The sequence below is a fragment of the Verrucomicrobiia bacterium genome, from assembly GCA_026414565.1.
In the GTDB taxonomy this organism is placed as follows: domain Bacteria; phylum Verrucomicrobiota; class Verrucomicrobiia; order Limisphaerales; family Fontisphaeraceae; genus Fontisphaera.
Window position 1 is genome coordinate 172,433 of sequence record JAOAIT010000009.1, and the last position, 57,671, is coordinate 230,103.

At 61.8% G+C, this 57,671-nt stretch carries 37 protein-coding genes (1 of these 37 cut by a window edge); 24 read left to right on the forward strand and 13 right to left on the reverse strand.

Going from position 1 to position 57,671, the window contains the following annotated elements:
- Nucleotides 1-62: 62 nt before the first annotated feature.
- Entirely contained in the window at nt 63-2,186 is a 2,124-nt protein-coding gene (locus N3J91_01990; GenBank protein MCX8155217.1) for a DUF5060 domain-containing protein, read from the reverse strand.
- Nucleotides 2,187-2,442: 256 nt separating this feature from the next.
- Between N3J91_01990 and N3J91_01995 the strand changes: the two genes are divergently transcribed.
- From N3J91_01995 to N3J91_02005, 3 genes are read left to right on the forward strand one after another with little or no spacing between them, the layout of a single operon-like run.
- Entirely contained in the window at nt 2,443-2,934 is a 492-nt protein-coding gene (locus tag N3J91_01995; GenBank protein MCX8155218.1) for a hypothetical protein, read from the forward strand.
- Between the two features lie 29 nt (nt 2,935-2,963).
- The gene (locus tag N3J91_02000; GenBank protein ID MCX8155219.1) at nt 2,964-3,695 is read left to right on the forward strand and encodes a hypothetical protein; all 732 of its coding nucleotides are present in this window, start codon (nt 2,964-2,966) and stop codon (nt 3,693-3,695) included.
- A complete protein-coding gene (locus N3J91_02005) occupies nt 3,692-4,375 on the forward strand; it encodes a class I SAM-dependent methyltransferase (protein ID MCX8155220.1) in 684 nt (227 codons plus the stop codon). Before N3J91_02000 ends, N3J91_02005 begins: the two co-directional genes overlap by 4 nt.
- Before the next feature lie 51 nt (nt 4,376-4,426).
- On the opposite strand, the gene N3J91_02010 is transcribed toward N3J91_02005, so the two are convergent.
- The 3 genes from N3J91_02010 to N3J91_02020 form a co-directional block, all read right to left on the reverse strand.
- Entirely contained in the window at nt 4,427-6,406 is a 1,980-nt protein-coding gene (locus N3J91_02010) for a glycoside hydrolase family 97 protein (protein MCX8155221.1), read from the reverse strand.
- Nucleotides 6,407-6,471: 65 nt separating this feature from the next.
- Nucleotides 6,472-9,576, reverse strand: coding sequence for an ATP-binding protein (locus tag N3J91_02015; GenBank protein MCX8155222.1), 3,105 nt, complete (start codon nt 9,574-9,576; stop codon nt 6,472-6,474).
- 183 nt (nt 9,577-9,759) lie between these two features.
- Complete coding sequence (locus N3J91_02020) at nt 9,760-10,599, reverse strand: sugar phosphate nucleotidyltransferase (GenBank protein ID MCX8155223.1); 840 nt, start codon at nt 10,597-10,599, stop codon at nt 9,760-9,762.
- Nucleotides 10,600-10,936: 337 nt separating this feature from the next.
- Between N3J91_02020 and N3J91_02025 the strand changes: the two genes are divergently transcribed.
- The 10 genes from N3J91_02025 (at nt 10,937) to N3J91_02070 (ending at nt 30,937) form a co-directional block, all read left to right on the forward strand.
- Nucleotides 10,937-18,997 carry an Ig-like domain-containing protein gene (locus N3J91_02025; GenBank protein ID MCX8155224.1) on the forward strand — a complete coding sequence of 2,687 codons (8,061 nt, stop codon included), beginning with the start codon at nt 10,937-10,939 and terminating at the stop codon, nt 18,995-18,997.
- A gap of 218 nt (nt 18,998-19,215) precedes the next feature.
- On the forward strand, nt 19,216-19,455 hold the full coding sequence (gene purS, locus N3J91_02030; GenBank protein MCX8155225.1) for a phosphoribosylformylglycinamidine synthase subunit PurS: 240 nt from the start codon (nt 19,216-19,218) through the stop codon (nt 19,453-19,455).
- Nucleotides 19,456-19,524: 69 nt separating this feature from the next.
- The gene (gene purQ, locus N3J91_02035; protein ID MCX8155226.1) at nt 19,525-20,238 is read left to right on the forward strand and encodes a phosphoribosylformylglycinamidine synthase subunit PurQ; all 714 of its coding nucleotides are present in this window, start codon (nt 19,525-19,527) and stop codon (nt 20,236-20,238) included.
- A 36-nt stretch (nt 20,239-20,274) separates the two neighbouring features.
- Nucleotides 20,275-22,593 (forward strand): phosphoribosylformylglycinamidine synthase subunit PurL, encoded by a 2,319-nt coding sequence (gene purL, locus N3J91_02040; protein ID MCX8155227.1) that lies wholly within the window; start codon nt 20,275-20,277, stop codon nt 22,591-22,593.
- 166 nt (nt 22,594-22,759) lie between these two features.
- Nucleotides 22,760-23,668 (forward strand): ATP phosphoribosyltransferase, encoded by a 909-nt coding sequence (gene hisG / locus N3J91_02045; protein ID MCX8155228.1) that lies wholly within the window; start codon nt 22,760-22,762, stop codon nt 23,666-23,668.
- Between the two features lie 91 nt (nt 23,669-23,759).
- Nucleotides 23,760-23,861 (forward strand): AURKAIP1/COX24 domain-containing protein, encoded by a 102-nt coding sequence (locus N3J91_02050; GenBank protein ID MCX8155229.1) that lies wholly within the window; start codon nt 23,760-23,762, stop codon nt 23,859-23,861.
- A gap of 96 nt (nt 23,862-23,957) precedes the next feature.
- Nucleotides 23,958-25,730, forward strand: a complete 1,773-nt coding sequence (locus N3J91_02055) for a tetratricopeptide repeat protein (protein ID MCX8155230.1) — start codon at nt 23,958-23,960, stop codon at nt 25,728-25,730.
- Between the two features lie 23 nt (nt 25,731-25,753).
- Entirely contained in the window at nt 25,754-26,143 is a 390-nt protein-coding gene (locus tag N3J91_02060) for a DUF2203 domain-containing protein (GenBank protein ID MCX8155231.1), read from the forward strand.
- A gap of 88 nt (nt 26,144-26,231) precedes the next feature.
- Nucleotides 26,232-27,386 carry an ATP-binding protein gene (locus N3J91_02065; protein ID MCX8155232.1) on the forward strand — a complete coding sequence of 385 codons (1,155 nt, stop codon included), beginning with the start codon at nt 26,232-26,234 and terminating at the stop codon, nt 27,384-27,386.
- Nucleotides 27,387-27,706: 320 nt separating this feature from the next.
- Nucleotides 27,707-30,937 (forward strand): PDZ domain-containing protein, encoded by a 3,231-nt coding sequence (locus N3J91_02070; protein ID MCX8155233.1) that lies wholly within the window; start codon nt 27,707-27,709, stop codon nt 30,935-30,937.
- Nucleotides 30,938-30,948: 11 nt separating this feature from the next.
- On the opposite strand, the gene gltX is transcribed toward N3J91_02070, so the two are convergent.
- Together gltX and rpsT are read right to left on the reverse strand one after the other, a co-directional pair.
- Entirely contained in the window at nt 30,949-32,295 is a 1,347-nt protein-coding gene (gene gltX, locus N3J91_02075; GenBank protein MCX8155234.1) for a glutamate--tRNA ligase, read from the reverse strand.
- Between the two features lie 138 nt (nt 32,296-32,433).
- Nucleotides 32,434-32,697 carry a 30S ribosomal protein S20 gene (rpsT, locus tag N3J91_02080; GenBank protein MCX8155235.1) on the reverse strand — a complete coding sequence of 88 codons (264 nt, stop codon included), beginning with the start codon at nt 32,695-32,697 and terminating at the stop codon, nt 32,434-32,436.
- A 167-nt stretch (nt 32,698-32,864) separates the two neighbouring features.
- Between rpsT and N3J91_02085 the strand changes: the two genes are divergently transcribed.
- Nucleotides 32,865-34,286: a Gfo/Idh/MocA family oxidoreductase gene (locus tag N3J91_02085; GenBank protein ID MCX8155236.1), complete on the forward strand. Its 1,422-nt coding sequence runs from the start codon at nt 32,865-32,867 to the stop codon at nt 34,284-34,286.
- 102 nt (nt 34,287-34,388) lie between these two features.
- On the opposite strand, the gene N3J91_02090 is transcribed toward N3J91_02085, so the two are convergent.
- Complete coding sequence (locus tag N3J91_02090; protein ID MCX8155237.1) at nt 34,389-35,546, reverse strand: glycoside hydrolase family 5 protein; 1,158 nt, start codon at nt 35,544-35,546, stop codon at nt 34,389-34,391.
- Between the two features lie 308 nt (nt 35,547-35,854).
- On the opposite strand from N3J91_02090, the gene N3J91_02095 reads away from it, so the two are divergent.
- The 4 genes from N3J91_02095 to N3J91_02110 all read left to right on the forward strand — a co-directional run bounded on the left by N3J91_02095 (nt 35,855) and on the right by N3J91_02110 (nt 39,654).
- Nucleotides 35,855-36,154 (forward strand): ferrous iron transport protein A, encoded by a 300-nt coding sequence (locus tag N3J91_02095; protein ID MCX8155238.1) that lies wholly within the window; start codon nt 35,855-35,857, stop codon nt 36,152-36,154.
- A gap of 35 nt (nt 36,155-36,189) precedes the next feature.
- The gene (locus tag N3J91_02100; GenBank protein MCX8155239.1) at nt 36,190-36,435 is read left to right on the forward strand and encodes a ferrous iron transport protein A; all 246 of its coding nucleotides are present in this window, start codon (nt 36,190-36,192) and stop codon (nt 36,433-36,435) included.
- An 8-nt stretch (nt 36,436-36,443) separates the two neighbouring features.
- Nucleotides 36,444-38,747, forward strand: a complete 2,304-nt coding sequence (gene feoB / locus N3J91_02105; protein MCX8155240.1) for a ferrous iron transport protein B — start codon at nt 36,444-36,446, stop codon at nt 38,745-38,747.
- A gap of 190 nt (nt 38,748-38,937) precedes the next feature.
- The gene (locus N3J91_02110) at nt 38,938-39,654 is read left to right on the forward strand and encodes an HAD family hydrolase (protein MCX8155241.1); all 717 of its coding nucleotides are present in this window, start codon (nt 38,938-38,940) and stop codon (nt 39,652-39,654) included.
- A 38-nt stretch (nt 39,655-39,692) separates the two neighbouring features.
- On the opposite strand, the gene N3J91_02115 is transcribed toward N3J91_02110, so the two are convergent.
- The 3 genes from N3J91_02115 to N3J91_02125 all read right to left on the reverse strand — a co-directional run bounded on the left by N3J91_02115 (nt 39,693) and on the right by N3J91_02125 (nt 46,244).
- On the reverse strand, nt 39,693-43,403 hold the full coding sequence (locus tag N3J91_02115) for a UvrD-helicase domain-containing protein (GenBank protein ID MCX8155242.1): 3,711 nt from the start codon (nt 43,401-43,403) through the stop codon (nt 39,693-39,695).
- Between the two features lie 11 nt (nt 43,404-43,414).
- Nucleotides 43,415-44,908, reverse strand: coding sequence for a DNA recombination protein RmuC (gene rmuC / locus N3J91_02120; protein ID MCX8155243.1), 1,494 nt, complete (start codon nt 44,906-44,908; stop codon nt 43,415-43,417).
- 115 nt (nt 44,909-45,023) lie between these two features.
- On the reverse strand, nt 45,024-46,244 hold the full coding sequence (locus N3J91_02125; protein ID MCX8155244.1) for a hypothetical protein: 1,221 nt from the start codon (nt 46,242-46,244) through the stop codon (nt 45,024-45,026).
- A gap of 143 nt (nt 46,245-46,387) precedes the next feature.
- Here N3J91_02125 and N3J91_02130 point away from each other — a divergent pair, with 143 nt between their 5' ends.
- Together N3J91_02130 and N3J91_02135 are read left to right on the forward strand one after the other, a co-directional pair.
- Nucleotides 46,388-46,948: a methyltransferase domain-containing protein gene (locus N3J91_02130; GenBank protein MCX8155245.1), complete on the forward strand. Its 561-nt coding sequence runs from the start codon at nt 46,388-46,390 to the stop codon at nt 46,946-46,948.
- Nucleotides 46,949-46,991: 43 nt separating this feature from the next.
- Nucleotides 46,992-48,770, forward strand: a complete 1,779-nt coding sequence (locus tag N3J91_02135) for a rhamnogalacturonan lyase (protein MCX8155246.1) — start codon at nt 46,992-46,994, stop codon at nt 48,768-48,770.
- A 35-nt stretch (nt 48,771-48,805) separates the two neighbouring features.
- On the opposite strand, the gene N3J91_02140 is transcribed toward N3J91_02135, so the two are convergent.
- Nucleotides 48,806-49,279: an acyl-CoA thioesterase gene (locus tag N3J91_02140; GenBank protein MCX8155247.1), complete on the reverse strand. Its 474-nt coding sequence runs from the start codon at nt 49,277-49,279 to the stop codon at nt 48,806-48,808.
- Between the two features lie 161 nt (nt 49,280-49,440).
- On the opposite strand from N3J91_02140, the gene N3J91_02145 reads away from it, so the two are divergent.
- Nucleotides 49,441-50,766 (forward strand): Gfo/Idh/MocA family oxidoreductase, encoded by a 1,326-nt coding sequence (locus tag N3J91_02145; GenBank protein MCX8155248.1) that lies wholly within the window; start codon nt 49,441-49,443, stop codon nt 50,764-50,766.
- A 106-nt stretch (nt 50,767-50,872) separates the two neighbouring features.
- Here the strand turns inward: N3J91_02145 and N3J91_02150 are convergent, their stop codons facing one another.
- Nucleotides 50,873-53,431, reverse strand: a complete 2,559-nt coding sequence (locus N3J91_02150) for a beta-galactosidase (protein MCX8155249.1) — start codon at nt 53,429-53,431, stop codon at nt 50,873-50,875.
- Nucleotides 53,432-53,584: 153 nt separating this feature from the next.
- Here N3J91_02150 and N3J91_02155 point away from each other — a divergent pair, with 153 nt between their 5' ends.
- Complete coding sequence (locus N3J91_02155) at nt 53,585-54,394, forward strand: SDR family oxidoreductase (GenBank protein MCX8155250.1); 810 nt, start codon at nt 53,585-53,587, stop codon at nt 54,392-54,394.
- Between the two features lie 8 nt (nt 54,395-54,402).
- The gene (locus N3J91_02160; GenBank protein MCX8155251.1) at nt 54,403-55,464 is read left to right on the forward strand and encodes a mannonate dehydratase; all 1,062 of its coding nucleotides are present in this window, start codon (nt 54,403-54,405) and stop codon (nt 55,462-55,464) included.
- 13 nt (nt 55,465-55,477) lie between these two features.
- On the opposite strand, the gene N3J91_02165 is transcribed toward N3J91_02160, so the two are convergent.
- Complete coding sequence (locus N3J91_02165; GenBank protein ID MCX8155252.1) at nt 55,478-56,812, reverse strand: Gfo/Idh/MocA family oxidoreductase; 1,335 nt, start codon at nt 56,810-56,812, stop codon at nt 55,478-55,480.
- Between the two features lie 269 nt (nt 56,813-57,081).
- Here N3J91_02165 and N3J91_02170 point away from each other — a divergent pair, with 269 nt between their 5' ends.
- Nucleotides 57,082-57,671 carry the 5' portion of a SurA N-terminal domain-containing protein gene (locus N3J91_02170; GenBank protein MCX8155253.1) on the forward strand. It continues 520 nt past the right edge of the window, so 590 of the gene's 1,110 nt are visible here — the first part of the coding sequence; its start codon is at nt 57,082-57,084; its stop codon lies beyond the right edge, outside the window.

Here is a 57,671-nt window from a genome sequence, read left to right on the forward strand (position 1 = left end):
TCCAATCGCCTGCCGCTGCCGGGGCGTCCTCGGCCTGTGCGCCGGTGATCTCGTTTGCCTGCCTATTTTTGCACCACGATGAGCCAGTCTTCCGCCGGCTCGGCTGGGGACGTGCCCAGCGCGACTTTGCTGCCACCACGGACCTGCCCCACCGAGCCTTGCTGCAACGGCCCACCCTCGCGCGGGTTGAACCATTGCACCTTAAAGGCGCCGGCAGCCCCCGTTAAATCCAGCTCTGCCGGGCCGCTTTGCGTGCCGTTGGGCAAGTAGACCAGGTAAATCTCCCCCGCCCTGGCCAGGCAATACTTGCTGTTATCATTTTTGGCGTTGCCGATCAGCGCATTGGCGTTCTGCATTTCCCAGAAGGGGATTTTATGGTCCGCAAAAAATTGCAGGGCGATGCGGCAGAAATCCCACGAGCGATCCCGGCTGCGCCAGTCCTCGCACACGAGGTCATTTTGCGGCAGTTTGTAACCGAAGTAGTATTCCACGCCCGCACCGCCGGCCATGAGGTTGCCCCAGAGGGTCAGTTTGCGGATGTCGTGCAGATCATAGATGCGGTTGCCTTGCCCGACCTTGCCCTCAAAGCCGGCGTAGCCCGGATCCGGCGGCACGCCCAAATCCGCGGGGCCTTGTTCATCATTGGCCACCACCCAGGGTTTGCCGGCTCTGGCCGATTCCTGAACCCATTTCAGGGTGCGCTGGTGAGTCTGCGCCCAATCATTTTGCAGGCTGGCGCCGCTCAGCGCCGATTGCCGGCCCAGCAGCGGGGGATAGACCCGGTCCTGCCAGTGGGGATAGGTGTGAACCACGATCAAATGTTTGTAGGGATCCGTGTCGTGGAGGTACTGCGCCATCGCCCGTTGTTCCTCGGGGGTTTGGGTGTTTTCCTCGCCAAGGTTCCAATTCAGGGCCAAGGCATGGCCAAATCGTGCGATTAGCTCGCGGCAGTAGAGCTTGCGCTCCGGCCCCAGCGCGCCGCCGTCCAGCGCAGAGGGGACATTGCCGGGTGCCGCCCGGTCGCCCAGCCGGTTATCATCCATTTCCGTCTCCTGCAGTTTGAAGTGCAGATACAACCCCAGGCGGGTGGCGTGGTCAAACACGATGCCCCACTGATCAAGTTTTGAGCAGTCATAGTGCATTTTGTCGGTGGGCGCCACAAACGGCCAGACATCATCACCGTCCCCGCCCACATTATAGGGGAGAAACGAGAAGACGTTGCAGCCCTTGCCGGCCAGGTAATTCAGCGCGCCAATCAAGCCCTTGCCCTTGCCGTCCTTCCAGGTGGGATCGCCCGGCCGCCAATCCCGCACGTGCGCCTGCCAGGTTTTAAGCCCCGCCGGTGTGGCCTCGCCGGGGCGCGCCTGCCGGTTGGTCTTGCGGGAGAAGGTGCCGTCAAAGTCCGCAAAGGCGAGCAGGTTTTCTGGCGCGTCGGCGCCAGCTTTGAGGAAATATTCCCCCGTGCCCGCAAATTGGAGATGGTGTTTGCCCACGTATTGCAGGCGGCCCCGGGCGCGGAAATCGCGGCCGGTTTTATCAGTGGGCGCCACGTCGAAACTCCCGGTGCGCCCGTGGCCGATAACCGGCGCGCCAGCGGGTTTGTCCTGAAGAGCGACATGCGGGCCTTTAAGGAAGGAGATGGTGTAATTCCACCGGCCGGGTTTGTCCGGCGACAAATGGGCGCGCCAGCGGGTGCCTGCCTCGGCGGAGGAATGGGCGGCGCTGCCATCCGCCGCGAAGTAACCGGGCACCCGATATCGCGGCGTGCCGGATTCGTGGACAAACTCCACGGTAAGGCAGTAATCGGTGAAGGGATTGGGATCATTATTGCGCTCATGGGCGTAGGGTCCGTCCACCGTCAACGTCACCTTGTGCCATTGTTTCAGCTCGCCGGACAGGGTGACCTCGCCCCTGCCATCGGGCTGACGCGGTGGCTGCAAGGGCGGTCCTGCGGGCGCGGGCGGCGGGAGGGCGGCCGCCAAAACGGGGGGCAGTTTGTCCACGGCGGCACGGGTGGCTTCATCGGCGGGGCTGAACACCAGCGCCGCCCAGCGGGATCGGCTGAACTCCTTGCCGTCGGCGGAGCCCACCTGGGAGGCGACAGTCAAGTTGTCGCCGCTAGCCAGAGTTGTCATGGACACGAGGGCGGCTGCCAGGCTGCCAAGGGAGATGATGTTTGTGCGCATGATTGACAGGTTGAAGCTTGAGGTTAAAGCGGCGATGGCGTGCGTCAAGGCATCTCACCGTGGCGGCCCCAAGATAATAACCCGAGGGTGAAGCGATGCGGTGACCGCGCAGCTAAGAGGGTTAAGCACGGCTTGGGCAATCAGTCTATCCGGGGGATTGCTGGCAGAGTATGCCCCCCCGGCTACTCTCCTGCCCCGCGAGCTGCGATGGCGTCCAAGCTTGGCAAAAAGGCCGGCAATTTGAATAATGCCGCCCATGGAACAAACGCCGCCGGGTTTTCCCGGTTTTTTACGTGATCTTTCGCCGGAAGCCATCAGCCGGCTGGGCGATCAGGGTTTGCGCGAGCATTTGCTGGCGCAGGCCCGGGCCGCTCACGCCCGCCATGCGCCGCTCACCTTTGAAAAACTGCCGCAACTTCTGGCAGATCCGGATTGTGTACGGTATCCGGTGCGGTTGATGTTTGAAGTGGGACCGATGGCGCCGCATCAATTTGCCGAGCCGGGCCCGGATCCGCAGGAGCCGGCCGGCCCGGCGCGGGTGTTGTATGTGCGGCCCACCCTGTGGGACAAACCGGACCTGCTGCCGCTGGCCGTAGCCTACATGATTCCGGTCATCAACTACGGGGAATTGATAAAGGATGATCATGCCTTGCTGTACGGCGCGGCCTTGTTGGGCCTGACGGAGGAGGATTATTATGAGCAATTGTGCGCCATGGCCGATGCCTGCGGCGTGGCCCCGAGTCCTTAAGCCCTGACGGCGAGCCGGGTGTTGCCATCATGATGAAGTCAGTCCCGAGCAATTTTTCATGGCGATGGGCATTCGTGCTGGGCCTGCTGGTGGGGACAAGCCTCGGAGCAGGTTGCCGCACCGCCCTCCAAACCGCCCCTGTTCACGCGTTGCCGGCGCGTGCCAGCCTGGAGCAGGAGGGAGTGGTATTGGCGGCGGTGACGGCCTTGGGCGGGGGTGAATATGTGGCGGCGGACGCCCTGGGGGAGGTGGTCCTCAAGCAGTTTCGGGAGGTGCGCCCCTGGCTGAAAGTCCTGTCCCTGGAGGACGCCCGGCGGGCCATGACGCAAAATCGCCACGCTGAGCTAATGAAAAAAGTGGCCAAGACGGGCCGTTGGACGGAGGAGCATTTGGCAGAGTTGAGTCCCTTGACCAATGTGGCCCGTTATGCGCTGGTCGTGGACGTCGCCCGCTCGCAGGAGAGCCAGATGGTTTATCGCAATTATCAGGAGGAATATCTCTATCATGGGGCGGTGGGCACTCCCATGACTTATGAGGTGATCAGCGGTGGGCGGCGCACAGTGACATTGGTGTTTTATTTGTGGGATTTGCGTCAAGGCAAAACCCTCTGGGTGACCTCCGGCACGGCTTCGCGCCGGGCCGCGGTGCGCCAGAGCGGTTATGAGTCACTTTACCGGCCTGCGCCTGCCGCGGGGATCCCCTCGGTGGTGGAAGTGAGCGAGAGTATTGCCCGCCAGGCGGCGCGCCGTCTGCCGCGATGAGTGCCGCTCCACAGCCAGAGCTGGAGAAACGCCCGCCGTCATGCCCCGTCCCGCGGCATCCGTGCAATACGCTGTGGTGGAATCGCTGGCGCTACACCCTTTGGGCGCCCACGTATGATGCGGTGGCGGGCAGTTTCAATTGGGCACGGCAACGGGCCATCGAGTGCCTGGCGCTGCAGCCGGGCGAACGATTGTTAATCGCCGGCGCCGGGACGGGGCTGGATTTGCCGTATGTCCCCCGGGGGGTGCAGATCACGGCGGTGGATTTGACACCGGCCATGCTCAAGCGGTTGGAAGCCAGGGCGGCCAGGCTGGGCATGACTGTGGAGGCGCGCGTCATGAATGTGCAGGCCCTGGAGTTTGCGGAGGCCTCCTTCGATGCGGTGCTGCTCCATCTCATTCTGGCTGTGGTGCCGGATCCGATTCAATGCTTGCGCGAAACGGAGCGCGTTTTGAAACCGGGAGGCCAGGTCTCTGTCATGGACAAATTCCTTCCCCCGGCCGGTTGGGCGCGTCTTCTTCTCAAACTGGCCAATCCGCTGCTGGGATTAATTGCCAGCGAGGCCAATCGCGAGTTGGCGCCCATCGTCGCCGCCACCCAACTTGAAATTGTGCGTGATGAAGCCGCTCTCGGGCGGGGATGGTTTCGGTTGGTGCTATTACGCAAACCCGCGGCCTGATGTCTCGGCGTTTGAGCACCGCCCCCGGCCGCCTTGTGATTCTGGCGGTGATTATTTCAGGGTTCCCATAAAACCGCCATACGGGAGCATTTTTATGGTGGGTGATTGGCCGGACTGCCATGTCAGGCGTTGCGCGTGGAAGCTGCGTGCCTCCTGGCCATCGCCAATGAGCAGTAATTCGCCCCGGTTTGCTTTCAGCCAGGGACCGAACTCAAGGCGCACTTCGCGGGCCTGGTTCTGGCCGTTCACCCCCGCAAGGTACCAGATGCCGCCCCGGCGTCGGGCCAACACGACGAATTGGCCTGGGTAGCCGGCGAGAAAACGGGTGTCATCCCATGCCACGGGCAGCTCTTTGAGCCATTGTTTTGGTTCTGCGGGCAGTGCCCGATACGCCTCCGGTTTGTCGGCAAAATGAACCCAGCCCGATTCAAACAGGGCGGCCAGGGCCAGTTCGTGGGCGTAGGTGGTGAGATGCTTGTGATTATGCTCGGTGAGCGCCACAGGGGTGTAATCCATGGGCCCCACCACGTTGCGGGTAAAGGGGGTGATGGTGTTCTGCACGGGCGCTCGCTGCGGGAAGTCGCTGGTGAAGATGTAGTTTTCCGCTCCGCGCACCGCCTCCATGCTCAGCAGGTGTGGATAGGTGCGGGACCAGCCGCGGGGGAGAGTGCAGCCGTGAAAGTTGACCAGAATCTGGTAATCGGCAGCGTCTTGCAAAATCTGGTGATAAAGCTGGATGACGTTTTGTTTGTCGCTTTGAAAGAAATCCACCTTGATGCCTCTGACCCCGGATTTCTTGAGCCAGTCCAGTTCAAAGCGCCGCACTTCGCGGTAGGTCAGGCAATCCCGGGGTTTTTCGGTTACGATGTTGTGGGGGCCGCCGGAATTGTACCAGAGCAGGATGCCCACGCCTTTGCTTTTGGCATGGCGGAAAACATCGCCCAGGCTGCCGTTGTCCATAAGCGTCCAGTTGGCATCCACCAGCACGTATTCCCAGCCCATCTCGGCGGCAAAATCCACAAACTGCTTTTGTTTGGCGGCATCCTGGGGGCTGGGCGGGTCAGACCACCAGCTCCAGGCCACGCGGCCCGGCTTGATCCAGTCGGTATCTTTTAGAATGCTGGGTGGCGAGAGGTCTTCCACCAGAGTGGACTCCACAATGCTGGCCGGCGATCCCCCAAGCATGATGACCCGCCAGGGCATTTCCCACGGCAGAGAGGAGACGGGAAAGACGCTGCCGGTGTTATTGCCCTCATTGGGGGCGGGCCAGCGCACGCGATACACGCCCATGGGGGCTTCACTTTGCAGGCGGGTGCCGCAATAGTTAGTGCCGAGGCCGGCTTCGGTAATCAGACCCCACACGCGCGCATCTCCCGTGCGAAACAGCAGCGGATAGGACCAGCCATTGGTGGTGGGGGAGGGGATGCCGACGGGGATTTCATTTTCATAATAAGTCTCATAAGCCGGCGCATAGACCGTTACCTGATCCGCCGGATGGGCCCAGATTCGCCCGTCCTTGGGCAGGGCGAAACCCGTCGCTTCGGCGGCCATCAGCGCCTGGGCCAGGGGTTGGCGTTCAGGGAGACGGTAACGGAAGGCCACCCCATCATTGGCGGCACGAAAATCCACCTCCAGCATCCTTCCCTTTTCACCGCGCAGGATCAGCGTCATCTGGCGGGCCTGGTGCAGGCGCTCCCGGCGTTTGCCGTGCAGGGCTATGTAGCGCTCTTCGATGCTTTTGGGGGGCAGGGCGGTGACCACCGACAGATGACGGCTCAAGTCTGTGTCAGCCAGCACCAGCCCCAGAGGCGAGCTGTCCACCGCAGTTTGCCCGTTCCATTCGATCCGGTAGTAAAGCCTGCGGCCGGCGGGGTAGTCACGCTGCCGTCCCAAGTCGGCCAGTTGCACAATGACCGATATTTGCCCATTCGGAGAGGTGACCTTCCAGCTTGAAGGGGAGGCCGCCGCGGCGCCTCCGGCCATTGCCCACAGCAGGCCCGGCAGCACCAGGCCAAGGACTCGATGTCTCATGGGCGAAAGTCTGGCGGTTGTCTCCGGCGGCGAAAAGCTTTTTGTGGCTGGACTGTTGTGGCTGGCTACGTGGCCACCGGCAGGAAGAGGGTGGCGGAACATCCCCCCTCGGGGCGGTTGGTCAGTTCTATCCAGCCGCCGATTTGTTTCAGCCCCCCATAAGCGGCGGCCAACCCCATGCCGGTACCTTGGCCCACCTCTTTGGTGGTGAAAAACGGCTCAAACAGGTGCGCCTGAGCTTGGGGCGACAGGCCGGGGCCTTCGTCGAGGATTTGAATGGCCACAAAGGGCCGCGGTTGGTGTGCGGAGGGTGCGGCGGAGTCTTTGGGCACCTGCTCCACTTTTTGCACGCGAATTTTGACCGGCCCGTGTGGGAGGCTGGCTTGGAGAGCATTGTCCAACACCACCAGCAATGCCTGCTCCAGAATACCGCCATCCACTTTGACGAGGGGCAGATTTTGCTCCCACTCGACGGCCACGCGGCCCGGCGGGTATTTGGCCAGAATTGGCGGCAGGAATTCCCGCAGGTCCACGGACTTCAGCCGCAGCCAGTGGCGCTGGCCGTAGGCCAGCAGTTGCTCCACAATCCGGGCCATCTTGCCTACCGCTTCTTCGATGTAGGAGAGGTGGGTGTGTGATTCGTCCGGGGTCTTGTGTGCATCCTCCAAAAGGGCGGCGCTGGATTGAATGGCCTGTAACTGGTTGTTGAGATGGTGGGCAATGCCGGCGGCCATCTGGCCGATGGTTTCCTGTTGTTTGCGGGCCAGCGCGGCTTGTTCGAGCCGGAAGCGCTCGGCCATGACCTGCTCCAATTCCCGGGTGCGCTCCGCCAGCCGGGCGCTCAACAACGCATTGCGTCTTTGCAGCAGGCGCACCCGCCATCGGTAGCCGCCATAAATGCCGGTGAGCGCCAGGCCCGCCAGCAGCAGGTAAAACCAGGCGGTCTGGTAAAAGAATGGCTGAATAATGAGCTCCACGCCGGCGCCGGCCACACTCCAGGCGCCATGACCATCGTCAGCGGTGACGCGAAATTCATACTGCCCGGGGGCCAGATTGGCGTAAGTGGCGGAGCGGCGCTGGTAGGCCTCCACCCAGTCCGGGTCCACCCCTTTGAGCTGGTAACGATGGCGCACTTTTTCCGGCTGCCGGAAACTCAATCCCGCATACTCAATTTCAATCACCCGCGAGCCGGCCGGCAGCTCCATGTGCGCCGAGACCGGATGCTCGCGACCGTTGACCCGGATCCGTTCAATGACCACGCGCGGCGGGTGAAAGGCGCTGGCGGAAACTTTGGGATCGGCCACCGCCAACCCGCGCCGGGTCAGGAAAACAAGACGCCCATCCGGCAACTGACAGCCGCCCGATTGCCTCCCGCCCAGACATTCCATGGCCAGGAGGCCATCGGATTGCGTGAACTTCATGGGAGTGGGCAACGGCCGCTCCCCGCGCCAATAGGCAAATATCTGCGCCGTTTCCACCCGGAAAATGGTCCAAGGGGTGGAGAACCAGGTAAAGCCCTGTTCATCATGCGCCAGCCAGTAAATGTGGCAGGTGGGAAAGCCGCTGTGGGGCTTGTAAAGCCGCCATTGTCCTTCCCAATGGCACACGGCTCCCTGCGCGGTGCCCAGCCACAAGCGGTCTTTTTTGTCCTCGGTGATGTAATAGACCAGACCGGCCGGGAAACCCTGAAGCTGCCCGTAATAGTTGGTGGCGTCACTCTTCAAGTGATAAAGCCCTTCCTGGGTGCCAACCCACAGGGAGTTGTCATGCGCCAGGTACAGCGAGCGAATCACCGGCTGGGGCTGACCCTCTGGAACGGGCAGGATTACGGTCATAAATTCCCGTCCTTCGCGCCGGCTCAGACCTTTTTCTGTGCCCACCCACAGGGTCCCCTGCTGATCCTCGGTGATGGCGAAAATGTTGCCACTTGGCAGCCCTTGGGCGACGTCGAAGGTTTGCGAACGACCGCGGTCATCGCAAAGCAGGCCGCCCCGACGCGATCCAATCCAAACCCGTCCCTGGCGGTCCGGGTGGATTGCCGTGATCATGGTCTGCCTTTGGTATCGGGGTTCCGGGCGGATCTGGCCATTTTCCCACACATAGACTTCTCCCCGCGTGGTGCCCAGCAGATAACGCTCCGGTCCGGCGCGGGCAATGGTCAAAACTTCCTCGTCCTCCAAACCATTTTGCGCGGAATAAGTGATGAATGTGCGCTCCTGTAAGCAGTGCAGGCCGTTGCCGGCGCCAATCCAAAGATTGGCCTCACGGTCTTCAAAGAAGGAAAAAACGGAAATATTACGCAGGGCGGGAATTTCCTCTTCCAGGATCAGCCGGCCCTGCCGCAGCCGCCGCAGCCCCGTGGTGGTGCCCACCCACACCATGCCGTGGCGGTCAGCATAAACCGCCCGCACCCGCGCCGGGCCCAGCGCCGAAATAAGATCTGCCGTGGCGCGACGGCGGTCCACGCTGATGTGATATAGCCCGGCATCGGTGCCGGCCCACAAGCTGCCCTCTGGGGACTGGGCCAGGGCATACACGGTGCGGGCCGACAGGTTGGGCACGGAGATGGCGCGGGGCAGGCTGGCGTCCATGGGCCCCCAAAGGCCCCGGTCTGTCCCCACCCACAGGTTGCCCTCTTGATCCTGCAGGATGCTGAAGCAAAGCGCATTGGTGGACAGGCCGCGAATATCCACCCGGGCAAGTTCTCCCGTCGCCCAGAAGTTGATGCCGCGATCACAAACAATCCACATGTTGCCCGGGGAGGCGGGGGCAAAGCCACGGACAGCCATGCCGGCCAGGCCATCATTGGTGCTCAGCCGCTGAAACGCGCCCTGATGATAAACAATCAGGCCGCCTCCTTCGCTTCCGATCCACAGCGCGCCGTCAGGAGCCTGGGTTAACGCATTGAGGAAGGGACGATTCAGCAGCGGGACGTTGAAGGCGTTGAAGGCGGAAAAACGCTCCCCGTTGAACCGCGCGGCGCCATACTCCGTGGCGGTCCAGAGGTAGCCATCGGTGGTTTGTTGCACGGCGCGCACCGTGGCATGGGGCAGGCCGTGGGCAATGCCCCAGTGGCGATGCTCGTAGTCTTTGAGTTGATGGCCCGGATTCAGAGCCAAGAGGGGCAGGGCAGACAAAAACCATCCCCAAACCAGGAGTTTCCCGCCCATGCAAGGCAGGAAAGTCCCAGCCACGGCCCCACCTTGGGGGTGTGCCACTGCCCGGCTGGACGTCATGTCTTTGTTAGTTTAACCCGGATATTTATCGGCATTTCTCCCAAAGACCTGAAATGCAGAGCATCGGCTGTGAAATTTAAGCCGTCACAAGATGGTGGGCGGTTGGGGGTGCAGTGATTATCGGGCTCGCTGGGCCAATAACTCCACCAGCAGGGCAAGCACTTCGTCACGGTCCTCGCCTTCCAGGGCCAGCGCCAGTTGGGCGGTCAGGAGGCCGTATTGCACGCCGATGTCATAGCGGCGGCCGGCCAGTTCGCAGGCCAGGTAGCGTTCGTGTCCTGCTAATTGGGCCAGAGCAGAGGAGAGCTGCACGGGCGGCTGGCCGTGGCTTACGAGGGCATCCAACAAGGCCATGACCTTGGGGGTCAGCACGTGCATGCCAAAAAAACAGAGGTAATGCCCCGCACGCAGACCGGGCACCAGGATTTTTTGCTCGGCCTCGGTGGGGGTGGGTTTTTCCAGGACTTCGGTTACTTCGTAAAGACCGCTGCGGCCTGCCAGGCGGCGGCCGCCGACAGCCCCGTAGTAGGGCAACTTGCTTTCGTGGGTGGGTTGGACGGCGGAGACAGCACAGTTTTCGGCACCGGCAATCTCCACGAGCTGCTGGGCGCAGGATTTGTCCTGGCCGCTGACGTAGAGATGGTCGCCCACCATGAGTAAAAACGGCTGGTCGCCGGTGAAGGAACGGGCGCACCACACCGCATGGCCATAACCCAACGGCTGCGTTTGCTCCACAAAATGCAGGCGGCGGCCCTCCGGCCCGGCGGCCCCGGCAAAAGCCGCTTGCGCGCCGGGAGGCACCACGATGGCCACCTCGGTGATACCGGCCTGGGTAATTTCCTCCAGGAGGATGGCCAGGGCGGTGCGGGTCTGCCCGCGACGATCCACCAGCGTTTGCAAGGGCAGCGTGCTTTGTTGGCGCCCGGCGGCGGTGATGACAGCGCGTTTGATTTCCATGTGTTGAAGGCCTGCGGCCAACCGCCCGAGCATGACAAATGCGCAGCGCCCCGTCAATTCCACAAGAGCTGAAGCCAACGGAATCATCCCGCAACGCCGGTTGTAACCTCGTTGTCACCTTTTGCGTCTTTTGAGCTGAGCAACCCATGTTGGGAAGCAGTGGCATAGTTGTCTCCATTGGGCAGCAGGGGCTTGGTGTGGTGCCCAAAAAGCCAGCGGGCTTTTACGGTTCCTGCATCAGCGCAGTGCCTCGTGTCCGTTCCCGACAGCACGGCATTAAACAACACGGCATCAGTTTATGAAAAGAATCAACCTCCCCTTAACCGGCCTTCTTGCTTTGAGTGCAAGTTTGGCCCTGTGCGGCTGGTTGTCGGCCGCCCAGGTGACCCCCGGCACCGGCTATTTCAACCGCTTTGAGACGCAGCCGCCGGCCACGGATTGGGCCACACTCAGCCGGGCGGGCGGGGCCAACGATTCTTATGATATGGACGCCGACGTGAATGCCAACATCACGGCGGCGGGCGTGACCACAGCGGTGGCCGCGGACAGTGGCAACCCGCCGGCAGCCAACGCCAGCGCCTTGTGGAGTTCTGTGGGCCAGTACCTGTGCGTGCGGCCGACAGGCAACCGTTATACGGTGTTGATGGGCAAATTTGTCAACGCCACTGGCACCAACGCCACCCAGGTCACCGTGTCTTATCAATTGACCATTACCGGGGGAGGCGTAGCCGAAGAAAATGGCCGCGGCACCCGGGTTTATTACAGCCTGACCGGTCTAACCAATAGTTGGGTTAACATCCCCGCGCTGAACACCACCGCCAATGATATGGCGGCCACTGTCATGACCGCTGCCCTGAACATCGAATGGACCAACGGCGCAACGCTCTACCTGGTCTGGGCCGACGACAATGCCACGGGCAATCCCACGGACTCGGCGCATCAAATAGACAATTTCTCCCTGCAGGTGACCGCTGGACTGCCGGAATCCACCAACCTGGTTTGCGCTCTAACGGCCCCCACCAACGGATTGGTGGTGGCCAGCGGCACGGCCATTGCGGCGGCGGCCACGGTGGCGCGGGGTACCCCCCCTTATACAGTCCAATGGTTTGTGGATGATGCTCCTTATGGGGCGCCGCAAACTTCCGCCCCCTTCGCCACCGAGTTGACAGGGTTGAGCCTGGGCACCCACCGGGTGTATGTGCGGGCGGGCGATGCTGGGCAGCAGACCGCTTTTTCCGCCACCAACACGATTACGGTCTTGCCTGCCCTCACCGTAAGTCTGACCGCGCCGCTGGACGGCGCGACGATTGACTACCAATTGAACGTAATCGCTTCTGCTTCCGTGTCGGGCGGCACCCAACCTTATTCCGTGCAATTTTTGGTGGATAACGAGCCGGCCGGCAACCCCCTGACCGAGCCGCCCTTTACCGCCAATCTGGGCAGGTTGTTTGTGGGGTCCCACACCGTGCAGGCGCGCGTACGGGATGCCCGGGGATGGGAGAGTCTCTCGCCGGTGCATCAGATCACCGTCAGCGGGCCGCTGGCTGTGCAACTCTTGCCTAATGATGGCACGCGGCTGAACTTCGGGGCCGCCCTGCTGCTGCAAACCGAAACGGGCGGCGGCACGGCGCCTTATACGCTTACTTTCTACACCAACGAGGCGGTGGCGGACGTGGTGCGTGCCGCCCCGTATGAGTTGAATCTGGGCGTGCTGCCGGTGGGCAGTTATACCTGTTATGTGCACGCGGTGGACAGCTCGCCCACCACGCAGACGGCGTATTCCACCACCAACGTCATCACCATCCGCGACAATCCGCTGAACATAACCCTGACCAGCCCGACCAACAACCAGCGGGTGGCTACCAACAACGTGTATTCGGTGTCGGCCAATGTATCGGTGCTGCCCCCGGTGACTGTTGCCCGGGTGGAATTCTTCTTTGATGGCGTTTCGCTGGGGGTGGATACCACCGCCCCCTACTCGATGGTGGTTTCCAACCGGCAGTTGGGCACCCATACGGTGTACGCGGTGGCCACCGACAGCCTGGGCCGGCAGAAAACCTCCGCCACCAACACGCTGGAATTCATCATTGATCCTTTGGCCAATGATAATTTTGTCAACCGCACCCGTCTGAGCATTCCGGCCACCGTTACTGGCTCCAACGTGGGCGCCACCACCGAGACCGGCGAACCGCGTGGCACGGGCTTTTTCCAGCGGGGTGCCTCGGTGTGGTTCAGTTTTGTGGCGCCCATTAGCGGCAGCGTGCGAGTGGACACTTTCGGCAGCAGTTTCAACACCACCCTGGGCATCTACCGCGGCACGGCGGTGAATACGTTAACCGAAGTGGCCTACAATGACAACGCCCCCGGATACGCGGATGTGAGCCTCATCACGTTTAATGCCACCGAAGGGGTGGAATACCACATTCAGTTGGCGGGTGCGCCCGGTTTCGGCACCCCGCCGGCCACCGGCACTTACGTGCTGAATCTGAGCATGCCGCCGGTAGTGAGAATTGTAAGTCCCACCAATAACACCCTGTTTCTAACCGGGGAAGCCATACCCATCTCGATCACCGCCACAGCGGCGGTGGGCACGCTGCAACAGGTGGAACTTTATCGCAACGGGGTTCTGGCCGCCACAGACACCACTGCGCCCTACGAATTCACCCTCACCAACGCCCCGCCCGGCAGCAACGCCTTGGTGGCGGTGGCGGTGGACAGTCTGGGGCAGCGGGCCTCCTCAGCAACGGTCAACGTGTTGGTGGCCAACCTGGGCATGACAATCACTTCGCCCGCGGATGGAGCCACTTATTTAAGCACCAATCCCATTACAGTGAATGCCCTCGCCATGCTGCGGGAGGGCAACATGACCAATGTGAATTTTTATGCCGACGGCCGGTGGTTTGCCTCGGACAGCACGGCCCCCTATTCCGGCGTTTGGAGCAATGTTTCGCCGGGGGTGCATGAGCTGACGGTGGTGGGGACGGATGAAGCCGGCCGGCAGTACCCCAGCCCGCCGGTGTTGATCGCCGTGGCTTACCGGCTGATTCCCAGCAATTCCGTATGGAAGTATCTGGATGACGGCTCAGACCAGGGCACCGCCTGGCGCGAGTTGAACTTTGATGACAGTGAATGGGAGAGCGGGCCGGGGCAACTGGGTTATGGAGACGGGGATGAGGCCACGGTCATTAACAGCGGCCCTTCCGGCAATTTTTTCATCACCACTTATTTCCGGCGCGACCTGATCATCGCCGACCCTGCCCAGTTTACCAACCTGGTTTTCCAGGTGTTGCGGGATGATGGCGCGGTGGTCTATGTCAATGGCGTCGAAGCCGCGCGTTACAACATGCCGGCAGGGCCCATCACTTACACCACCCTCGCGAATAATGCGATGGACGACGGCACGGTGTACTACGCGGCGGATGTTTCCCCGGCACTCCTTCGGCCGGGCCGCAATGTAATTGCCGTGGAGGTACATCAAAGTTCCAGCACGAGCACGGATGTGACGTTTGATTTGCAACTGCTGGGCGTGCCGTTCATCCCGCGCAATAAACTTCCCGATGTGACCGTGACCCAGCCGCCCGCCGGCGCCAAATACCTGCTGGGTGAACCGGTACGGGTGGAGGCCACAGCCCAGGATGCCGATGGTGAAGTGGTGCGGATGTCCATTTATGCCGGGGGGCAGTTGCTGGCCTCGGCCCAGGGGGCGCAGATCAGCTTTGTGTGGTCCAATGCTCCCGCCGGTCTGCATGAGTTGGTGGTGATGGCTGACGACAGCGCTGGTGGCCGGGGTAAATCACCGGTCATCCCGGTGGCGGTCTTCCCGCCGGGCAACACGGGCTGGCGGGCGGTGAATGATCAACAGCCGGGGCCGGCCTCGCATCCTTATGCGACGTTCTACACTCCCTTTGGCCGGGTGGGCGGCGCTTTGTCCTCCGGGCCGCTGTGGGATGTTTTCAGTGGCACTCCGCTGGCGGCCCGTTTGAGCGTGTCCGGCCAGCAGCTTGTGGCCACCACGCAATGCGGCGCGCCGCCGCCAGGCACCCCAGCCCACCAGATTTTTGGGCCATACGTGGATTTCGGCACGTACTACGGCGACAATGGCATACTCATGTACGGCCAGGGCCAGTTGGTGCACGAGTTCAGCGGCTTGAACCCGGCGCGCAAATACCGCCTGCGGGCCACCGTCGTGGGCGGCAATGCCGCTTACGCCAACTGGTGGACTTTGTTTGCATTGGAGGGGGCCACGGCTTTCGCCGGCGCGCACACGGCCAACGTGTTGACGCAGGGGCAGTATCCCCTGGTGTTGCAAGCGCATCAGGCCGCGATGGCGGTGGGCGACAATCGCACCGGCGATGTGATTGGGTGGGATGAAATTGTTCCTTCGGCCGCCGGCCGGTTGCGTCTGATTTCGAGCCTGTATTCCGGCCCGGTGCCGGGCGGACAAGTGCCCAGCCCGCTGACCTATGCGCCGGTGGCGGTGATGTTGGAGGAGGCTGGCGGACCGGCGCCGCTGGTGTGGCTGACCGCTCCCACTAACGGGTGGGTGGAAGAAGGCCCCTTGGCGGTAACGCTGCAGGCCGAGGCGCTGGCGTATGACGCCGTCAGCCGGGTGGACTTTGTGGGCAACAATCAGGTTCTTGCCTCGATCGCCTCGGCGCCTTATCGCTTCACCTGGACCAATGCACCTTTCGGCACCAATACCGTCATGGCGGTAGCGTGCGGGGCTTCGGGGGCTGGTGCCACCTCTGCACCGGTATCCTTTGTGCTGACCGTGCCGCCGCCCAATGAGCTGCCACCTACGGTGGCGTATGTTTATCCGCCGCCGGGCACAGTGACCAACCTGACCCGGATTCAGGTGATCTTCAGTGAGAAGGTGGTGGGTGTGGATGCGGCGGACTTGTTGATCAACGGTGTGCCGGCCACCAACATGACCGGCAGCGGCTCCAACTATGTGTTCTACTTCCCACAGCCGGCCTTCGGGAATGTGGGGGTGCAGTGGTCCTCCAATCATAACATCACCGATTTGGGCTGGCCCATCCGCCTCGAATTCTACGAATTCAGCGCCGGGGCCACCTGGGATTATGTGCTGGCCGATTTGACGCCGCCTACCATCGTGGCCAAGAACCCGCCGGCGGGGGCCTCGCTGACCAACCTGACGCAGGTCACCGTGACCTTTAGCGAACCAGTGGCGGGTGTGGATGCGGCGGATTTTCTGGTCAACAACGTGCCCGCTTACGACGTGCAACAGCAAAACCTTACCAATTACACCTTCTTCTTCTCCCAGCCGGCCTCCGGCACGGTGAACATTTCCTGGGCGGTCAACCATGGGATAACCGATCGGGCCACGCCGCCCAACAATTTCAACCGGACCGGCTCCGGGGCCACCTGGAGCTACACCCTGGATGCCAAGACCATCCTGATTCCTTCCAACAGTCTGTGGCGCTTTGTGAAGGGTACGCAGGAAGCCTCGGATCCTCGCGAGGCCTGGCGGCAGTTCGGGTTTGACGACTCGGGATGGTCCAATGCCCCGGCGCCGTTCTTCTTTGGCGATCCCTACTCCAACGGCGTGCCGGCCTACACGCTGTTGGACGACATGCGCTCCAATTACACGAGCATCTACCTGCGCCGGCCGTTTGTGGTGCCCAATCCCACAGCCGTGACCAATCTCTATCTGCGCGCCATCATGGATGACGGCATGGTGGTGTGGATTAATGGCGTGGAGGTGCTGCGCTACAATGTGCCGGCGGGCGACCTGGCCTATGATGCCACCGCCTCCAGTGCCATCATGGAGCAGAACGGCCTGCCATACACCAATTATGCACTGTTGGACCCGCGCTTGTACCTGCGCGCCGGCACCAATATCATCGCTGTGCATGCCCTCAACGAATCGCTCTCCGCCAGCAGTGATTTCTGCTTCAACGCCGAGTTGTTCACCTATATTCCCAACACGGAATTGGAGGCCCCGCGGCTGGTGCAGCGGCTGCCGGATGCCACGTATCTCTTTGCGCTGACCAACATTACGGTGGTGTTTAGCGAGCCGGTAACCAATGTGCAGGCCAGCGATCTCCTCATCAACGGCCAGCCGGCCGCCAGCGTCAGCTCGCCCAGCAATCACATTTACATCTTTAGTTTCCCGCAGCCGCCGTATGGTCCCGTCACCGTGGCCTGGGTGGCCAACCATGGGATCGTGGATTTGGACCTGGTGCCCAAGCCATTCACCGGCGGGACCTGGCAGCATGTGCTGCTCAATCCGGATTTGCCGTATGTCACCGCGGTGACGCCCGCCGCGGGCAGCCGCCTGGGTGAACTGACCCAAATCGCCCTCACTTTCTCCGAGCCGGTGCAAGGGGTGAAGGCCGGCGATTTGTTGATCAACGGTACGCCCGCGGCTGCGGTCAGCGGTGGCGGGGCGCAATATGTCTTCACCTTCCCGCAGCCGGCCTACGGCAGCATCTCGGTCACCTTCGCCGAGAACCATCAAATCCGCGACTTCGCCGCCAGCCCGAACCGATTGGATGTGACCTGGCCGGCCCACACCTGGAGTTACACCTTGGTGGATATGACACCGCCGGTGCTGGCCGGCATCCAGCCTCCTCCCAACACGATGGTCACGGGTTTGACGCAAATTACCGTGACCTTCAGCGAGCCGGTCTCCGGAGTCACCGCCAATGATCTGCTCATTAACGGGCGCGCGGCCCGAACGGTCACCGGCTCGAATGCGGTGTACACCTTCACCTTCCCGCAGCCCAATGCTTCGCAGGTCACTGTGACCTGGGCGGCCAATCATGGCATACGCGATCTGGCCGCCACGCCCAACAACTTTGACGCCGCCGCTCCGGGCGCCAGTTGGGTTTATCTCACGCCCGACAACCTCCCGCCGTCCTTGGCCTCCGTCTCCCCCGGCCCCAATCTGCGCGTGCGTTCGCTCAAGCGCATCCGGGTGACCTTCGATGAGCCGGTGACGGGGGTGGACGCGGCCGATTTGCGGGTGAACAACCAGCCGGCCCTCTCGGTGTCCGGCACGGGCGCCGGCCCGTATGAGTTTGTGCTGCCGGCGGTGTCCACCGGCGTGGTGAATGTGGCTTGGGCTGCCGGTCACGGCATCCGCGATGTGGCCACGCCGGCCAACTCCTTTGCGGGCGGCAGTTGGACCTACACGGTGGAGCCGGGCTTGCCGGGACCGTTTGCCGTCAAGCACGTGATATTGATCAGCGTGGATGGTCTGGGCTCGGTCTATTTGTCCAACTACATTTATCATGCCTCGGAATACTTCCCCAACTTCACCCGCCTGTTTACCGAGGGCAGCTCCACGCTGAACGCGCGGAATGACTACACCCAGTCGGAGACCGTGCCCAATCACTCCTCGATGCTGACCGGCCGGCCGGTGGCCCAGCCCGAGGGTTGGGATAACACCACCCACCATGGCGTGACCTTCAACTCCGACAACGGCCTGACCATCCACGTCACCGGCAACACGGCGGTCCCATACAAGTCCAGTCCGTTTGACGTGGCGCACGATTACGGCTTGAGCACCGCTTTCCTGTACAGCAAACAGTCGCTGACCTTCCTGGCTCGCAGTTGGAGCACCGGCGGCGGGGCCGATTTGATCGGCACGGACAATGGCTCCAACAAGATTGACCGGCTGCTGTCCTCTGTGAACGCGGGCAACTACGGCCCCAGCTCGGCGCTGGTGGATGAATTGGTGGGGCGCATTGCCGCCACCAATCTGTGGAATTTCACCTTCATGCACTGGACAGAACTGGACCAGTACGGCCATCAGGCGGGCTGGGGTTCGGCCACCTACAGCAACCAGATGCGCAATCTGGATGAACAGATGGGCCGGCTGCTTGATGCACTGTTGGCCAATCCCGAGGTGGGGCGGCAGACGGTGATCATCGTCACCGCCGATCATGGGGGCACGGGCATCGGTCATGCAGACCCTGCCAACAGCACCATTTACTCAATCCCGCTCTGCTTCTGGGGCGCGGGCATTGCGGCCGGTGGCGATCCCTACCAGATGTTCAGCAATCGCGCCAATCCCGGCAGCGCGCGTTACAATTACAATGAAACACGCGTCCTGCTGCCGCTGTATAACGGCGATTGCGCCAATCTAAGCGTCACGCTGCTGGGCTTGCCGCAAGTCCCCGGTTCCAGCTTGATGCCGGTGTTTGGGCCGAAACCCGTGTCGCTGGTGGCGGGCCGCAGCCAGGGGGCCGTGCAAATTGTCTGGCCCGATCATGAAGCCCTGGTTCTGCAGGTCTCCCCGGCCCTCGGCCCGCAAGCCAACTGGCAGCCGGTAACTCAGGGCATCACGCTGGAAAATGGACTCCGGATCTTCCGGGTGATGCCGCAGGGCGGCACCCCGCCGCAATTCTACCGCCTGGTGCGGGAGAATTGATCACCCCAGACGGTGCGGAGGCTTGTTCAAGAGGGGCCGGCGGGCATGCCGGCCCTTCTCTTTGCCAGGGGGAAGGGACGCGGCCCAAACCTCCGCCGGCCGACGTTGCGGACCGCCGCTCCCGGCCCCGTTAAAAAATTGCTGGCGTTTTGGGCCGCTTGGCCCAACATCGCCCCCGTCTTTTTTAAGGGCCGGGGCGCCCTTTCCAGACAAATGAAATGAAAGCAAAGATTGTCATTGCGCCGAAAAAGGCGGTGTTGGACCCGCAGGGCAAGGCCGTGCAAAATGCGCTGGAGCACATGGGTTACCGCGGCATCAAGGCCGTGCACGTGGGCAAGTACATTGAAATCGATTTGGAAGGTCAGGATCCCCAGGCCGCAGCCGCGTGGCTGCACGAGGCCTGCCACAAGCTGTTGAGCAACCCGATCATCGAAGATTATCACTTCGTTATCGAATAACCCCCGACGGGAGGCGTCTGCGAGCGGCTCGCGGCAGGCGCGGCCCGCCACTGGACTGGAAGAGGTCTTATGAATTTTGCGGTGTTGCAATTTCCCGGCTCCAATTGTGACCAGGATTGCGTGCATGTCCTCAAGAATGTGCTGGGGCACTCGGCCTGGCTGCAGTGGCACAAGGAGCACTCCCTGGGGGCGGCCGATGCCGTCATCGTGCCCGGCGGATTCAGTTATGGCGATTACTTGCGCACGGGGGCCATTGCCCGGTTCAGCCCTGTGATGCAGGCGGTGCAGGAGTTCGCCGCCCGGGGCGGTTTGGTGCTGGGCATCTGCAATGGTTTCCAAATCCTGTGCGAAGCCGGCCTGTTGCCGGGCGCGCTGGTGCGCAACCGCTCGCTGCAATTCCGTTGCGAGCACGTCTATCTGCGCGTCGCCACAGCCGACTCACCCTTCACCTGCCTGACGCCCGAAGGCTCCGTGCTGCGAATCCCCGTGGCGCATGGTGAAGGATGCTATTTTGCAGATGATGCCACGCTGGCGCAGCTGCAGACGGGCCGCCAGATCCTCTGGCAATATTGCAACGTTCACGGGGAGCTGACTGAGCGCGCCAATCCCAACGGCTCGCTCCTGAACATTGCCGGCATTTGCAATGCAGCCCGCAACGTGGCCGGCCTGATGCCCCACCCCGAGCGGGCCAGCGAGTCCATCCTGAATGGTGAAGATGGCCGGCGGCTGCTGGAAAGCATAATCCACTGGTGGCAAAAGTACGCCGCCGCTCCGGCCGCCTGACGCCGGCAGGCGCCTCCCCTCAAGCCATGATTTCTTATGAGTGACCCTGCCATTACCCCCGAGCTGGTGCAGAAACACGGCCTGACGCCCGAGGAATACCATATGATTCTGGACATCCTGGGACGGCCCCCCACCTACACCGAATTGGGCATTTTCTCGGTGATGTGGAGCGAGCATTGCTCCTACAAGAACACCCGGCCCCTCCTTAAAACCTTTCCTACCAAGTCCTCTTCCATCCTGGTGGGCGCGGGCGAGGAGAATGCCGGTATTGTGGACATCGGCGACGGCCTGGCCATCGCCTTCAAAATGGAGTCGCACAACCATCCCAGCGCGGTGGAACCGTTCCAGGGTGCGGCCACCGGCGTGGGCGGCATCATCCGCGACATTTTCACCATGGGCGCGCGGCCCATTTGCGCGCTGGACTCGCTGCGTTTTGGGGATCTGTCCAAACCCTCGGTCAAGCGCCTCTTTTCCGGTGTGGTCTCGGGCATCGCGCATTACGGCAACTGTTTCGGCATCCCCACCGTGGGGGGCGAGGTGTATTTTGACCCCTCCTTTGAGGGGAATCCGCTGGTCAACGTGTTCGCGCTGGGGGTGTTGCGCCACGAGCAGATCGCCCGCGGCAAGGCCTCCGGCGTGGGCAATCCCGTGTTCTACGTCGGCCCGGCCACCGGCCGCGACGGTCTGGCGGGGGCGGCCTTTGCCTCGCAGGACCTGACCGAAGAATCCGCCGAGCAGCAACGGGGCGCCGTGCAAGTGGGCGATCCCTTCATGGAAAAACTGCTCGTCGAGGCCTGCCTGGAATTGCTCGCCACCGACGCCGTGGCCGGCATCCAGGACATGGGCGCCGCGGGCTTGACCTGTTCAACGTGTGAGACCGCCGCCCGCGCTGGTACCGGCATCGAAATCGAATTAGACCGTGTGCCTCAGCGCGCGCCCAACATGAGCGCGTACGAGATCATGCTCAGTGAATCCCAGGAACGCATGCTCATCATTGTCAAAAAGGGCCGCGAGGCCGAGGTCCAGCGCATTTTCGACAAATGGGATCTGCCGTGGGCCCAGATTGGCGTGGTGACCGACACCGGCCGGATGGTGGTCAAACACCACGGCCAGGTGGTGGCCGACATCCCCGCCGCCAAACTGGCCAACGACGCCCCGGTGTATTATCGCGAATCCCGGACGCCGGCCTACTTCCAGGTCACGCGCGCCTTTTCCCTGGCGCAACTGCCCGACGTGCCGCAGCCGATGGCGTGCCTGAAGAAACTGCTGGCCTGGCCCACCATTGCCTCCAAAAACTGGGTATATCGCCAGTACGATCACATGGTGCGCAACGGTACGGTGGTGTTGCCCGGCTCGGATGCCGCCGTGGTGCGGCTCAAGGAGGACTGCCTGCCCGTGCTGCCGGCTGGTTCGCCGGCTGCGGGGCGGCCGGTGCCGGAGAAGTACCTGGCGCTCACCTCCGATTGCAATGCGGCCTATGTTTATCTGGATCCTTACGAGGGCGGCAAGGCGGCGGTGGCGGAGGCGGCGCGCAACCTGGCCTGCTCGGGTGCCCGGCCCCTGGGGGTGACCGACAATCTCAATTTTGGCAATCCACACAATCCCGAATTGTTTTTCCAGTTGAAGGAAGCGGTGCGTGGCGTGGCCGAGGCCTGCCGGGTGTTTGACGCCCCGGTCACGGGCGGTAATTGCAGCCTGTACAACCAAAGTCCCGAGGGCCCCATTGATCCCACCCCGACGGTGGCCATGGTGGGCATCATTGAAAGACGGGAGCACATCACCACCCAGTGGTTCAAGGCGGAGGGCGATGTCATCTTGTTACTTGGCCATCCTGTGGAGGCCTCTGACCCTTATCAGGGCCTGGGCGGCTCGGCGTATCTGTTGCTCCTCCACCGCCAAAAAATGGGGACGCCGCCGCCGTGCGACCTGGCCCGGGAGAAACGCCTGCATGACACGCTGCGCGAGTTGATTGCGCAGGGGTGGGTGCGGAGTGCGCATGATTGCAGCGAGGGCGGCCTGGCAGTCTGCCTCGCCGAGTGCTGCATGTCCCAACGTGAGGCACGCGGCCACAGCGTGCTGCGTGGGGCGGAAGTGGACTTCACCCCTTGGCAGGATGCCCGCCAGGATGCCCTGTGGTTTGGCGAGGCCCACGGCCGGGTGGTCATTTCCACCGCTCCGGCCGACGCGGAAAAAGTGGAGGCATGGGCCAGAAACCGGGGCGTGCCCGTCCATCGCCTGGGCGTGGTCAAGGGGCGGACGTTGAAAATTAAAACTGCCTCAAGCTCCCATTCCGCCCGCGTGAGCACCCTACATGATTTATGGTGGAATGCCATTGACCGCGCCATGAGCCAATAGTCTTTGGTCTGGTACTGGTAGCCACAGTACCGGCGGACTTTTCCCCCGGCCCCAAAACTCCCGTTGCGGAATGGCGGGAAGGCGTTATGCTAGAAGGCTGTCGCGTGGACGTGAGGGGGGCAACCTGAGGGGGTTGCAACGATGCCGCCACGCCTGATCATCGCACATGAAAGCGAAAGCCAAGCAAGACAACACGGAAACACCGCGCAAATTGCGGTTGGGGCTGCCCAAGGGCAGCCTGCAGGATGCCACCTTGGAGAAAATGGCCAAGGCGGGCTGGAACATCACCTTGAGCAGCCGTTCATACGTGCCGTATGTGGACGATCCGGAGCTGGAAATCCGGCTCATCCGGGCGCAGGAAATCAGCCGTTATGTGGATCATGGGCATCTGGACTGCGGCATCACCGGCTACGACTGGATTGTAGAAAATGGTAGTGACGTGCACGAGGTGGGCGAATTTTTGTTCTCCAAGGCCACCCGCCAGGCGGCGCGCTGGGTGTTGTGCGTGCCGGAAGATTCGCCCATTCAGTCGGTCAAGGACCTGGAGGGCAAGCGCATCGCCACCGAGGTGGTGAACATCACCAAGAAATACCTGCGCAAGCACGGCGTGAAGGCCGAGGTGGAGTTTTCCTGGGGGGCCACGGAGGTGAAGGCGCACGAGATGGTGGACGCGATTGTGGACATCACGGAGACCGGCTCCTCGTTGCGGGCCAACAAGCTGCGCATTGTGGATACGCTGTTGTCCTCGACGCCCCGGCTCATCGCCAATCATCAGGCGTGGAAAGATCCCTGGAAGCGGCGCAAGATTGAAATCCTGGCTCTGCTGCTCCGGGGCGCGCTGGATGCCGAGGCCAAGGTGGGGTTGAAGCTCAACATCGAGCAATCCCGCCTGCCGGGCGTGCTGGAGCGGCTGCCCGCGCTGCGCAATCCCACCATTTCGCAGCTCAGCCAGCCCGGCTGGGTGGCGGTGGAAACGATCATTGACGAGCATGTGGTGCGGCAGTTGATCCCGGAATTGAAGGCGGCCGGGGCGGAGGGGATTATTGAATATCCCTTGAACAAAGTGGTCTATTAAGCCAAACTTCAACCAATGGGCGCCGCTCCGCCGCTGTCCCCACTGGAATGACAGCGCGGGCCGGGGCGCCAATGGAAGCACAAGCATTGTTATGGGTTCATTAAAGAAACGTCGGAAAGCGAAGATCAACAAGCATAAGCGGCGCAAGAAGCTCCGGGCGCATCGTCACAAGAAGCGCACCTGGCAGAAGTAAACGTTTCGGTGCCGCCGTGCACCTGGCAACCGTTCACCCGCGGCCTGTGGCGGCGGGTGAACGTTGTCGTTTTACGGACTGCTGGCATGACTTGATATGTGCAACACCTCTTGGATACGGCGGGCAACCTTGATGCTCGCCGCCTTGCTGGTGGCTGGCTGCGCCCGCTGGCCGGACAGTCCCCCTCTGCTGCCCTATTCGCGGCCCGCCCCCAAGCCCACTCCCAAGCCGGCCGCCAAACCGCCCGCCAAAACGCCTGCCAAACCAGTTTCCCGCACCAACGCTGTTTCCCATGCCCGCACGGAAGCGGCCAAGGCCGCCGAGGTGGAAAGCCGGGCGGAGGTGCTGGCGCGATATGCGGCCGGGGTTGCCGCCGAAGCCCAGGGCAATCTGCCCCAGGCCTTGAGCGAGTATCTGGAGGCTGCACGCCAGGACCCCGGCAATGAACCGCTGGTTTTGGAGGTGGCCATGCGCTTGTTGCAGGCGCGGCAGGTCGAGCAGGCGCTGGACCTGCTGCAAAAATGCGCGGCCCGCACCAATGCCTCCAGTCTGATCCTCGGCCATCTGGGATGGTTGAGCGCCCAAACCGGCCGCACCAATGAAGCCCTGGCAGCCAGTCAACGCGCCTGGCAACTGGCCCCCACCAACTTTCTGGCCTGCCGTACCCTCGTGACGTATTATCTGGAGCAAAAGCAGCCCGAAAAGGCCCGTCCTTATTTGGAGACGGCCGCCCGCCAGAAAGTGGATGCCGTTTATGATGTGGATTTGGCCGAGTTGATGCTGGTGTACAATCGCAACTGCCCGGCAGCCCAACAAATTCCCACCAATCAAATCCTTCAGGTGTTGGGCCGCTCGCGCAACGCCCTGGCCGACAATCCCGTGTACCGCGTAAAGCTGGCGGAAATGTATGAGGCGGCCGGCGACACACAAACCGCCCTGGCCATGTACGTGGAGCTGTTGGAGGTTTTTGCTGAAGCGCCGCCCGTCCGCGACGGCCTGCGGGCCAAGCTGGCTGATCTGTATTTGAAAGGCGGCCAGCGCCGGCAGGCCATGAGCCAGTTGGAGGCCTTCTTAAAAGACCATCCGCGCAATGCTCAAGTCTGGTACATCCTCGGGCAGTTGGCATTTCAGGAGCGCCAATTTGCGCAAGCGGGAGAATGGCTGCGGCAGGCCATCCGCCTCAACCCGGACAACGAGCCGGCCTACTATGAGGCGGTGGGCGCTTTTTTGAGCACCAACAAGGTGGCCGAAGCCTTTGAAGTCCTGGACCTGGCCCGCAAGCGGTTTCCAGCCAGTTTTACTTTGGAGTACTTCACCGGCCTGGCCCACGCGCGGAAGGAGGATTTTGCCAGCGCGCTCAAGGCTTACACGGCGGCCGAAGTGATGGCTGGAGCCACGGATCCCGAGCGGCTCAACGCGGGTTTCTATTTTCAAGTGGGGGTGGCGTGCGAGCGCTTGAAACGTTTTGAGGAGGCCGCCACCTATTTCAAAAAAGCCATCGCCCTGGAGCCTGACTTTGCGGAGGCGCTCAATTACCTGGGCTATATGTGGGCGGAGCAGGGCATCCATTTGCAGGAGGCCCGCGAGCTGTTGGAACGCGCCTTGAAGCTGGAGCCCAAAAATGCCGCCTTCCTCGACAGCATGGGATGGATTTATTTCAAACTGGGCGACTTGGAGCGGGCGCGCTCCTTAGTGGAGCAGGCCATTGCTTTGAGCGAAAAGCCGGACGCCACCTTGCACGATCACCTGGGGGACATCTACGCCGCGCTTAAACTCTGGGACAAGGCGCGGGCCGAATGGCAAAAAGCGCTCGAGATTGAGCCTAATGAGGAGATCAAAAAAAAGCTAGAGGCTGCTCCTCACTCCTAAACTCGCAGGCCTCCGTCCCCACCATGAGCTACCGATTCACCAAACACTACACGCTGGACGAGGCCCGGGCGTTGCTGCCGCAGGTGCGTGAGTGGCTCAAGGATTTGCAGAACACCGGCGAGGCGCTCCGGAAGGTGGATCAGCAACTGCTTCAAATGCATCGCTGGGGTGGGGACTTGGGCGGGCCGCAGGTGCATGCGTGGCTCCATCTGAATTTGAAATGCACCGAGCTGCTGGCGGAGTTTGAGCGCCGCCAAATCTTGATCAAGGATGTTCAGCGCGGCCTGGTCGATTTTCCCTCCTTGCGAGGCGACCGGGAAATTTTTCTCTGCTGGGAGATGGACGAGGAGGACATTCAATTCTGGCATGAGCTGGATGCCGGTTACGCCGGCCGCGAGGCCATAGAGGAATAAGCCGGCGCCAGCCGGTTGGCGGCCGGCCCGCCGCGCCCGCGCGTAGCATTTGCCAAGCGCGGCCTTTTTGCGTAAGGTATTAGTGCCTATGAGCACCGCCCATATTCCTCTCACCGAGTTTGCGCCCGCCGAGCGCGTGCCCATTGACATCATTCGCCAGCAGGCCGCGGAGATTGAAAGCCTGCCCTTGACGCCGCAGGTGCTCAACTCGGTGCTGAACTGTGTGTTCATTCTCAATGCCCAGCGGCAGATCGTTTTCGCCTCTGACAACGTCAAGCATTATCTTGATGGGCGGACGGCGGCCGACATCATCGGCCTGCGGCCGGGGGAGGCTTTTGGTTGCGTCCATTCCGACGCTCATGACAGCGGCTGCGGCACCAGTCGTTTTTGTGCTGAATGTGGCGCGGTAAAGGCGGCCCTGGCCAGCCTGGCGGGTTATCATGATTTGCAGGAGTGCCGGATGTTGCGGCTGGTGCAGGGTCAGCCGCAGGCGCTGGATTTGCTGGTGTATGCCTCGCCCTTGCAACACAACGGTCAGACGTTCAGCCTCTTTTGCATCACTGACATCAGCCATCAAAAACGCCGGCGCGCCATGGAGCGCATTTTCTTTCACGATCTGCTCAATTCAGTGGGCAGTCTCGCCTCTTTGATGGAGCAGTTGCGCGAGATGGCTTCGGAGGATTTACAGGAGGATTTGGAACTGGCCGAGAGCGCCTGCCAGGATGCCGTGGAGCAAATCCTCAGCCAGAAGGACCTGATGGCGGCGGAAAACAACGAATTGACCGCTCATCCCGAGCCGGTTAACGCCCTGCTGTTGTTAAATCATTTGGTGAAACTCTTTGCGCGGCATCCAGTCGCCACCGGCCGGCAGTTGCAAATCGGGCCATGCCCGGTGGCGGTGGCCCTGTTGACCGATCCCACCCTGCTGCGGCGGGTGTTGGGTAATCTCATCAAAAATGCCCTCGAGGCATGTCCCCCGGGAGGCACGGTGACGGTGTCCTGCACCGCCGAGGGGGAGCGGATTCGCTTCGCCGTCAACAACCCCGGCGTGATGCCGCAATCGGTGCAGTTGCAAATGTTCCATCGCTCCTTTACCACCAAGGGCGACGGCCGGGGTCTGGGCACGTATAGCGTCAAGTTGATTACCGAGCGTTATCTCAAGGGCACCGTGGGCTTTACCTCGGAAGAGGAGCAGGGCACGACCTTCTTTGTTTTGCTGCCCCGCCGGCTGGTGGAGGAGTGAACCGCACTCCCTTGCAACCCCCTCACGCCAGGGGGGCTGACCGTTGTTTCGTCCGGGCAAGGGGCGCTTTCAAGCCTATAAGCGCCGGGCAAATCCATGCTTCGATGCGGTATTGCAGGAGTGCGCCGGAGTCACCCGCATCCCTTAACTTGCTGTGGGGAGTCAGGTGGGTTAACCTCCCGGGCATGAAGTCGCTTGCCGCGTCCGTTTTCAAATTCACGCTTTGCTTCTGCCTCACTCATTTAGCCTTGGGCAAATGGGCTGCCCCATCGTCTGGCGCTGAGCCGCCCCCGGCGCCCGGCGCCATTCACGCCGGTTTGATGCGGTATGCAGATGTTTCCGCCACCCAGATTGTGTTTGTTTATGCCGGGGATATCTGGCTGGCGCCCAAGTCGGGTGGCCTCGCCATCAAGCTCAGCTCGCCCCCCGGCGAGGAGATGTTTCCCAAGTTTTCGCCGGACGGCACCCAAATTGCCTTCAGCGCCAATTACGATGGCAACACGGATATTTACGTGGTCCCGGTGACCGGCGGATTGCCCCGGCGGCTCACCCATCACGGCGCCGCGGACCGCGTGATCGATTGGTATCCGGATGGCCGCTCCCTCCTTTATGCCACCATGATGACCAGTTACAAGGACCGGTTTAATCAGCTTTATCGCATCCCGGTCACCGGCGGTCTGCCGGAAAAGTTGCCGGTGCCCTATGGCGAATTTGGCGCCCTGTCACCCGATGGCAAGGTCCTGGCCTACACCCCCATAAGTGTGGATTTTCGCACGTGGAAACGTTACCGCGGCGGCATGAATCCTGACATCTGGCTTTTTGATCTGGAGAAAAACACCGCCCGCAACCTTACCCGTCATGAGGCCAACGACTCGCTGCCCATGTGGCGGGGGGACACGATTTATTTTCTCTCCAATCGTGATCCCCACGGCCGCGACAACCTGTGGGCGTACGACACCAAAAAAGAACGCTTCCGCCAACTGACCGCCTTTCAGGATTTTGATGTCAAGTTTCCCAGCCTGGGCCCCGCGGACATCGTCTTCGAGTGTGGCGGCAGGCTGTATTTGTTGGACCTGGCCACCGAGAAATATCAGGAGGTGAAGATTCAAGTCGTCACCGACCGCAGCACGCTCAAGCCGCGGCTGGAAAATGTTTCCGGTTACATTCACAACGCCGCCGTTTCGCCCGCGGGCAAGCGGGTCATTTTCGAGGCGCGCGGTGATTTGTTCAGCGCGCCGGCGGAAAACGGGGTGGTGCGCAATCTGACCCGCAGCTCCGGCGTGGCCGAGCGCTACCCGGCCTGGTCGCCCGATGGCCGCTGGGTGGCGTACTTCAGTGATCGCACAGGCGAGTATGAGCTGACCCTTCGGGCGCCCGATGGCAGTGGAGAGGAACAAACCTTGACCTCTTTGGGGCCCGGATACCGCTACCGGCCGCAGTGGTCGCCGGACAGCCAGAAAATCGTCTGGATTGATCAGGCCATGAAAATCTGGCTCCACGATTTAGCCCAAAAACAGACCCGCATGATTGACCGGCAGAAGTGGCGTTACCACGGCGCCTTGCACGCTTTTTCGGTGAGCTGGTCACCGGACAGCCGTTGGCTGGCTTATGATGCGGACAAGGACAACCGCCAGAGCTGCATAGTTTTGTACGACACGGAGAAGCAGCAACGGCACGAAGTTACCGCCGGTTTCTATGACGATCGCGAGCCGGTTTTTGATCCGGACGGCAAATACCTTTTCCTGCGCACCGGCCGGCAGTTTACCCCCAGTTACAGCGAGCTGGATAATTCCTGGATTTACGCCAACACCTGGCGGCTGGCCGCCGTCCCCTTGCGCCGGGATGTGCCCTCGCCCCTGGCTCCCCGCAATGACGACGAGCCGATGAAAAAAGAGGAAACCAAGGAGGAAAACCCCAAGCCGGAAACCGCCAAAGCACCCGAAAAGGCGGAGGAAAAACCGGCTGCCGAGAAGCCGGCGGCCAAACCCTCCGACAAGAAACCCAAGCCGGTCCACATTGACCTGGAGGGGTTTGAAGAGCGCATGGTGCTCCTGCCACCCAAAGCCGGGCGTTACGGGGATTTGTGTGCCGTGGCCGGCAAGTTGATTTATCGTGTGTTGCCGCGCACCGGCTCGGATGCCACGGCCTCCCCGATCGAGTTTTATGATTTGGAAAAACGGGAAACCCGGCGGATCCTGGATGATGCCGACGACCTCCAGCTTGCAGCAGGCCGTGAAAAACTGCTGGTGCGCAAGGACCGCACTTATGCGGTCATTGAGCCCAAGGAAAATCAGAATTTGAACAAGAAGGTGGACACCGCGGGTTTCGAGGCGCTGATTGATCCCCCGGCCGAGTGGCGGCAAATCTTCACGGATGCCTGGCGCATCGAACGCGATTATTTCTACGATCCCAACCTCCACGGCGTGGACTGGAAGGCCATGCGCGAGCGCTATGGGAAAATGCTGGAGGACTGCGTCACCCGCTGGGATGTGAATTTTGTTATCGGCGAATTGATTGCCGAATTGAACGCCTCGCACACCTATCGCAGCGGGGGCGATGTGCCACGCACGCCCGAGCGCGGGGTGGGATATTTGGGCTGCGACTTCAGTTTTGAAAACGGGACCTATCGCATCAAGAAAATCATTCGGGCCGCCCCTTGGGACACCGAGGTTACTTCGCCCTTGCTGCGCCCGGGCCTCACCAATGTGCAGGAGGGGGATTACCTGCTGGCCGTCAACGGGCAGCCGCTGGACCCGCAACAAGATCCTTGGGCGGCCTTTCAGGGGCTGGCTGACAAGCCGGTGCTGTTGACTGTCAATGAACGCCCGGACATGCAGGGAGCGCGGGAGGTCTTGGTGCACACCCTGGCCAGCGAGGCCCGGCTGCGGCATTTGGCGTGGATCAATGAAAATCGCCTGAAGGTGGAGCGCCTGAGCCAGGGGCGCATTGGTTACGTGTATGTGCCCGACACCGGTGTCAATGGCCAGACCGAGCTGGTGCGCCAGTTCCGCGCCCAAATAACCAAGGATGCCCTGATCATTGATGAACGGTTCAACAGCGGCGGGCAGATTCCCGATCGCTTCATCGAGCTTTTATCCCGGAAGCGGGAAAATTATTGGGGCGTGCGCGATGGTTTGGACTGGCCTTGGCCGCCGGTGGCGCACACCGGGCCGAAGGCCATGCTCATCAACGGGTGGAGCGGCTCCGGGGGCGATTGTTTCCCTTATTATTTCAAACAAGCGGGCCTGGGGCCGTTGATTGGTATGCGCACCTGGGGCGGCCTGATTGGCATGACGGGCACGCCGGCGCTGGTGGACAATGGGAGCGTGACCGCTCCCACCTTCGGCATCTACAATCTCAAAGGCGAATGGATTATCGAGGGCTATGGGGTGGATCCGGACACTGAAGTGGTGGATGATCCAGCCCGTATGGCCCAGGGGGGTGATCCCCAACTGGAGCGGGCCGTCGAGGAGCTGCTCAAGGCCCTCAAAAAGAATCCGCCTACGCCGGTGAAGCGGCCCAAATATCCCAACCGCGCGGGTAAGGCCTGAGCGCCATCCGCTCAGTTCATTTTCGCCAGGGCGCGGTCCAGCCGCTGCAACACCCGCTCCTTGCCCAGCACTTCCAGCAGGTGATATAGGCTTGGCCCGGCGGTGCGGCCGGTGCAGGCCAGGCGGGTGGGATGCACCAGCACGCCGGCCTTCACGCCCAGCTCGGCGGCCAGTTTCTTCAACGTGGCCTCCAGCGTGGCGGCGTCAAAGCTGGGCAAGGCGGCAAAGGCCTCCCGCAGCTTCTGCAGGCGCGGCCGGTTTTCCGGGGTGAATTCCTTTTGCGCCGCCTCGGCCTCGTAGGTCAGTTCCTCGGTGAAATAAAAGCCGGCAAAGGCAGGCAGCTCCGCAAACAAATCGATCTTTTCCTTGCAGGTATCCAGCGCCGCCTTGACGTAGGGCAGGGGATAACGGTTGGTGTCAATGCCGGCATGAGCCAGGGCATGGACGGCCAGCTCGTAATAGCGGTCCGGAGCCATGCGGGTGATGTATTCGCCGTTCATCCACACCAATTTCTGGTAATCAAACCGCGCATTGTGGCGCAGGACCTGCGGCAGATCAAACCGCTCAATTAATTCCTCGCGGCTCATGATCTCGCGGTTGTCCTTGGGGGACCACCCCAGCAGGCACAGGTAGTTCACCACGGCCTCGGGGGCAAAGCCCTCGGCTTGGTAGGTGGTGAGCGAAGCGCCTTTGTCCCGCTTGCTCATCTTTGAGCCGTCCTGGTTGAGAATCAGCGGGATATGGGCGTACTTGGGCGGCGTGACTCCAAAGGCCCGAAACAACGCCAGATGCTTGGAGGTGTTGCTGATATGGTCTTCGCCCCGGATGACGTGGGTGATTTGCATGTCAATGTCGTCCACCACGTTGACCAGGTGAAACACCGGCTGGCCGTCGGAGCGGACAATCACAAAATCCGGGTCCAGCTCTTCACGATCGGTGAGCTGTCGCTTGATTTCCCCCACCACCAAATCCTCAATGATGATCGGCTCGCGGCTCATCTTGAATTTGATGGCCCCGTCCTTCTCATAGGCATGGCCGGCGCGCAGCAGATCCTGTACGCGGTCCATGTACAGCTCGCGCCGCTGACTTTGGAAATACGGCCCATAGTCGCCGCGGTAAGGGCCGGTGGCCTCCGGCGTCAATGGCCCTTCATCCCAGTCCAGCCCCAGCCAGTGCAACCCGTCCAGGATGACCTTGACCGCCTCCTCCGTGTTGCGGGCCGCATCGGTGTCCTCGATGCGCAGGATAAATTTGCCGCCGTGATGCCGCGCAAACAGCCAGTTGAATAACGCGGTGCGGGCACCCCCGATGTGCAGGTACCCCGTGGGACTTGGCGCAAAACGCACGCGAACTTTCATGCCGGCAATCTACCCCGCCGCTGCGCCGGCGAAAAGCAGGAAGTCACTCCCGGCGGAGTGCGGCAAACGGGGCAGAGTGCAAATAAAAGGCGGCCCGCCAGGGCCGCCCAGAAAGTGCATCTTGAACCGCCGGAATAATTACTTGACCGCGTTGACGCGGTGGGCCAGCCGGGAGCGCTTGCGGCTGGCGGCGGTCTTGGGGATGACCCCGCTCTTGGCTGCCTTGTCGAGCGCCGAGCTGACCTTGCGATAGGCGGCTGCGGCCTCTTCCTTCTTGCCGGCGGCCACCAAGGCATTCAATTCCTTTTGCAGGGACTTCAGGCCCAGCTTGACCTTGCGGTTGCGGATGCGCCGCCGGGCGCTGCTGCGCACGCGGCGTTCTGCAGATTTGGTATTCGGCATAATCGCTACTTATTCAATAACCCAACAAAAACGTTAATCCTAAAGCGCGCTACCATAGCGGTTGGCCCTGAAATGTCAACCCCCGGACTTAACATTCTTTTGTACCGCAGACGCCAATGGCGCAAAGGGCTTGTCAGGCGGAGGACTTGGCCCATAATGAAATCACCATGATGAAAAAAGACGCCCTTGCCATGAAAACCAACCGCCGCCAATTTTTGCGGGCCGCCGCTGCGGCCACGGCCGCTTTTTCCCTCGTTCCCCGCCATGTCCTGGGGGGGCCGCGCTTCGTACCGCCCAGTGAGAAAGTGAACATCGCCCTGGTGGGGGCTGGCGGCCAGGGCCGCACCAATGCGCGCAGCCTCTTCCAACAGGAGGATGCGCAGATCATCGCCATTGCCGATCCGGCTGAGTATTGGGAATTAAAGCGCTTTTATTATGGCGGCGTCGGGGGACGCAAACCGGTGAAGGAGGAGATTGAGAAGCATTACGCGCAAAAGACGCCTAATTTCAAATGCGCGGAGTACGAAGATTTCCGGGTCATGCTCGAAAAGGAGAAGGCGATTGACGCGGTGTTGTGCGCAACACCGGATCATCTGCATGCCTACGTCTGCATCCTGGCCATGAAAATGGGCAAGCATGTTTATTGCGAAAAGCCCCTCACGCATAGTGTGTGGGAGGCGCGCATGGTGGCCAAGGTGGCGCGCGAGACCGGCGTGGCCACCCAAATGGGCAATCAGGGGCATTCGGATGAGGGGATCCGTTCCACTTGTGAGTGGATTTGGGACGGGGCGATCGGCGAAGTGCGCGAAGTCTGCGCCTGGACGGGGGCCGGCAAGTGGATGAAGGAAGTGGGCCGGCCGGCCACGCAGGACCCCGTGCCCAAGGGATTGAACTGGGATTTGTGGCTGGGACCCCGCGAGCCGCGGCCCTACCATAATTCCTATGCGCCGGTGAGCTGGCGGTCCTACTGGGATTTTGGCACGGCGGCGATCGGCGACATGGCCTGCCACAACCTGGACCCCGCCTTCATGGCGCTGGATTTGGCCACGCCTGCCAGCGTGGAGGGCACGGCGTTCGCCCTGGATGACTACACCTGCTACGAGTGCGGCATGTTCACCTACAAATATCCGGCGCGCGGCCAGTTCCCGCCCCTCGTGGTGCGGTGGTTCGACGGCGGGTTGTATCCGCCACGGCCCGATGAGCTGGAAGAAGGCGAGCAGATGGGCGCCAACAATAACGGCATTTACTTTGTGGGCACCAAGGGAGTCATCATCTGCCCCGGCTGGGCCGGCAACCCGCGCATCTGGCCAGACTCGCTCATGCAGGCGTACAAGCGCCCCCCCAAAAAGCTCAAGCGCGTTAAAGGGCATCATCGGGACTGGCTGGATGCCTGCAAGGGCGGCGAGCCGGCCAGCGCCAATTTTGAATACGGTGCCAAGCTGACGGAGGTGGTGCTGCTGGGCACGGTGGCCCTGCGCTCCCGCAAGAAGATCTATTGGGACGCTGCCAACATGAAGGCCACCAATGCGCCGGAGGCCGACCGCTTCCTCAAGGGCACCTATCGCAAAGGATGGGAGTTGCCAGTGTAACGCCTTGAACAACGGGCTTGGCGGAGTGCGCGGAACAGGCCGGAGGTCCTGTCCAACGGGTTCTTTGCCGTCCCAACGCCCGCCCAGGGGCCAGGCGGCGGCTTACGCCGGCTTTAGACCCAGGGCTTCGGCCACAACCGTATCCACCACCGGCTTGCCGTCCAACCAGCGGCGATTCAGCCCGAAGCCTTCATCCCATCCCCAGACGGCCCAGCCGATGCGGTTTTCCGCAAGTACCTGGCCGAAGTCACGGAACCAGTTGGCGCGGTGTTCCGATTTGGCATAGGGCGGGAAGACCCCAAATTCGCCGCAATACAACGGCACGCCGTTCCGTGCGCCCCACTCAATACCTTCCTTGAACCGCGCGGCCAGCCGTTCCTTGTTCCAGCGCTGGCGGCCGTAGTTTTCCAGCATCCGCTGGGAGGACGGTTTGTCGGCCAGCGCCGGGAGCAGGGGGGCCACCGCTTCGGGACTGGAGGGATAGGGGACCTGCCGCAGCGGTTTGACGTCTTCGCCCGCCCAGGTGGCGCCCTGGTGGGTGAAGGGGAAGGGGTCGTAGCAGTGGAAGGAGTAAATGACGTTTTTGTCGGGCAGCAGCTTGAGTTTTTTCAAGCCGTCAATCCCGCCCCAGTTTGGCCCGGAGGTCATGATGGTGTGCCGGGGGGCGTTGGCACGGATGGCCTCGGCCAATCGCGCGTTCAAGATATTCCATTCCTCCTCGCGCCGGTCAAAGACCGGCTCGTTGATGATTTCAAGAATGGTCCAGTCCGGGTCAAAACTGCTCAGGCGTTTGGCCAAGGCGGACCAGAACTTGACGAAGGCGTTCTGCCACTCGGGATTCAGCTCCGCCGCGCGATCTTCATTGTGAATGTCCACGACCACTGCCAACTGGGCGTTTTGAAAGCGGCGAATGGCGGCCTCCAACTGCGCCCCGCGTTCCTCGAGGATGGCGCCGGTGGTCTGGTCCATGATCACGCGCGGCGCCACGCAAATCCGCACGTGTTTCAAGCCCATGCGCGCCATTAAGGCCGCCTCGGCCTCCCCAATATAGTTCTGAAAATGCTCCGGCGTATTCCGGGCGGGGAAGCGAAACCAGCGGCAGACATTGGCCCCGGTGGCTAGCCGCTCGAGGCGCACGGCGGGCACCCCCGCAGGCGCCGCTGCTCCCTGCAACCAGGGGCGGCAGGTCAGCAGGCCGCCGGTAACCAGGGCGGATTGACGCAAAAAGGCGCGACGCGGCAAGGCAGATTGATTTTTCATGGCGATTTATATAGCCAACCAAGGCACTGGCCGAAAAGTTATTTCTAAGGTTCAAACCATAAATATGGGCTTATCACACAAGGGGGAAGCGGGGATAAAACCCGCATTTTCATGCGCTACCGTCAGGCCTGAAGCTGGGAAATGCCCTCATCTGGGGCATTAACCCGGGGCAGTTGGGCTTTGCCGGCTGGTGCCGGGTGGTCGGCGGCCGTTACCCCGCCATTTTTTTGTCGCAGGTCAAATCGGACAAAAAATATCCTGTTTGTTCACTTGATACTCAGTCTCAATTGGTCTATGGTGACCGTGCTGTGAGCAACAAACCACAACGGGTGGTGCGTGAGGTGCAGGATTGTCCGCATCCGGACGTCTGTCCCTTGGCGCACTGTTTGGCGGGGACTTCGGCGCGAATCAAGCGGTTATCGCTGACGCCCGAGGTGGCGGAACGCCTGCGGGAGATGGGGGTGTTTGAGGAGCAGGAGGTGCGGCTGGTGCTGAAGGGCAACAATTTAATTTGCAAGGTGTGCAACGCCCGGGTGGGCATCAGCAAGCGGCTGGCGGAGCAGATTTTGGTGAAACCGCTGAACGGGGCCGGCAAGACAGCGGGATAAACAACAGTCATTTCTCGTCTTTTTCCCACGGCGCCATGAGCCAAATTCACCCGTTGACTTCTTTAAGTCCCGGCCGGGCGGCGGTGGTGGTGGAGATTCACCTGGGGGAGGAGGAGCGCTCCCGGCTGCTGGAGCTGGGCTTGGTGCCCGGCACGGTGGTGGAGCTGGTGCGTTTTGCGCCCCTGGGGGATCCGGTGGAAATCAAGGTGCGCGGGTATCATCTCACTTTGCGCCGGCATGAGGCGGAGCAGGTGCGGGTGCAAAGCCCGCCCGCGGGCTGAAGGGGACCATGGCGCCAACACCGTCCAAAACTGCGGCTTCTACGCCCGTTTATGTGGCTTTAACCGGCAATCCCAATTGCGGAAAAACCACCGTTTTCAATGCCCTGACGGGATTGCGGGCCAGGATCGGAAATTATGCGGGGGTTACCGTGGAGCGCAAAGAGGGCCGATTGCGCGGCCTGCCGCCGGGCCGGGACATCATCTTACTGGATTTGCCGGGGACCTACAGCCTCAGTCCCAAATCGCAGGATGAACGCATTGCGCGGGATGTTTTGTTGCATCGGTTGCCGGAGGTGCCCCCCCCGCGCGTGATCGTGGTGGTGGTGGATGCCTCGAATCTGCAGCGGCACTTGTATTACACCACGCAGGTGATTGAACTGGGACGGCCCGTCATCGTGGCCCTCAACATGATGGACGTGGCTGAGCAGAACGGGATGCACGTGGACGCCGCGGCGCTGGCCGAGGAGCTGGGGGTGCCCGTGGTGCCGATGGTGGCCAGCACGGGCAAGGGGGTGCCGGAGCTGCGGACACGCATCCTGGATTGGGTCCATCGCGACGCCCCGCCGCGACCGCGGCACCCACTGGTTGAATTGCCGGCCCCAGTAAAGGATGCCCTCCAACCCCTGACCGACGCGGTGCGGCAACTGCCCGATTGGGATGGGATGGTGGCCGCCGAGACGGCAGCCTGGTTGTTTTTAAGCGAGGACGAGCGCCACGAGGGGGAAAAATCCACCCCGACCGCCCTCCAACCCCTTTTGCACCAGACCCGCCAGCAGCTTGAACAAATATGGCCGGACTGGCGCGGGCGTTTGATTGAGTTGCGGTATGCCCGGGTGGCGGAGCTGGCCGGCAGGGTGGTGCGTCAGGCGGAGGCCCCGCGGGAGACCTTTAGTGACCGGCTGGATCGGGTAGTGACGCATCGAGTCTGGGGCCTGGTGATTTTCTTCGGGTTGATGGCCCTGTTATTTCAGAGCATTTTTGTCTTTGCCCGCGTCCCCATGGACTGGATTGCCGGCTTGTTTGATGCGGCGGGGGGATGGGTGGAGGGGCAGATGCCCCCTGGGCCGTTGAATGAATTGCTGGTGCACGGGGTTATTCGCGGAGTGGGGGCGGTGGTGGTGTTCCTGCCGCAAATCCTCTTCCTGTTTTTATTCATCTGCCTGCTGGAGGACACAGGCTACATGGCGCGGGCGGCTTTCATCATGGACAGCCTGATGAGCAAGGTGGGGCTACATGGCAAAAGCTTCATCCCGATGTTGTCCTCGTTCGCCTGCGCGATCCCCGGCATCATGGCCACCCGTACCATTGAAAGCCCCAAGGATCGGCTGGTGACCATTCTGATCGCGCCGTTAATGAGCTGCTCGGCGCGGCTGCCGGTGTACACCGTACTCATTGCGGCATGCATTCCTGAGCAGCGGTTATGGGGTGTGCTCAATCTGCAGGGGCTGACCCTGCTGGGGGCATATTTATTGGGGGTGGTATCGGCGCTGGCCGTGGCGTGGGTGTTCAAGCAGACCCTCCTTAAAGCCACCACACCGTTGCTGATCCTTGAGCTGCCGCCCTACAAACGGCCGGTGTTCACGGTCATTCTGCGCCACATGTGGGAGCGCTCGAAGTTGTTTCTTACCCAGGCGGGCACAATCATATTGGGCATTAACATTCTGTTGTGGTTTCTGGCCAGTTACCCCAAAAACGCCGAGGCGGAGGCCCAACTGGCCCGGCAACGCGTGGCGGTGATGACCCATGCCCTGCCGCATCTGGCCGGGGCCGGTGAAGCGGAGCGCGAGCAGGCATGGCAACGCTATCTGGAAACGCCATCCCCGGAAAAGGAGCCATGGTTGGCGCAATGGCATGCCTTGGAGACGGAGGCCAGCGCGGCGCGGTTGCGGCACAGTTTTGCGGGGCGTTTGGGGCGTGCCATTGAGCCGTTGATTGAGCCGCTGGGATTTGACTGGAAAATGGGCATCGGCATCCTGGCGTCCTTTGCCGCGCGGGAGGTTTTTGTGAGCACCATGAGCGTGGTGTATAACGTGGGCGGAGGGACGGATGACGATGCTGCCACGACAAGCCTGGCCCGCGTGATGCAGCAACAAAAGCGGCCCGACGGCACTCCTGTTTACACCACGCTGACCGGCATCACCCTGATGGTGTTTTATGTATATGCCCTCCAATGCGCCAGCACGGTGGCAGTGGTGCGGCGGGAGACCAATTCCTGGAAATGGCCGGCCTTTCAGTGGTTGTATTTGGGGCTCCTGGCTTGGACGATGTCCTTCCTGGTGTACCACTTCGGACGTTGGATGGGCTGGGGCTGACGAGGGAAGCGGCGCGTGGCCTCGTGGGCTAAAAGCCCTATTTTCCATCATTCTCTCAGCGAGGAGGCGGAAGTGAACGGGTGCTCATTTTTCATTTGGCGGGAAGGGGGGCAGGCCGCCATGATGGCCTTAACGTGCGCTGGCAATGATCAGCGCAAAACCTTTACCTGCTTTTTTGGGGCGCTGAGTAATGAAACCGCGGGCCATCATATTTGACGTGTACAAAACGCTGCTCGAAGTGGGGCCGCCTCCGCCGGAGGTGGAAACGCTTTGGGCAGAGCTGTGGCAGCGGTTTTTCTCACAACCACCCCCCTTAAGCCTGGCGGAGTTTGGGCTGGCGTGCGAACGATGGATGCGGGAAGAGTTTGCCCAGGCCCAGGTGCGGGGGATTCCGTTCCCGGAGGTGTACTGGCCGCGCATTGCGTGTCTCGCTGCCGCCGATCTGGCCGCGCTGAAGCCGCGGCAACTCGAGGATTTCCTCGTGGCTCAGGCGCGCATCTGGCATCGGGTGTGGCTGGCTGACGGGGCGGCAGAAACCCTGCGCTGGGTGAACCGCCAGGGGATGCTCATGGGCATTGCCTCGAATGCGCAGGCTTATACGTTGGCGGAATTGAGCGAGGCGCTGGCCGGGGCGGGACTGGATTTATCGCTGTTCCATCCGCGCCTGCAATTTTGGTCTTTCGAGCACGGCTTCTGCAAACCCGATCCCCATGTCTTCCGTTCGTTGCAGGCGCGGCTTTGGGCGCTGGATGTGGTGCCGGAAGCAGTCCTGATGGTGGGGGACCGGCTGGATAACGACATTCAACCGGCACGGGAGCTGGGCTGGCAGACATGGCATTTGGGGGCGCGCGAGGAAGGGGCTGACGGGGACTGGCGGGCTTTGCTTCGGGCGCTGGCAGGCACTTAGAAACGCCAGGCGCGGGGCAGCCAAAACACGGGCGTCAATCAAGACGTTTTGTTCCAGGCGGTCTCCGCCCCGATGGGGGGAATGGATGCGGTGATGCCCGGATGCAAAAAATGCAGCCAGAGATGGCGCACCCGGCGCTTGAAGATGCGGCCCAAAGCCAGCCCGTAGAGCTGAATTTGCAGGGCATAGAAAGCGGAGCGATCGGCGATTTCCTCGGCGGTGATGTGATCGGTTTTATAATCCAGCACCCACAGCTCATCATCGAGCACCACGACAAGATCCGCAATGCCCTGAACCACCATGAACTCTGTGTTGTCCAGTTTGTCATTGAGGGAAATGCCTGTCCGGCGCAGATCCTCGGCGGTAAAACGGGCCGTGAAGGGGATTTCCCGATGCACCCGGGCGGCTTGGTCACGAATGGCGCGGCCAATGTCAGAGTTCCAAAAATGGATTAAACTGCTCCAGTTCAACTGTTTGATTTCTTCTTCGTTAAGGAGGCCTTCTCGCATCATTTGTGCGGCCTGTTGTTGCAAATGCTCGCGATCGGGGGGAAGAGACAAATCCAGCCGCTCCAGAAACAAATGGTGAACTGCGCCGGCCTTCATGCCGCGGGCTTGGTCTGCCCAGGCGGCCTGGTGCCGGGTTGGGGGTTGTGTCTGCCGCAGCACCTGTCCCTCAGGGACATCCTCGTGCTCCAGCGCAGCTCGATGGCGGAGGGCTGAGACATGGGTCTTGGCCGGCTCGAGCGTGGCGGCCAGGGCGGGATATTTCCAATTCGCCAGGGAGGTCCACAGTTGAACAAGCTCAAGTGGCGCGGCTGCGGCATCCTCATCTTGGGCGGGTGAGGCAGCAGGGGAGGGGGGCGCGGGGGAGGACGCCGGCTCCTGGGCGAGGGACTGCGGAGGGTAAATCCGCCAGCGCAGAAACTCATTCACGCCGCTGGCCCCGTCCAGATGATCCGTGGGGGTGTGATTAAACCACCACCGCGCCAGCCATTCCAAGGGGCCTTGGGCACTGGCGATGGTTTGTGCGCTGATGGGCAGGAAAGCCCTATTTTGCCAGCGGTTCCATTGCGCTTGCGTGGTGCTGCCCGTGAGGATGAGAAGATCGCGGGCGCGGGTCATGGCCACATAAAGCAGGCGCAGCTCTTCGCCAATGAGTTCCGGCCGGTTGTTTTTTTGGGCCAGTTTGCGCACCAGAGTCGGATAAGGGGGCAGGCCGGCGCCGCGAACCCGGGGGCACAAACCTAATTCATCGTCCCAAAGGACTTCTTCCTGGGCGAGGTTGAATCGGGTGCCCAGGCAGGCCAGTACGACGATGGGAAATTCCAAACCCTTGCTTTGATGAATGCTCATCAAGCGCACGCAGTTGTCCGGCACGGTTTGCGGGGACTCAACCTGCAGTTCCAGCTTGGCGTACGCCTCCACATATTGCAGGAAACGATGCAAACCCTGGCGTTGCAGCGTGTCGAAGTGACGGGCGAGGTGCAGAAAATGCTGCACGTTGGCGTGGCGCTGGGCGCCTTCGGGCTGGTTGCGGCACCAGACATCGTAAAAGGTCTCGTTCAGGATGGTTTCCAGGCATGTGATCAACGATCCGCGGCAGGCCAGATCCCGCCAGCGGCGGTAACGCTCGAGGAAGCATTTAACCCGCCCCTGGGGTGAATTGGCCGTGGCTTCGGCGGGGCCCTGCTCCACCCAGCGTTGCAGGGCAAGCCACAGGCAGCCTTTGCGGCTGGCCAGGCGAATGGCGGCCAGATCGTCAAGCTTCAATCCCACGAACGGCGAGCGCAACACCGCCACCAGTGGGAGGTCCTGCCTGGGATTGTCCAGCAACCGCAGCAGGTTCAGCAAATCTTTGACTTCCTGCGATTCCAGAAAGTTGTCGGCCTCCGCGCGCAAGGGAATGCCGGCCTGGTTAAACTCATGCAGAAAAGCAGGGATGCGTCCACGCGGGCCGCGGAGCAAAACGACCATGTCCCGCCAATCGGCAGGGGAGAATTTGTTTGCCTCGGGGCGCCAGACGGCATATTGGCCCTTGAGCTGCTGCAGTTTCTGGGCCACCAGCCGGGCCTCGATTTTCAATTTATCCGCTTCCACCGCCGCGGTACCTCCCGGGCTTTCCACGGTGGCTTCGTCGGCTTCTTCCATTTTCTCTTCGGGCTCGGTTTCTGCCGCCGCCTGGCCCCACATGATCAGATTCAGTTCCACGCGGCGGCTGTCCTCTGGCTCACTCTGGCGACTCAGGGGTTGGCGGTGGTCCGGCGCGCCAAATTGGAGATAGACGCGCTGATCGTATTGGACCCCGCCCACCTTTTCGATCATCAGGCCGGCGAAAAACTGATTCACAAAATGCAGAATGGCCTCCCGGCTGCGGAAATTTTCATTCAAGTACAAGACCTGGCAGTGGGGGGCCTGGGCCCATTGACTGGCGTAGTTTTGAAAGATTTTTGGATCGGCTTCACGAAAGCGATAGATGCTTTGTTTGACATCGCCCACTAGAAAGCGATTGGCCTCCCGGCCTTCGCGGGAAAGGGCACGCAGAATGGCGTCCTGGGCAGGGTTGATGTCCTGGTATTCATCCACCAGCACAAACTCAAACCGTTGCCGCCATTGTTGGGCGATGGCGGAGGGCTGGCCGTGGTCGTAAAGCAGCCGGAGCGCTAATTGCTCAAAATCATTAAAGTCGAGGGCGCCCTGCTGCCGCTTGGCGGTGGTGTAACACTGGTCAAACTCACGCAGCAGTTCCAGCAGCGTCGTCAGCCAGGGCCGGACGATTCCCCAGTCTTCCGCCAAAGGATTTGCCCCGCCCACGTCCGAATCAGGCAGGTAGGCCAGCAAAAGGTCGGTTTCTTGGAGAAACTTTTTAATGGGCGCCCGGCCTGCCTCGGCCTGCCTCTTGGGCCAGTTGGAAGTGGTATCATGTTTTTGTATGGCTCGCAAACAGGCGCTGACTTCCGCCAGCGTGGAAAACCCATTGGGTATCAGTTGAGCAAAACTCTTCGCATGGTGGATGGTCTCCGGCAAGATTTTGGCATTGTCGGCATAGTGCGGCTGGTCCAGCAAGTCGAGGTATTCTTTCCAGGCTGCTGCCCAGGCCGTGAAGGCGCGCGGGAGCTTTTGCATCCAATCTTCCGGCGAACTTTTAGCCAGCAGTCCTAGCTGGTCGTTCAGCCAGCCTTCGGCATTAGGGCGGGTGCGCCAATGGCGGTGCAATTCGAGAATCCACTGCCGCGCCAGTCGCTCGGCATCGGGGCCAAGAGATTTCAACCATTGGCGCACCTGAGTCATCCGCGTCTCCTCCTTTGGCGCGAGCCAGGCATCCCAGAGTTCATCCAGGACCTCCTCCTGCAGCAATCGGGCCTGGGGGGGATCGAGCACTGCCGGTTGGGGGTCAATGTTTAGTTCCAGGAAATGACTGCGTATGAGTTCCAGGTTGAAGCTGTGCAGGGTGCGGATGTGGGCGGAGTCCAACAGGGCCAGTTGGTGCTGCACTGCTTCCCGCTCCGATTCTTTTTGACTCCGTTCCCAGAGTGCGCGGCGCAGGCGTTCCCGCATCTCCGTGGCGGCCGCCTCGGTAAAAGTGACCATGAGGATGCGGTCCAGCGACGTGCGGGTTGGCGCGTCAAACAACCAATACAAGCACCGGGCCACCAGGGTGCTGGTCTTGCCGGTGCCGGCGCCGGCCATCAGCAGCACGTTGCCGGAGGCTGCGACGGCGGCTTGCTGTTGGGCGGTGAGCTGGGGCATGGCCGGAAGCTTCAGGACTGAGGCTGCGCCGGCAGCGATTGTGTTGCAAGCGCGTGCTCAATTTCACGGGGTTCCCGCAACTGCCGCTCGGACGGCGCAACGCCCAGTTCACGCAGGCGCTCTCCCTGGGGCCGCAGGCGGTACTGATAACTATTCACGGCCGCGTTGAAAGCCTTGTTGGCTTTTTCCAGCCCTTCGCCCAGATCCCTGAAGTGCCCCAGAAATGTGGTGACCCGGTTGTACAATTCCTTGGCGGCTTCGGCGATTTTCTGCGCATTTTGGTTTTGCTGGTAGTACTGCCAGCTTACGGAGACGGAGCGCAGCAGGGCGATTAACGTGGCTGGCGTGGCGAGGAGAATCTTCTGCTGGGCGGCATAAATCAACAAGTCGCGATCTCCTTCCAGGGCGGCGCTGAAGAGGGACTCCGCCGGAAGAAACAACACCACATAATCCAGGGATTGCGGAATCGTCCCGGGATAATTGCGCTTGGCCAGATCGACAATGGTTTGTTTGAGTTTGATGGCGTGGTCCTTGAGGCGCGCCGCGCGCCGCTGGGGATCGGCTTCCTCCATGGCCTGGCAATAGTCCAGTTCCGGGACTTTGGCGTCCACAATGATGACCCGTTCGCCGGGGAGTTTGATCACCAGATCGGGACGCTGCCCTTCCACCCCCATTTGCACCTCGAAGTCGCAAAAGCTGCTCATGCCGGCGGCTTCGACAACCCGCCGCAGCGTTTCCTCGCCCCACTTGCCGCGGGCCTGGGAGTTTCTTAGGACCTGCCGGAATTGCTGGGTTTCCTGGGCAAGTGTGGCGCTTTGTTGATTGAGCGATTCAAGCTGGGCTTTGACCTCCCCCAACACCTTGCTTTGCAGGGTCTCGGCCTGCTGCAGGCGCTGCTGGTATTGCTGCAGCGATTCCTGCAACGGTTTGAGCAGGCCGGCAATGGCCTCCTGCCGCTGGGCCAAATCCCCTTTGGCCGTCTCCTGAAAGCTCTTTAAGGTTTCTGTTGCCAGCCGTAAAAATTCGGGTTGGGTGGCCTTGAGCGCCTCCAAACTCAAGGCCTTAAATTTATCGGACAAGTCTTGCAGGGCCTTGGCGTGGTTGGCGCGCAATTCCTCCATGGCCTGCTGGTGGGTCTGCTCCTGGCGTTGCAGCAGCTCGCGGGTGGCGCGCAAATCAGCCTGGGCGGCGGACAATTCGCGGGCGGTTTTTTCCTGGGTATCGCGCAGTCGCGCCAGCTCCTCCCGGGCCTGCTCGCGTTGTAGTTTTTCCTCCAGTACGGCCCGCTCAAGGTTTTTGACTCCAGCCTCCGCGGCGGCTTGTGCCTGGGCGGCAGATTGCAACTGCGCCCGCAGATGGTTCAAGTCGGTGTCGCGCTGAGCCAGTTGTTGGCGAAGTTCCTGAAGCAGGGCGGTGTCGGCCGGCGCGGCCCGGCGGCTGCCCAGCAGCCAGCCCATGGCAAATCCCACCGCGCTGCCGAGGAGGAGGTAAAGCAGGGGTTCCATAATTTATGCGGCCAATCTACGCGCAAACATGGGCGTGCTCAAGCGCGAAACCGGCTGGGTCTCTTCCTCCTTTACTCCGGCGCGGAATCGAAACCAGCAACCGAATGTCCAACCCTCATGGCCGGCGGGGTTCTCTGGATTTGGAGTAAGACTCGTACAGTTGGTCCCCTAGGAGCACACGCAGAGCGGCCTCGCGCTGCTCACGCAGGGTTTGCAAGGCGGCGGTGCGGGCATCGGGAGTTAGCGCGGGATTGTTGCGAATGGCCAATTCCTCCTCGGCGCTGGCCTTTTGGATTTCGTACAGCGGCAGGGTGGCCTCAGGCGGCACCCCCAGCTCCTCGGCCAGCAGGCGGGTTTCCCGAAACACGGGGTCCTGATTGAGTTTGTATTCCTGGAAACGCTCTCGTCCCAGTTGCCGTTGCAATTCGGCCTCGGCTTGTTTCTGCAACTGCTGGCGTTGCGCCTCATAGGCCTCCGGCGAGGTGACGGTGGCCCACATGAGCTGGCGCTCGGCCCGGTCCAGAATGCGGAAAATGCCGCGGAATTCCTCCGGGGAGGCATCGAATCCCTGCAATATGACGCGGGCGCGGTCAGCGAGGGGGGAGTTGCGCAGGAGAAATTCTTCGAGCTGCTCGGCCGTGAGCAAATGCTCCAGGCGTTCGCGATATTCGCGCTGGAGGTGGGCGCTGACCAGGGGATCGGGCGGGCGGCCTTCGGCGGCCTGCTGGCGGACATGCTCGGCGAGGCGGCGTTGTAAGGTTTCCCAGGCATCATAAATGGCGCTGATGGTGGCGGCGGGCAGTTGGCTGAGGACCGGGCCGGTGAACCTGGGGCCGGCCGGTTTATTCCCCGGCGTGGCGGCACGCTCCTGCGCCTCCCAATCCGCTCCCAGCAGGGCGCGCAACAACTGGCGCCGCTCCCGCTCCAGCAGTTCCAGGGCTGACGCCGCCCGGCTCAACACTTCCAGGTCCGGCTCCAACCGCCACCATTGATCATGCTCGGTGGTGATCAGCGCGGCGCGTTTGCGGGCGTAATGCTGATTCACATCGGCCACGATGATGTCGCGGATGGTGGCTTCGGGGCAGCCAATGGCGCGCAGGTTGGCAACATACTGAAAATAATCGTCCGATTCCACCTGCCGCCAGTGGAACGTGTTGGTCTGGATAAAAATGTTGGTGGTGACCACCCGTGCCGGCACAATGACCGGGCGGGCCTCCGTCGCCGTCACCACCACGGGCGGCGGGGCCGGAGGGGGGCGGTGGCCGGCCTGCCACCACAACCCCAGAAGCAGCAGATTCAGGGCCAGCGAGAGCCCCAACCAAAACCGGGAGCGCATACCCGATGTAATTTGCGCTCGACGAAGCCCGGAGGCAACGGCTAATTGTAACCTTCGTCAGCAGAATTGCGTCCAAAACCATAACTATGCAGCCATACCAAAAGAAACTCGCTCGTACCGCCCTGCTGGCCTGCGCGCTGGCCATGGCGGCCCTAACCCCAACCCTCTTTGCCGCGGACACCCCGGCGCCCAAACGCCAGCCGGACGTGGTCTTCGTGCCCACTCCGCAGGAAGTCGTGGACAAGATGTTGGAGCTGGCTGAAGTGAAGAAGGGGGACATTGTTTATGACTTGGGCTGCGGCGATGGCCGGATTGTGGTGACCGCCGCCAAGAAATTTGGGGTCAAGGCCTATGGCTTTGACATCAACCCTGAGCGCGTCAAGGAATCCCTCGAAAATGTTAAAACCAATAAAGTCGAGCACCTGGTAACCATCAAGGAAGCCGACATTTTTGAACTGGACCTGAGCGAGGCCACGGTGGTGACACTGTACCTGCTGCCCGATTTGAACGTGAAATTGATGCCGCAGCTCCGCAAGCTCAAACCCGGCTCGCGCATCGTCTCCCATGATTTTGACATGCGCGGCGCCAAGCCGCTCAAGGTGGAAAAGGTGGTCGTCAAACGGCAGGACGGCGACAATTCTTATGTGCATGAAGGCGAGCACACCGTTTATTTGTGGAAGGTGCCCTGGGAAGAGGAAAAATAGTTCCCGCCTTTGCTTCGTCAGCGCACTCCGGCTGAGTGCCGGAGTGTTTTTGTTTTCAGGGCTGGCCCTGGCCGTGGTGGCCGGCATAGTGCCGCCTGAGGCGTTGGGCCGGGGCACGGTGGCCCTCCAAACGGCGCCGGGGCGGGTTTACCTTGGCTGGCGGTTGCTAACCACGGATGCGCCGGGAACGGCCTTCCATGTCTATCGCAGCGTCCATGAGGCTGCGCCCGTCAAATTGACCCGTGAGCCCCTGCGTCGCACGACGGACTTTGTGGACGACGCCGCACCGACCAATGGCGTGGCGGCGTATTTTGTGCGGCCGGTGGTGCAGGGGGTGGAGCAGGCCATGGGTCGTCCTTGGGTCATCAATCTTTCCCAGGAGCCGCGGCCCTATCTGGCCATTCCCGTGCAGACGCCGCCGGGTTACCTGCCCAACGATGCCGCCCCTGGTGATCTCGACGGGGACGGGGAATACGAAATCGTACTGCACCAGGCAGGGCGTGGCCGGGACAATTCGCAGCGGGGACAGACGGATCCGCCCATCCTGGAGGCATACAAGCTGGACGGCACGCGGCTCTGGCGCATCCTCCTGGGCCGCAACATCCGGGAAGGCGCGCATTACACGCAATTCCTGGTGTTTGATTTCGACGGAGATGGCCGCGCGGAAGTGGTTTGCAAAACAGCGGATGGGACGGTGGACGGCACCGGGCAGGTGCTGGGGGATGCCGGGGCGGATTATCGCAGTCCCTCCGGCTATGTGCTGAGCGGGCCGGAATATTTGACGGTGTTTGAGGGACGCACCGGCCGCGCTCTGGTGACCACCAACTATCTTCCCCCCCGGGGGGACGTGGCCGCCTGGGGGGATGATTACGGCAACCGCGTGGATCGTTTCCTGGCGGCGGTGGCCTATCTGGATGGACAGCGGCCCAGTTTTATCATGTGCCGCGGTTATTATACGCGCACCGTGTTGGTGGCGTGGGACTGGCGGGACGGCCGGTTGACCCGACGTTGGACCTTTGACAGCCATGACGGCCCGCCCGCCCGGCGCGAGTACGCCGGCCAGGGGAATCATAACCTGTCCGTGGCCGATGTGGATGGCGACGGGCGCGATGAAATCATTTATGGGGCCTGCACGGTGGATGACAACGGGCAGGGCCTGTACACCACCGGCCTGGGCCATGGTGACGCCCTGCATGTCGGTGATTTGGACCCCACCCATGCCGGTTTGGAGGTTTTTGGCATCCATGAAAAAGCTCGCCATCCTCATGGAGTCTCATTTCGAGAGGCCCGCACGGGAAAAATCCTGTGGAGCAAAAGCTCCGCCGATGTGGGGCGGGGGCTGGCGGCGGACATTGACCCACGGCATCCTGGCACCGAGTGTTGGGCGGCGGGGGCCGGCCTCAGCGGGCTTTGGAACGCCCGGGGCGAAGTAATTTCCGAGCGGCGGCCCCGCTCCTGCAATTTTGCGGTGTGGTGGGACGCGGACCCCTTGCGGGAGCTGCTGGACCGCAATGTGATCACCAAATGGAACTGGGAAACGGCCACGGAGACAACGCTGCTGGTGGCGGAAGGCTGCGCTGCCAACAATGGGACCAAGGCCACCCCGTGTTTGAGCGCCGATCTTCTGGGGGACTGGCGGGAGGAGGTGTTGTGGCGGAGCGTGGATGGGCGGGAGCTGCGCCTATACGTTTCCACCCTTCCGGCCGCCTTCCGGTTGCCCACCCTCATGCAGGACCGGCAATACCGCCTGGCGGTGGCCTGGCAGAATGTCGCTTACAACCAGCCACCGCATCCCAGTTTCTGGCTCAAGGCGCCGGAATAACAAATCATCTGCCCACGGGGCAGGGCGGGTGCCTGTCATTCGGAGCTGGCCACGGGGGAGGGGGTGTTTTGCCGGGCCAGCGCCTTTTCAAACGCCTCCCAGAACCATGCCGGGGGCCGGATGGGTTTGCCCTGGGCATCGGTGAACCCATGCACGGTGTAGCCGCGGGCCACGGGTTTGCCCGTCTCGCCGTGGACGATTTCCACCATACAGCGCAGGCGCGCGCGGCCTTCGGGCGCGGCCCGGACGGTCAACTGCAGCAGGTCATCATAGCGGGCGCGGCCGAGGTATTCGACGTGGGCTTCAACGAGCGGCAGCAGGACGCCGCGGCGCTCCATTTCCGCGTAGGGCAGCCCCAGGCTGCGGAGCAGCTCGGTCCGGGCGCACTCAAACCATTCGAGGACCCGGGAGTTGTAGTAAGTGCCCATCTGATCCGTTTCACTGTAACGGACGCGCAAGCTCAGCGTATGCTGATAGGCGGCCGGCGTGGCCGGGCGTGGCTCATTCATGCACAGGATGTTGAACAAGGGCGCCGCCCTTGGCAATGTGAAGATGCGCCCGGAAGCCGTCGTCCAATCCTTATCACGCCGCTCGCTGCGGTACAGAAACAATCATAAAAAAGGCTGGCTTTTTGCCTGCCGATGGTTGAAATAACCTGTCACAGACACTTATGAAAAAGACCAATACACAGCAAACTGAAGTCACCCGTCGTAACTTTTTGAAGGGCGCCACCGTCGTGGCGGGCGCCGCCGCCGTGGGTTTCCCCTCGATTCTTCACGCGCAGGCAAACATCACGCTGAACGCGGCCATCATTGGGCTGGGCGGCCGCGGCTCCGGCGCGGGCAATAATTTCCTCTCCGCGGCCCAAGCCGCCGGCGTGCAGGCCAAGATTGTGGCCACCGCGGACATTTTCCCCGGCAAGGCCCGCGACCTGCAGGACAAATGGGGTGTGCCGGAAAACCAGCGGTTCAGCGGTTTTGACAGCTACATCAAGGCCATGCAAGTGCCGGGGGTGAACTATGTCATCCTGGCCGAGCCGCCCGGTTTCCGGCCGATTCACTTCAAGACCGCCATCGAGCTGGGCAAGCATGTATTCACGGAAAAGCCGGTGGCGACCGACGCCCCGGGCTGCCGCATCATGTACGCGGCCTACGAGATGGCGAAGCAGAAGGGATTGAAAGTGGCCGCCGGCACGCAACGGCGCCATCAGGCGGGTTATGTGGAGACCATCAAACGTTTGCAGGACGGGGCAATTGGGGACATCGTCACCCTGCGGGCCTACTGGGTCAACGGCGGCCCGATCTGGCATCGCGGTGTCAAACCCGGTGTCAGCCCGCTGGAGGTGCAGATTAATAACTGGTACCACTACATCTGGCTGTCCGGCGACCACATTTGCGAGCAGCACGTGCACAACCTGGACGTCTGCAACTGGATCATGAACGGGCATCCCGTCCGTTGCTGGGGCATGGGCGCCCGCCAGCAACTCGGCGACAAGGCCGGGGAAATTTGGGACAACTTTGCCGTGGAGTACGAGTATGCCAACGGGGCCCGCATGTACAGCTACTGCGGCCAGATCAAACGCGCGTGGGCCAGTGTCAGCGAGGCCGTGCATGGCACCCAGGGCACTTCCAACCCCAGCGGCAGCATCACAACCAAGGACGGCCAGCGCTGGCGCAGCAGCCTGCGCTTGCAGAGCAATGATCCTTACACCCAGGAGCACATTGACCTCATTAATGCCATCGTTAAAGGCACCGAGTTGAACGAGGCCAAAAATGTGACCGACAGCACCTTGACGGCCATCATGGGCCGCGAGGCGGCCTACAGCGGCGGCGAGGTCAAATGGGACGACATCCTGAACAACGAGTTCAAGTACGGACCCGACCTGCTCTACACCGATGTATCCAAGATGCAGTGGGGCGAGTTCCGCACGCTCAAACCGCCGATGCCCAGCCAGCACAACATTCTGGCCAAGCCGGCGCAGGTCAGCGTGGCTTAAACCCCATTTAACCTGGTTTCACACACGGGTGGAGTTTCTGCTCCACCCGTTTTTTTGTTCTTACTTCAGGCCCTGCCTCTGGCAGGCAGACCAGCCAGGGGATGACTTAATGGAGGAGATAGAGGACCGCTCCTTTACGCAGCGATACCGAGCAACGTCCATTGGGCGCGGCCACGCGGCGGCTTTCCCCCATCGTATTCATTAATGTGACCTGAGCACTGTCCACGGGCACCGTGACCTGGGCATCGCGCAGCGGATTCCAGACGGCGGTCACCCGCGACGCGCCTTGTTTGGCTTTGAATGTGTAGGCCAGGGTGTCGCCTTCCATGGGTAGTTGGCGTTCCAGGACTTTCCCGCGCAGCAGGCCGGCCAGCACGGCGTAGGCGCGATAGGCCGGTTTGGGACGGAAATCCCGGTGCACAATCCCCATCTGATGCTCGAAATAAATGGGGTCCTCGCCGTCATTGCGGAAGTTGTACCAAAACGTGCGCGGCTCCACCCCGGAGACAATGGCGCACAGGTAGCTGCGTGCGATCAGCTCGGCCTGGGCGCGAAGGGTGGTGGGCACAAAATCCTGGCGCAACGTGTTGTGCGGTGTAAATGTGGCCCAGCCCATCTCGGTGAGCCACACCGGCCGCCGGCGGCCATCGGGCAGCATGACCTTGTCGGAGGCCTTCTTCAAATCGGCAATGAACTCGGTGTCCTTGAGCACCCGGCGGTAGGGGTGAATGGTCAGGATGTCGAACGGCGCCTGCAGGGCGAGCATCTGGTCAATGAACTTGTAATCAATGCCGGCGGTGGAAAGCCCCAGCACCTCGGCCTGCGGATCCAACTCCTTGATGGCGGCGTAACTGCGCTTCAGCAGCTCGGCGTACATTTCCTTGGGCCCCTGCCAGAAAAAGATGTTGGGTTCATTCCAGATTTCCCATTGTTTAATGTCCTTGCCATAGCGCCGCACCAGGGCCTGGACATAGCGCACGTAATCGTCCACGCCCTCCGGGGTGTAGGCCTTGGTCCAGGGCGCCCAGTAACAGACGATGGCATACACGGTGATGCCGTTGCGTTTGGCGCAGGCCATCATGTCGTCGTAGAATTTCCATTGGAATTCGCCTTTGCGCGGCTCGATGCGTGACCAGGCGAATTCTTCGCGTGACCACTTGACCCCGGCATCGCGGGCCATCTGGGCGGCCTGTTCCATTTGGGCCAGGCCGCGGGCATCGCCGCCGTAACGATAGAGGTACAGCCCCATGCCAAAGAGCGACTCCGGCTCCAGCGTGGCCTCCCCTCTGGTTTCCAGCGGGGCCACCCAGGCGGTGGTCACGGGGGGCACATCCTGGCCGGGGAGGTCCACGGAGAACTCGGCCTCCAGGAATTTAGTGGCAGTTTGCCTTGGCAGTGGCACGGTAATCTCCAGCGGCTGGCCCAGGGCAGGCACGCGCACTTTTTGGCGGTTGCGGGCCACTTCCTGGCCCTCCCAGGTGCGCCACACCCACGTTAGCTCGCCTTCGAGCGGTGTTTCAGAAAGTGCGCGCAACGTGGCGGTGCTTTGCCAGCGGCCTTGCTGCTCGCGGGTGTCGGCGGTAAGCAGGCAGCGTTTGTCGGCGGGGCAGGAGCCGTCAATGCGGACTTCGAGCAATTCCACGGTGCGCTGATCCCGCAGGTTGCCGGCTTGCACCTGCAGCGTGCCCAAGCGCAGCGGGCCGTGCATCTTGCCGTCGTTCTCGCCTCCGTACCATTCCCAGCCCGGGCCGGGCGGGCCGTCGGTGACATATTCGGTAATGCCGTCGCCGGTGGTGGAGGGCACGCGGGTCAGCTCTTTGTGAAAGGTCATGAAGTGCGTGTACACACTGAGACGGACGGGGTGCCCCTGTAAATCGCCGCGCAAACGCAGGCGCAGGCGGTCCACATTGCCCAACAAGGTGCGCTCCGGCAGGCTTAGGCCGATGGAGCGCGCGCCTTGGGAAAAATCGAGCGTCCATTGGCGGCCCTCCAGGCGGCTGGCTCCCCCGTTGCCGTCCACCCGCAGACGCCAGCCCTCGGCCTCAGTGAACTGGTACGCAGGCCAGGACACGCGGGCTATCAAGGCATCGGCATTGATAAGAGTCAGGTCATCGAAGTCCAGTACGCCCTGGCGGGTCTCGCCGTTGTCAATCAAAAGGGCCAGTTGCTGTGGCGGGCCGTGGATTTTCCCATCGTTGGCGCCACCCCAGTGGCCCGACCACTGCGCGAAGGTTACCGAGGCCCGCACCCAGCGGCCGGCCGGACATTCCACCGGCTTTTGCAGGGTCTGGCCGGTGGGGTCCGTGTAGCGAAAGACAAGGCTGTGGCCTTCGGGGCGCCTCACCCAGAATTGCAAGGCATTAAGATGGGTTGGCACGTTGGTGGGGACCCGGAAAATTGCTGCCACGTAATTGCCGCCGCCGGAAAAATCGAACTCCAGACGGCCGCCCATTTTCCCGGCATGGGCGGCCTGCGGGGAAAAGAAGAAGCGGCCTTTGGCACCCGGGAATTCTGCACCAGGACTGAACGACCAGCGGTTGGTGGGGCCTTCAAAGTCTTCGAGCAACATCGGCGGGGCAGGGGCTGCCGCCAGGGGCAGGGAAAGTGTTAGCAGCCAGGCCAGCTTGAGGGCGGTGTGCCAGTCGGGTTTGGGCGTATATTTCATATCGTGACATGAGTCATGCTGCCGCGTGAGCCACCAGGGCTCAATGTTAAAACGGCACGCCCGCCTGAATTATTCAGATTTGCCAAACAGGGAAGAAGGCCCACATTTAGCCGTTGGCCAGCCCGAAAAGGGGGGCTGTGCCTGGTGTATTCCATGAGCAAACAGACAAAGCTTAATCAGGCCACCGACTGCGCCTTGCATGCATGGCCTTGTCCGTTTCGTCTGGACGGCGAGCTGGCCTTGATCACCGGCGGCGGCACCGGCCTGGGACTGGCGATGGGGCGATGCCTGGCTGCAGCGGGGGCACGGGTTATTTTGGTGGGACGACGCGTGGCGGCCCTGGAAGCCGCGGCGCACAGCATCGGGCCACTGGCGGGCTTTGCGGTGCATGATGTAGATCAGGTGGCCGAGGCGCCGCGCTTCATCGAGCAGGTGCAAAAGGCCCATGGGACCATCACCATTCTGATCAATAACGCGGGCATTCACCTGAAAAAGCCGGCGGTGGAGACCACCGAGCAGGAGTTCCTGCAGGTGCTGACCACCCATGTGTTGGGGGCGCATGCCCTCAGCCGCGCGGTGGCGCCGGCCATGATCCAGCGGGGACGCGGCAGCCTGCTGTTTATTGCCTCCATGGCCTCGCTGTTCGGCATCCCCAAGGTGGTGGCTTACAGCGCGGCCAAAAGCGCTTACGTGGGTATGGTGCGCGCCCTGGCCACCGAGCTGTCGCCGCACGGGGTGCGCGTCAATGCCATTGCTCCCGGCTGGATGGATACGGACATGTCCCAAAAAGCCCTGGCCAATGATCCGGCGCGCCGGCAGAAGATCCTCAGCCGTACTCCCATGGGCCGCCTGGGACATCCTGAAGATGTGGGCATGGCGGCGGTCTATTTGTGTTCGCCGGCCGCCCGGTTTGTCACCGGGGTGGTCTTGCCCGTGGATGGCGGGGCGAGCATCGGCTTTTAGTTTGGCGCATGAAACTGGGACTTGGACTTTACCGTCATCAACTGGACGAGCCGCATTTTCGTTTTGCCCGTCAGTGCGGCTGCACGCATATCGTGGCGCATCTGGTGGATTATTTCCGCTCATCCCGCAGCAATTTGCCGGGGGATCAACCTGTGGGCGATGATTTAGGATGGGGGCTGGCGGGTGATCCTGATCAGTTGTGGACGGTGGAAGAACTGGTGACCCTGCGCCGCAGGGTCAATGCGGCCGGCCTCGAATTGGAGGCCATTGAAAACTTTGATCCAGCCCACTGGCATGATGTGCTGCTGGATGGCCCCCGCAAGGCGGAGCAGCTTGAGAACGTGAAGCGCATCATCTGGAATCTGGGGGAAGCCGGCATTCCCATCATGGGCTACAACTTTTCCATCGCCGGAGTGGCCGGGCGGGTCAAAGGCCCTTTTGCGCGCGGCGGAGCAGAAGCCGTGGGCATGGAGGGGCCAGTGGACAAGCCCATGCCCCAAGGCATGGTGTGGAACATGGTTTATGATCCGCACGCGCCGCCGGGCACCGTGCCCCCCGCCACGCCGGAGCAGTTGTGGCAGCGCTGCCGTGATTTTCTGGAGGCCGTCCTGCCCGTGGCCGAAGCGGCGGGGGTCACACTGGCGGCGCATCCGGATGATCCCCCCATGCCCACCGTGCGTGGCCAGCCGCGGCTGGTTTATCAGCCGCATTTATATCAGAAACTCATTGCGTTAGCTCCCAGCCCGCGAAACCAGTTGGAGTTCTGCGTGGGTACTCTGGCGGAAATGACCGAGGGAGATGTCTATGAGGCCGTGGACACCTACAGCCGGCAGGGGCGCATTGCCTATGTGCATCTGCGCAACGTGCGGGGCAAGGTGCCCACTTACAAGGAAACCTTCATTGATGAAGGGGACGTGGACGTGCTGGAGGTATTGCGCATCCTCAAGCGCAATGGTTTTTCGGGTGTGATCATCCCGGATCACGCCCCGCAAATGACTTGCTCCGCCCCGTGGCATGCCGGCATGGCCTATGCCCTGGGTTATTTGCAGGCTGCGCTCAAGGCGGTGTGAGCCGCTGTGCCGCTTAGACCAGTTTCCAGCCTTCGCGGTAATCCCGCTTGAGGAAGGCGTTAGCCTCCGGGCAGTTGGTGAACTTGAAGGCCACCGGGTCCCACAGCAGTTTGGTGCGGGTTAATTCCTCGCGCAGTTGCACCCTTAACGCCACATTCCCCAACAGCACGGCCTCGGTGAGCGGCCCGGCGAAGGCAAAGTTGCTGCCGGGGGTTTTGCCGCCTTTGCAGGCCAGGATCCACTCCTGATAGTGCCCCGGTGAGCGTTCCAGACTGCGCGGCGGGTCTGTATATTCCTTGCGGCGGGATTCCGGGAACAGGCGGTTGCCCAGGATGAATCCCTTGTCGCCCACCAGCAATCGTCCATTGTCCCCCATCGTGACGCCGTCGGGCAGCCCGTCGGGCCGCGGCGGGCGCAGGCCGCCGTCGTACCAGACCAGTTTCATGGGCGGCAGGTTGCCGCGCGCCGGAAACTGGTAGGTGACCATTGAGCCGAGGGGGTAGGTCTCGGTATTGACCCGCGTGGAGGAGGCCTGCACGCTGACGGGCGCGGTAAGTTTGCAGGCGCGAAAGATCGGGTCAATGGCGTGACAGCCAATGTCACCCAGCGCGCCCGTCCCGAAGTCCCACCAGCCCCGCCACTTGAAGGGCAGATAAGCAGGATGATAGGGCCGCATGGGGGCGGGGCCGACCCACAAATCCCAGTCCAAGCCCTCGGGCACCGGCGGAGTTTCCTTGGGGCGGGCTACGCCCTGGGGCCAGTACTCGTTGAACAGGCCCTGGGAGGGGCGATCCGTCCAGATGTGAGCCTCCAGAACATTGCCAATGGCGCCATCCCATACAAATTCGCACAGCCGGCGGGTTTCTTCCGAGGCCTGGCCCTGGTTGCCCATCTGGGTGGCGACTTTTTTCTCCTTTGCCACCTGGGCCACCATGCGGGCTTCATACACCGAATGCGTCAGCGGTTTCTCGCAATAGACGTGCTTGCCGCGTTGCATGGCGGCGATGCTGGCAAAGGCATGCATGTGGTCGGGCGTGGCCACCACCACCGCATCAATGCTCTTTTCCATCTCGTCCAGCATTACGCGGTAGTCCTTGTATTTTTTGGCTTCCGGCCACTCCTTGAAGGCCCCGGCCGCCTGCCGCCAGTCCACGTCGCACAGGGCCACGATGTTTTCGCTCTTCATGTTGCGCAGGTCACTGTGACCCTGCCCCCCAACGCCCACCCCCGCGATGTTCAAACGGTTGTTGGCGGGAGTTTGCCCGTTTAATCCCAGCACCCCGCCGGGAACAATGTTCAGGGCGGCGGTGGTAAAAAGTCCGGCTTTGAGAAATTTCCGACGATTCATAGGGTTGTTCATAGGTCAAATATTTGGACGACAGGGGCCGCAAATTTCATCAAAGGAAAGCCAAAAAAGATGCGGCCTCCTCCCCGGGAAAAACCGGGCGCAGGGCGGGAAGCCCGCGTGGCCGCGAGTGAATTTTGCCACCGGGGGGACGGCTGCAGCCTTGGAGCGCCTGCCTCACCAGCCCCGGCGGTTTCGGCCAGCGAGGGCAGGCCGGGTGAATTTCCTTTCCTTGACCCCGCAAGCCGGCCCCTTTAGATTCGCCCTGCTGCATGACAAAGCGAATCCAATGGTTGGGAGCGCTGGCCGGGCTGTGCTGCCTGTGGGCCACGATGGCGGTGCACGGCCAGAGTCTGAGACGCGATGGCATTCTGGCCATTGTCCACAATGCGGTGATCACCGCCGGGGACGTGGATTACCTGACGGAGCCGGTGATGGCCGCGTTGCGGGTGATGTATCAGAACCGGGATGAACTGCGCCAGCGGCAGGAAAAGGCTTTTCAGGACGGCCTGGAGACGCTCATCGAACGCAAGCTCATCCTGCATGAGTTCAAGACCTCGGGGCTGATGCTGCCGGAAACGGTGATTGATGAGGAAATCCGGGATCGTATTCGCAAGCGTTTCGGGGACCGGGTGCAGTTGATTCAAACCTTGAAGGCCCAGGGGCGGACGTTTGAATCCTGGCGGCAGGAGGTGCGCGAGCAGATCATTGAGGAGGCCATGCGCGCCAAGAATGTGAGCCGGGCCATCCTGATTTCTCCCCACAAAATTGAGTCTTACTACGCCACCAATCAACAGCAGTTTGCGCACGAAGACCAGGTCAAACTGCTGATGATCCGCCTGGAGGGACGCGGCGAGGGCAT

Excerpts from the sequence above, each read along its gene's own strand:
- N3J91_01990 (MCX8155217.1), bottom strand. The coding sequence starts at position 2,186 with ATGCGCACAAACATCATCTCCCTTGGCAGCCTGGCAGCCGCCCTCGTG.
- N3J91_01995 (MCX8155218.1), top strand. The coding sequence starts at position 2,443 with ATGGAACAAACGCCGCCGGGTTTTCCCGGTTTTTTACGTGATCTTTCG.
- N3J91_02000 (MCX8155219.1), top strand. The coding sequence starts at position 2,964 with ATGATGAAGTCAGTCCCGAGCAATTTTTCATGGCGATGGGCATTCGTG.
- N3J91_02005 (MCX8155220.1), top strand. The coding sequence starts at position 3,692 with ATGAGTGCCGCTCCACAGCCAGAGCTGGAGAAACGCCCGCCGTCATGC.
- N3J91_02010 (MCX8155221.1), bottom strand. The coding sequence starts at position 6,406 with ATGAGACATCGAGTCCTTGGCCTGGTGCTGCCGGGCCTGCTGTGGGCA.
- N3J91_02015 (MCX8155222.1), bottom strand. The coding sequence starts at position 9,576 with ATGGGCGGGAAACTCCTGGTTTGGGGATGGTTTTTGTCTGCCCTGCCC.
- N3J91_02020 (MCX8155223.1), bottom strand. The coding sequence starts at position 10,599 with ATGGAAATCAAACGCGCTGTCATCACCGCCGCCGGGCGCCAACAAAGC.
- purS (MCX8155225.1), top strand. The coding sequence starts at position 19,216 with ATGAAAGCAAAGATTGTCATTGCGCCGAAAAAGGCGGTGTTGGACCCG.
- purQ (MCX8155226.1), top strand. The coding sequence starts at position 19,525 with ATGAATTTTGCGGTGTTGCAATTTCCCGGCTCCAATTGTGACCAGGAT.
- purL (MCX8155227.1), top strand. The coding sequence starts at position 20,275 with ATGAGTGACCCTGCCATTACCCCCGAGCTGGTGCAGAAACACGGCCTG.
- hisG (MCX8155228.1), top strand. The coding sequence starts at position 22,760 with ATGAAAGCGAAAGCCAAGCAAGACAACACGGAAACACCGCGCAAATTG.
- N3J91_02050 (MCX8155229.1), top strand. The coding sequence starts at position 23,760 with ATGGGTTCATTAAAGAAACGTCGGAAAGCGAAGATCAACAAGCATAAG.
- N3J91_02055 (MCX8155230.1), top strand. The coding sequence starts at position 23,958 with ATGTGCAACACCTCTTGGATACGGCGGGCAACCTTGATGCTCGCCGCC.
- N3J91_02060 (MCX8155231.1), top strand. The coding sequence starts at position 25,754 with ATGAGCTACCGATTCACCAAACACTACACGCTGGACGAGGCCCGGGCG.
- N3J91_02065 (MCX8155232.1), top strand. The coding sequence starts at position 26,232 with ATGAGCACCGCCCATATTCCTCTCACCGAGTTTGCGCCCGCCGAGCGC.
- N3J91_02070 (MCX8155233.1), top strand. The coding sequence starts at position 27,707 with ATGCGGTATGCAGATGTTTCCGCCACCCAGATTGTGTTTGTTTATGCC.
- gltX (MCX8155234.1), bottom strand. The coding sequence starts at position 32,295 with ATGAAAGTTCGCGTGCGTTTTGCGCCAAGTCCCACGGGGTACCTGCAC.
- rpsT (MCX8155235.1), bottom strand. The coding sequence starts at position 32,697 with ATGCCGAATACCAAATCTGCAGAACGCCGCGTGCGCAGCAGCGCCCGG.
- N3J91_02085 (MCX8155236.1), top strand. The coding sequence starts at position 32,865 with ATGATGAAAAAAGACGCCCTTGCCATGAAAACCAACCGCCGCCAATTT.
- N3J91_02090 (MCX8155237.1), bottom strand. The coding sequence starts at position 35,546 with ATGAAAAATCAATCTGCCTTGCCGCGTCGCGCCTTTTTGCGTCAATCC.
- N3J91_02100 (MCX8155239.1), top strand. The coding sequence starts at position 36,190 with ATGAGCCAAATTCACCCGTTGACTTCTTTAAGTCCCGGCCGGGCGGCG.
- feoB (MCX8155240.1), top strand. The coding sequence starts at position 36,444 with ATGGCGCCAACACCGTCCAAAACTGCGGCTTCTACGCCCGTTTATGTG.
- N3J91_02110 (MCX8155241.1), top strand. The coding sequence starts at position 38,938 with ATGAAACCGCGGGCCATCATATTTGACGTGTACAAAACGCTGCTCGAA.
- N3J91_02115 (MCX8155242.1), bottom strand. The coding sequence starts at position 43,403 with ATGCCCCAGCTCACCGCCCAACAGCAAGCCGCCGTCGCAGCCTCCGGC.
- rmuC (MCX8155243.1), bottom strand. The coding sequence starts at position 44,908 with ATGGAACCCCTGCTTTACCTCCTCCTCGGCAGCGCGGTGGGATTTGCC.
- N3J91_02125 (MCX8155244.1), bottom strand. The coding sequence starts at position 46,244 with ATGCGCTCCCGGTTTTGGTTGGGGCTCTCGCTGGCCCTGAATCTGCTG.
- N3J91_02130 (MCX8155245.1), top strand. The coding sequence starts at position 46,388 with ATGGCGGCCCTAACCCCAACCCTCTTTGCCGCGGACACCCCGGCGCCC.
- N3J91_02140 (MCX8155247.1), bottom strand. The coding sequence starts at position 49,279 with ATGAATGAGCCACGCCCGGCCACGCCGGCCGCCTATCAGCATACGCTG.
- N3J91_02145 (MCX8155248.1), top strand. The coding sequence starts at position 49,441 with ATGAAAAAGACCAATACACAGCAAACTGAAGTCACCCGTCGTAACTTT.
- N3J91_02150 (MCX8155249.1), bottom strand. The coding sequence starts at position 53,431 with ATGAAATATACGCCCAAACCCGACTGGCACACCGCCCTCAAGCTGGCC.
- N3J91_02155 (MCX8155250.1), top strand. The coding sequence starts at position 53,585 with ATGAGCAAACAGACAAAGCTTAATCAGGCCACCGACTGCGCCTTGCAT.
- N3J91_02160 (MCX8155251.1), top strand. The coding sequence starts at position 54,403 with ATGAAACTGGGACTTGGACTTTACCGTCATCAACTGGACGAGCCGCAT.
- N3J91_02165 (MCX8155252.1), bottom strand. The coding sequence starts at position 56,812 with ATGAATCGTCGGAAATTTCTCAAAGCCGGACTTTTTACCACCGCCGCC.